The following is a 43,368-nucleotide window of genomic DNA, read 5'->3' on the forward strand; positions in this document are numbered from 1 at the left end:
ATTTGATAACCATATCCATGGAATTTCCCGATGACTTGTACGTGCAAATTCATGCTAACTCTCTTTACCCACAGAAAAAACGCCAAACGGTTGTTGCGGGCAACAAGCTGGTAGCCATTCTTGACGATACCCGGGATGATTTTAAATTAACGCTGCTACCCTATAACGGTGACATTACTTTGCCTAACCTGGAAAAAATCCCTCCGTTAACCGTCCAGTGCAAACACTTTATCCACTGTATTCAATCAGACTCCGTGCCCAGAACCGGGTTCGGCGATATTACCTGGGTTATGAAGGTAATGGATTTAATCGAGCAATCTCTTTTAAATAACGGATCAAGACGTTATTTTACTAAGCCCGGCGGTGATCATGATGAGAATTAAAGTTTATGATGAAGACTTGAAAGACCGGTGGGATGAGTTCGTTATCAAGTCCAGAAACGGCACATTTATGCAGCAGCGCCATTTTTTAAACTATCACCCCCGGAATCGGTTTATGGATCATTCCCTGATGGTTTATGACGAGCACGATCAATTAACGGCTGTCATTCCGGGCGCTATAAAACATAATGGAGAAAAACGTCTGCTTTCCTCTTATCCGGGAGCCTCTCACGGGGGAATTGTTATTGACCTGAAGTTTAATACTGCCAGAGCACTGGCCCTGGTCCCTATATTGATTGAACACTGTCAGGCTAACAACTTTCATTCTATAGAACTTAAAATGGTCCCCCGTATTTATCATTGTTGGCCCTGTGATGAAATCGACTTTGCCTTACGTTATTACGGTTTTTCCCTTAGCAGCACGGAATTGGCTACAGCCCTGCCGCTAAAAGAAACACCCTTCAAAACACACTACATGGCCGAAAGCGCACAAAGGAATAGGCACAAGGCTGAAAAACTGGGAGTTACCATAAAGGAAAGCAGTGACTACAAAACTTTTCGGAACATATTGACAAATAATCTCAAACAGCGGCATAAAACCCATCCCACCCATACATTACCGGAAATCGTGGATCTGACGCAAAGATACCCTCAATCCATCAAGCTGTTTGCAGCCTATTATGAGGAAGACATGATCAGCGGGGTGGTAGCCTTTCTGCTCAACAGCCGGGTTATCAACTGTTTCTACATCGCTAATAACAGTGAATACCAGCACCTGCGTTCATTGGACCTGTTATTTTACAGATTAATCAACTGGGGAATCGAAAGAGGTTACCATTACCTGGACTGGGGCATCTCCACTGAAAACAAAGGAAAGTTTGTCAACCAGGGACTCTTTAGATTTAAAGAAAAGTTTGGCGGTCGGGGTGTTTTGAGAGAAACCTATTCTCTAGATTTGTAACAGAAGGTGATTTTGTGAAAATTCTTTTTATCGAAACGGATCCTCAGTATTTACTGGGCCTGCCCCCCGGTTTTCAGAGGCAGGGATGTCAGGTCACCGTATTAAACGACATCGTGGAGGAAGAACTGGACCGGGTGCTGAGGAAAAACCGGCCGGATCTGGTAGTAACGGCCGGCTGGACCAAAATTCATACCAAAAGAAAACTGAAAATTTTAGGACAGCTCATAAAAAAACACCGGGTAAAACATGCCTACTGGGCAACGGAAGATCCTCGCTGGACCGATGAATGGTCATTACCCTATATTGAAGCCACCCACCCAAACTTTATCTTCACCATCGACCGGGAATCGATACCCTTCTACCGGGAACTTGGCTATGCCGCCCACTACCTGCCCTGGGCATGCAATCCGGAATTCCACCGCCCTGCCATGCCAAAAGAGGAATACAAGTGCGATATCGCCCTGGTGGCCACCGCCGGCATAACCTGGAGTTCCTATCGTAGGGACAGTGCACAGATATTATTAAAACCCCTGGTGGAAAATGGCTATGACGTGGTGATCTGGGGCGGCCGCTGGGATACTCTGGACCCCGATATTGTCGGGTTTGACGTAGATGCCTACCACCTGCGGGGTAAACTGCCGTACCTGAAAACCAATCATGTTTACAGTTCCGCTAAAATCGTTCTCGGTTTTCAAAACGTAACCAACGAGTTAACCTCGCGAACCTATGAAATCCTGGGCGCCGGGGGTTTCTTCTGACAGTGGATACCGAAGCCGTCCGGGAAAAATTTAGACCGGGAAAACACCTGGTGGTCTCCCGGTCAGCGGATGAGACCTTGCGATTGCTGGATTACTACTTGAGGCACGAAAGAAAGAGAAAGAAAATCGCTTTGAAGGGTCAGAGTCAAGTCTATTCCTACTTCAATACCTACAACTATCGCGCTGCACAAATACTCCGGCTTACCGGCTTAAGGTAGGGACAAATATGCAAAAAACCATCAAGTATGCAACCCGGTGTGCCGGTATCGCCATTACCGGCCAGACCTATACCACTGTAACATTTCAACCGGCTCCGCCCGATACCGGTATTGTCTTTGTCCGGGAAGACTTGGCCTGGCGACCGGAGGTCCGGTGCCGGCCGGAATATGCCTGTACCGATTCCCGCTGGACTTCACTGGTTAAAAACGATATTCGGATCGAACATACCGAACACCTTTTAGCTGCCATAGCCGGGCTGGGGCTGGACAACATCAGGATTCACCTGGACAGTCCTTACATTCCGGTGGTCAGTAGCTTCAGCAGCCGGGATTTTGTTGAGGCGCTCTTAAAGGCAGAGCCGGTTTCCCAAAACGTACCCAAAAAATATTTTGCTGTCTGTGAGTCGCAATGTTTGTTTGACTCCTTTTATTACGACGGTGTCCGTTATGACCGTGTTCTACTGGCTTTGCCCGCCCCACGACTTACCCTGACTTATCTGCTTGACTACCCCGGCAAGCAGCTGCCCACGCAACTAGCTCATTTTGTTTTGGATGATAGTCATGAGTTTATTTCGGGCTTGCGCCGGCCCGGTCCTATATTATGGATTATGAGTATGACGAGGTTGTCAAATTAATTGGAAAAGGGTTGTATGATTGCCTGGTTATTTCTTCGGGGCCTTTACATTTGCAATGGAACAACGAGCCGGCCAGACATAAAATCTTGGACCTGCTGGGGGATATTTCTACCCTGGGTCAGCCGGTTAAAGGGCACTTCATTGGTATTCGAACAGGACATAAAGCCAATATCAGGATGTGTCATAAGTTAATGCAGCAAGCTTAAGGGGGGCTATTAAAGGTGATCTCTCACGCAAAAACTTTATTGGGGAAAGAAGAGGAAGACAGGGTTATTGAGGTTTTGCGCAGCGGCATGCTTGCTGCAGGCGGTTATGTGCATGAATTTGAAGAGGAATTTATGCGCTATAATCATTCCTCCTATGCCGTTGCCACTTCTTCCGGTACAACGGCACTGCACGTAATGCTGGATGCACTGGGTATCGGTGCAGGAGATAAGGTGATCACCACTCCCTTTTCTTTTATTGCCACTGCCAATGCAATTCTCTATACCGGGGCCACGCCGGTTTTTGTTGACATTGACCCGGTAACCTGTAACCTTTCCCCCGCCCAACTGGAAATTGCGGCGAAAAATCACCCGGATGCCAGGGCGGTGTTGGTGGTGCACCTTTTCGGACTGCCGGCAGATATGTCTGAAATCATGGCAGTGGCAAATAAACATAACCTCATCGTCCTGGAAGACTGCGCCCAGGCCCACGGCGCTGCTTACCGTGGACAGAAGGTCGGTAACTTTGGCAAAGCTGCCGCCTTTAGTTTTTATCCGACCAAAAATATGACCGCCGGAGAAGGCGGCATGGTTATCACCAATGACCCGGCCGTTGAAGAAAAAGCCAGAATGCTGGTCAACCAGGGACAGCGAAGGCGGTACTGCCATGAAGTAGTGGGATATAACTACCGCATGACCAATATCCATGCCGCCATCGGACTGGAGCAGCTAAAAAAATTAGAAACGCTTAATGAAAAAAGAAGAAAGCACGCAAAATTCTATGACGAATTCATCGTCAACCCACTGGTACAAAAACCGCCGGCGCCACCTGACAGGACGCACGTTTACCACCAATATACACTCAGGGTAGCTGACCGGCACCATTTCACCGGTTACCTGACTGCAAAGGAAATCGGCTACGGCATTCATTACCCGCTGATTATTCCGGCCCAGCCGTCTTACCGGAATAAACCGTACAGCGCCGGCACCTGGCCGGCAGCGGGGATCTTAGCAAACAGCTGTGTTTCTATCCCGGTGCACCCGGCCCTTAACGAAATCGACTTATCAACCATTGTAGAAACAATTAATAATTACCGTTAAATTCGTTGATTAAAGGGGGTTGCAACGGTGATTATCAGCGGCCATCAACCGAATTACCTGCCCTGGCTCGGATATTTTCATAAAATGATATCCTGCGATTTATTTGTAATCCTGGACGATGTAGTTCACTCGAGAAGCGAAATTACCAACAAAAACAAAATAAAGGGACCGGAGGGGGCCAGATTGTTAAGCGTGCCGCGAAACAGAAGCGACAAGCACTGTTTAATTAAAGATGTAACCATCGCTAAAGACAGTATGTGGCATAAAAACCATTGGGGTTCTTTGCATACCTGCTATGTCCGGTCTCCCTACTGGAAGAAGTATGAAGAGCTTTTTTTATCCATTTATTCCAATCCCGGCGAAAAGCTGGCCCAACTGAACCTACGGTTAATCCATGTCATGCGGGAAGTACTGGAAATTAAAACTCCCCTGGTACTGTCCTCTGAGATTTCGGGGATCACAGGCAGCAAAGGGACCAGAATCATCAATATCTGCAAGTATTTTAACGCCGACATTTACCTGTCGGGAACCGGAGCGCGGGCCTATAATGACGAAATGGACTTTGAGAGAAATAACATTCGTCTGGTATATCAGGAATTTGAACACCCGGTATACCCCCAGTTATGGGGCAATTTTATACCCGGTTTGTCGGCAGTGGATTTGATTTTTAACTGCGGGCCTCAAAGTAAGGATTATCTAACGAAGCAGGTGGTTGTATGAAAAAGATTCATGTATTAATCTCCGGGTCCGGTTCCCTTTACGGCGTTGCATTATTCAATCGTTATTAAAATCGGACTTGGCTCTAAAACTGGTGGCCTGCGATATAAATCCCAGGACTTTGGGGCTGCACCTGGCCCACCGCGGCTATATCGTACCACCGGTGCACCAGGAGGAACAATATTTAAAGCAATTATCAAATATTATTGAGAAGGAAAATATTAACGCGATTTTTGTTGCTTCCTCCAAGGAAATATCCTTTTTTAGCAATCATAAGGCCCAAATTGAAGAGAACACCGGGGCCAGGGTATTTGTTAATCCACCGGGTGTCTTAGAAATATGCTGTGATAAATGGCATACCGTTAATTTCCTTAAGGAACAGGGGTTTTATTTTCCCCGCACCCTCCGTTACCCGGAAGACTGGGAGCAAATAGATGCTTTTATTGAAGCCGTGCATTTTCCAATCATCGTGAAACCCCGGCGCGGCGCCGGGTCACAGGATTTATATACAGTAAACAGTTTAAATGAACTTAACTCCCTAATCACCGGCAAAAAAGACATCGTTCTGCAGCAGTATTTACCGGGAGACCTTGGAGAATTTACCACGGGCATCTGCACCGGGGCAAAGGGTAACGTTCTGTCCGGCATCACTTTAAAAAGATATTTACAGGATGGTATGACCATCGCTGCTGACTTTGACGATTTCACCGAAATTACCAATTACTGCAAAGAGGTGGCCCGGGTTTTAAAACCATACGGACCCTGCAACTTTCAATCACGCCTGCTGGAAGGAAAGCCCTACATCTTCGAAATTAACCCCCGTTTCAGCAGCAGCACCGGCATGCGTTCACTGTTGGGGGTTAACGAAGCTGAAATTTTACTCAGGTCGGAAATATTGGGCCAGAAAATCCTTGAACCGCCAATTCTTAAATGCAGCGTAATCCGACAATATACGGATTACCTGGTAAGCACTGAACAAATTATGAAATTGAAAAAGGAAAACTTCTGTATCAACCACTCTGAGGAAAATTAGCAATATTTTCCGGCAAATTGTGAACCAACAATGTATAGCCGTGACTGGAAGCAGGCATGAAAAAMCCCCGGGGAACAAAGGTACCTGGTACTTAAGTTATTAAGTTATTTTGTATGGGTAGAAAAACAAAATTCGCTCCAAAAGTTATCCACAGTTTACAAAAAGCATAATTTCCTGGCTAAAAGAAAAAGTGGTTGGAAGTCTTCTCCTCCCAACCATTTTTTCCGCCAACTCCACTCTATAACATAAGAAAACGTTTCTTGATTTCCTCTTTATTCTGCAGCTGTGCTGCGGTTCCTTTATAGACTGTTTTCCCTTTGCTCATAATATAAACCCGGTCCGAGTTGCAGAGCCGCCTGGATATTTTGCTCCACCAGCAAAATCGAAAGGCCGGCACTTTTTAGTTCTTGTATTTTTTAGCGTAATTCTTTGATAATGGCCCGGAGCAGGGCCCGGGCCACCCCAGCATTAATTCAAGTGGGGACGGTTCTTGACTTGAATTTAGTTTAACTTTACAATCTGGAAGAATGGATGTAAGCCTTTTCTTTTATTTCCTGTTCCGAATAAATATAGCGGGGTTTTCCCACCACACCCAGGGAAAGCAGTTCTGCCCGGTTGTACAGCGTCCCCCTGGACACAATTTCGATCTTGATCTTGACTTTATACACATCCTCCAATACCTGCAGTTGATTGTCACTCACAGAATCGCCGGGCTTTTCCTCCTCGATCACCAGGTGCAGCCCCTGTGGGCCGGGGCCAGCCACCCAGAAGCGGCGGCAGGAAAGAGCAGAGACAATTTCCTGCAGGTCCCAGATATCCAGTACCCGGTTCCCCACTGTCAGGGTGTCCTCCTGGCGCCCGCGAACTTCCAGACAGCGCTGCCGCATGGGTGGCGTGAGCAATGGCTGGAATAGGGAAAACGCACCAGTACCGTATCCTCCCGGTTAAAGTGAACACCCAACCCGACCAGTTCATTGGTGAAGGTCGCAAAGTCTTCCCTGGTCAGCCAAACCGATACCGGGAGGCCGGTGGTGCCGAAGGACTCGTGGTACTGGTAAAGTTCACCACGGGGGACACAAAGCAGCCCAAAGGGTGATTGGTTCCGCAAATCCTCCTTGGTTTTTTTCAATTCCTCCAGGGAACCCAGGGGCTGCTCCTGTATACGGTCCCGGTAAAAGGCCGAGGCTTTACAATACTCCAGTAACTGGTTCAACCTGTTCAGCTTTTCCTGGTCGTTCATTGTGCTGCCTCCTTCCTTTAAGCAAGGTTTAAGAGATGCCGGATATTTTGGCCCAGGATTTTGGCCCTTTCCCTGTCTGAAATATCAAGCAGCAGAATTTTTTGCAGTTCCACGCCGGGATGAGAAAGGGGCGATTGCCGGTATTGGTAGAATTCCTTGCTTCCAGCGCCAGGCAGCTGCCGTAATAAGCTTCAGCGGTGGGGTCCTCGGGGTTCTTTTCGTAAATTTTTTTCCATAGCTCCGGGGCTAGTTGGGTCGCCTTCCTGTTACCGGCCACCCCCAGGTCATGCAGCCTGAAGCCCTCTGTGTATTCATCTTGACGGGTTCTTAATCTCTTGCTTAAGACAGCTTCATCCCCGGATCACATCCGGATCAGTTCTCTGTATTTTGCATCCGGGTTCAGGGACAGGAGTGTTTCCCAGGCTGCAGCGCATTCTTTTTCCATGCCCAAACGCTCGTAAGCCCTGCCCAGATCGTAGAGAACCTGCCAGTAGGTTTCTATGGAAAAAATTCCGCGATCCTTTTGGTACCGTTCAACCAGGTATTCCAGGTCAGTTATTGCAGTCGCTGTTCGGCAGAAGAATGCTTCCGGCAGCCTTAGACTGTGGTTGGCCCGCAGCAGGCGGATCTCAATATCATCGGGGCTATAGTTGACAGCTTCATCAAAGTTTTTCATAGCTTTGATGGCATGGGAAAACAATTCCCGGTGGTCGGTACTGTCCCGCCCGATCATTGAAACGCAGTCGGCATAATAGGCCTGGGACAGCCGGTCACTGGGGTCGTTATCAATGTTTTTTTAAAGAAACTGGAGGCCATCCTGCTGCATGTTTATCGCCGGCCAGGGCTGCACTATGAAGCTCCTTTCCTCGAACCAGATGCTCCTCCCGCTCTGCCTTGTCGACAGGAGGTTCTGTTAAATCATACCTGCCGCCCCTGTATGGGTAAAAATTCTATTGGTGCCTGTACATGGAAATCAGGTTGGCCCAGCGTAAGACACAAATAAACCCGCTCAACTTCCCATTGATGAGAAATTCAGCAGGTTTATTGTTTTGACCTGATTCAACTGCCGGCGATCCTTTATAGAGAAACAATCACCCAAGTTTAACAGGGATCGCAGGGGTCACAGCCGTCAACGGGATTACACGGATCGCATGGATCACAATCGTCAACCGGGTCACAGGGGTCACAGTGACCCCAAAGTGATTGAAAGCGGCTCCAACTGCAGAGTGAAAAACTTAATCAATGATGTGCCGCACCGGAACGACCAGGTCGATACCATGGCCCGGGAGGTTGAATCCACCCTGGTACCGGATATCGAAAAGTACAAATTAGAGGCCCTGGATGATTTTGCAAAGAAGCTGCAGAAGGAGTCAGATCTATAACGAATCACATTTAGGTTGCATTACTAACCCTGTCAAGCGAACGCACTTGTTGTGTTCGCTTACTTATTTTAATCGTTCTTGCCCGGCAAATATTAGCTATTACCTAAATATTTGGCATTTTTTCCTTAAAAAACATATTATGTAGGAAATGGAATTTCCCGTGATTTTGAAACCAAAATGATGGTTGTTTTTACTATGTTTAAAGAGGATGTGTTTTTTAATGCCAGTCATAAATTTAAACCCCTTGTCCAAGATAAATGTCCAGCGGAGCCGGAGCCAAAGGAAGAAAGCATAGACCTCTGTGCACAGGTGGTGTTTGCCAGGGAAAGCGAAAATTTCTTCGATATTCACCATATTTCCCTGTCGGTGTACCGTTTTGCCGGAAAACATCAGGCTTGTTTCCTGCCCAAGAATATTTCCAACGGGTATTTTGTTTATTTTCCGGAGAAAAACTTCACCAACCTTTTTAGCAAGCCAATTTGTTCTCCCTTACCGGTAACAGTCTTGACAAAATCAGGATACAGATTAATACCTACGAGCTTGCCTTTCTTCGCCTCCGACAAAGCGGTTTGATAATCTATGAAATGATGGTCCTTTAATTGGAAACCGATTATTTCTCCATCTTCTTTCCTGACGGCAGAGTTTATTTCCCTCTGGCCCTTTGCGTTATTGTTTGGCATGATTGCATCTCCTTTAAGCCAGGGTAAGCAGTCTTCCTAAAACCACATAGCCAATGCTGATGATCATGCTGATAAGAACCAGGTACATAATCCACCGGTAACGTCCCATGTCAGCTCACCTTCTTTTGTAATGTAACGAAAAATGTGAATAAGGGGCCGAAACCTTTTTTCTCTTGCGGAATATTTTCTTTTTCCCTCAGGTATTCCAGAATCCCCTGGGAGATGGCCCGGGCCAATACCTGTTGGTATTTCTTATCCAACAGCTTTTTTCTTTCCGCCGGGTTATTGATAAACCCCGTTTCCACAATGACGCAGGGCATGCTGGTATGAGTCAATAAATAATACCTGCCGGTCTTAATGGTGCGTTTCCTTATTTCAGGAATCCGGTGCAGTTCCTTCTGGATGCACTCCGCCAGCACTTTCCCTTGGACTGACTTACCATAGTAAAAGGCCTCCGGACCGATACACCTGCCCGGCCCAACATTCACATGAATACTGACCATGGCATCTGCCCAAATTGTTTGGCCATCTCCGCCCTCCGCTGAAAGTCGTACCTTTTGGCCTCTTTTTTATGCAGGCCGAGAATGGCATGATTATAGTCCCCCTGCCGGGTTAACAGGACCTCTACGTTGTTTTCCTTTAGAATCATGGCAATCTCCTCGGCAATTTCTAAATTTAGATGTTTCTCCATGATCCCATCCCGCATGGCCCCGGGATCATAACCGCCATGTCCCGGATCGACGGCGATGCGGCCCATTGGTTCTGCAGCCTGGCATACATTACAGAACAGTAAAAAGACCAGCGCCATAATCATTGGCATCAATACTCTCACCTGCCTGTCCTTATTTATTTTTGCCTTAAGAGAGCAAAAAATGCCGAAAAATTACCGTGTGTTTAGAAACCACAAGCTTAATCCAATGTTACAGTTAAAAAATCAGGCCAGAATTTTTCCGGCCTAAAATAAACATATTCCTATTATGTTTAACATCTATTGCATCCTAACCTTACAAAAAAAGTCGTTCCCCCGGATCCTGTTTGGATTTTGATGCCGGCATGGTGCCTGGTAGCGATGCTGTAACAGGTGGAAAGCCCCAATCCTGTGCCGTTTTCCTTGGTGGTAAAAAAGGGGGTTCCCAGTTTCTTCAGCACAGCCGGTTCAATACCTTCTCCCTCTCCCGGGTCCCTGACGGCCAGGATCACCTCTTCTCCGTCCGACAAGGTTTTTACGGTTACCTCCCCGCATTTGCAGTGCTCCCTTTCCTCCAAAAAACTGGCAAAAGAAAAAACGCCGAGGACAATATTCGGGGACAAAAATCAGGAGGATCATCCACAGGTAAAATTTCTTCGTAATGTGTAAGGGAAAAATTTTACGACGAAACTTCCCAAGCAAATTAACACCACTTTTTTAGGGGTCAATGTTTAGAGGCAATTCAACAATAAAAGATAAAAAACCTTTAATAAAAATGTAGGTTTTTGTCAAAGTCAAAATTTTTTAAAAATATTCACAATTATTGGTGTTGTATTTTCTGCCTGGTTTTATCTTTACTAAGAGGTCGTTTTGTAGTTTAATGTAAGTATTTATATGATTCAGTGATAATCTAGGGAGGCTGTTTTATGAAGTATGAAAGTACCCGCGGCAATTCTCCTGCAGTTTCTGCCGCTGAAGCGATTAAGAGAGGCATTGCCCCCGATGGCGGTCTGTTTGTGCCCATAGAACAAGTAACCTTGACGGATAGGGAACTGCAAAACCTTATCCCCCTCTCCTATACCGAAAGGGCCGTATTGATTCTGAAGTCATTCCTGACCCACTATACCGAAGAAGACTTGACCCGTTGCGTGGAAGCTGCCTACGGCGGGGACAAGTTTGATACACCCGAGGTGGCTCCTGTGAAGCCCCTTACGCCGGATACCGCCGTGCTGGAACTGTGGCACGGTCCCACCTGCGCCTTCAAGGATATGGCCCTGCAGATTTTGCCCCAGTTCCTGGTCAGGGCGATGGAGAAAACCGGGGAGACTTCTGAGATTGTCATCCTGGTGGCCACTTCCGGGGACACCGGCAAGGCAGCCCTGGACGGTTTTGCGGACGTGCCCGGCACCAGTATTATTGTTTTCTATCCTGAACAAGGGGTCAGTGCAGTGCAAAGGCTGCAAATGGTCACCCAGGAAGGGAAAAATGTGCATGTCCTGGGGGTCCGCGGCAACTTTGACGATGCCCAAAGCAGCGTTAAGCAGGTCTTCGGGGACAAAGATTTCTCGGAGATTTTAGAGGAAAAGGGTTACCGTCTCTCTTCTGCCAACTCCATCAACTGGGGTCGACTGGTGCCCCAGATCGTCTACTACTTCTCTGCCTATGCCGATTTGGTTCGGACGGGGACCGTCCAGCCGGGCGAAAAGATTAATTTTGTCGTCCCCACCGGCAATTTCGGTAATATTCTGGCCGGTTTCTATGCCAAGGCCATGGGACTACCCGTCCACCGCCTGCTCTGTGCCGCCAACGCCAATAATGTGCTGACGGAGTTTATCCAAACCGGGACCTACGACCGCAACCGGAAGTTTTTAAAGACCCTCTCCCCTTCCATGGATATCTTAATCTCCAGCAACCTGGAGCGGTTGCTTTACGAATTAACCGGACGGCAGGCGGATAAAATCAACCGCTGGATGACCGAACTGAAGACCGGCGGTGTCTACACCGTCGACCAGGACATCAGGGAGAAAGTAAGCAGCCATTTCTGGTCAGACTTTGCCAGCGACCGGGAGACCCTGGACACCATCCGGGAAACCTGGGCGCAGCACCGGTACCTGCTGGATACCCATACCGCCGTGGCCATCCATGTGCTGGAAAAATACCGTCAGGCCACCGGGGACACCACCTATAGTGTGGTTGCATCCACCGCCAGCCCCTTTAAATTTAACGGCAGTGTCGCCAAAGCCTTTTAGGGGACCGGGCAATTGCCGGCAAGAGTGAATTTGAGCTGCTCAATGACTTGTCCGCCTTTACCGGTTGGTCAATCCCAACAGGGCTGCGGGACCTGGACAAGCGACCGGTGCTGCATGAAGGGGTAACTGATAAGGATAAAATCGATGAAGCGGTAAGAAATCTATTGCTAAACCGCTAAACTACAAAAAGTTTTCGAGATAAATCGAAAATTTTTTAACCCCCGTTTGTCACAAGACGGTGGTTTACTATTGTTGGAAAAAACATATTTTTGGCAGTTATCTTCCGAACTTGGAAAACAGTTGTCATTCACGGTCTTGTTTCCCGGGCGGAACATATCCGTTACGCATACGTATCCATATAGCAAAAGAACTATGGGGGTGTATGTATGCAATCTATGTATGCTCCTCTCAGGCAGTATGAAGCGCCTGGTGTTTTATCTATTCTTAACGAAGAAATCCTTTACAACCTGGCAAATGATTTTTAGCATCTTGTGGGATACGACATCAGAGTAAGCATTGGTAAAAAAGAGAGTGAATGACCGCCGGTCACTATTTGAGCAAGCGTCCCGACACCTTTGAAGTGGTGGGCGAGCAGTTGACCAAAGAATCCATGGCCATCGGTATCCGTAATGATGATGTGGAGTTGAAAGACGCCATTGACAAGGCCATTGCCGAAATGCAAAAGGACGGCACTTTAACCAAGATTTCCATGAAGTGGTTCCAGAAGGATATCACGACCAAAGCTGAATAATCTTTATCATGATTTGATAAAACGCTTTGATTAGTACTGATTTCATTTTTGGGTAAAAAGCTAACTAAGCATTAGCTAACAACTAATGGACAGACCCAAAAGTACTGTAGAATTCGCTAAGGTTGGTGACAACATGCAATTGGGCCCATTGGACATAAATTTTATTTTTCTGATACTGCCCAACTTACTGTTGGGAGCGGAAAGCGAGCTGTTTGGTTATGAGGAGGGAGCCTTTACGGGAGACCGCAAATGGGGGCGCCCGGGTAAGTTTGAACTGGCTGACGGAGGCACCATCTTTTTGGATGAAACCGGTGATCTCCCCCTACACCTTCAGGTGAAACTGCTCCATGTATTGCGCAGGGACCATACCCGGCAGATTCATTTGGAGGATCAGATCAAACACTACGAGAAACAATTGCTACTGGGGTATTTAAAGCAGGTTAAAGAAGGAAAGTTAAAATTTACCGACCTGCCTGCCGCCCTGGGGTCAGCCGCGCCACTCTTTATCGAAAGCTGAAACAGCACCAGCTGATTGAGATGTGAGAGGTGGGAGGTTAGAGGTGGGAATTAAGGATTATTTAAGAAGGTATATGCTGGATTCATGTAGAATAGCTTATGAATATGTTTGAAAGGAAGTGAGTCATGGAAGAGATTTTAAAAGAAATCCTTGGCGAACTTAAAACCCTGAACCAGCGGGTAGGGAAATTGGAGGAAGGTCAAGGGAAATTAGGGGAAGGTCAAACCAGGTTAGAAGAAAGCCAGAGAAGGTTAGAGGAAGGTCATAGGCGGTTAGAGGAAGGCCATAGGCGGTTAGAGGAAGGCCATAGGCGGTTAGAGGAAGGCCATAGGAGGTTAGAAGAAAACCAGGCCCGTCTGGAATCGAAAGTTGATAGGCTGGAACTTCGCATGGAAAACGAAGTCATTGATAAAATTCGGGCCCTCTTTGACGGCTGGCAGGAGCACGAAGAAAAATTTATCGATGTGGCCGAAAAGATTGATTTGTTAAATCTAAAATTCGACCGCCTGGAAACTAAACTCAATCAAGTTGCCATCGTTCAGAAAGACCATTCGGAAATCCTGGACCTGCTGGCCGCTCGTTCCATCCGTCAAGAAGCGGACATACAAACGCTTAAAAGAGCAAAATAGAAAGGATACCCCCTTCTAAACTGGCGTATTGGAATAATCGCCTTTCTTAGAAGGTTTTTGTTTTGCATAACGAATTCGGTTGATTATCCAGTTAAATAAGGAGAATTTTCATGCCTCCTGATCGAAGACGATCGCAATATTTGCGAATTACGTCGGAAATGTTTTGTACTCCAAGTTTATAAATTTCCCTTATTCTATAAAACCAAACCCCTGGTAGGCAATGTCTCCGCGTTTTTGTTAAGCCATTGTTCATGGTTTCGTAAGCTATGTATATGGCCTTCACCATGCAACCCCAAAAAGGTTAAGCGGCCAGACTGCGGTTAACCTTTATTCCCGTATCGTTTAACCATATAATTAAGCATCATTCCTTGATCCTCATGTTCCAGCACGTGGCAATGGGTCAAAAGTTTTTGTTCCCCTGCAAAGTTGTGAGAAAAATCAATGGCAATCCTAACGGTCTCCCCGGGCCACACTAAAACGGTGTCCTTCCAGCCTAAATCGGTGACCAGTCTGCCTAGTTGATCGACGGCCAGTTTTTTAACTTGCTCAGGCTACCGTCTCTCTCTATCACCTGGAACATAAAGCCGTGCAGGTGCATGGGATGGGGCATACTGTTGGGCTGGTTTCTGAACTCCCAAATTTCGGTGGTGTTTTTCTTTACGGTAATGGGGTATTGGTCCATTTGATAGCTCATTCCGTTTATCAGCCACTGCATACCGGATGCAGCCAGGGTGATGGGCCTTATGCTTACTCCCGACGTATTGATGGCCTCAATCCTGGATAAGCTTTGGGGGACCGTCCGGTCATAGGGGATGCGGTCTTTCAGTACCAGCTTAAGAATATGAAATTCCTTGCCGCTGCCAATTTTTGGAGCCTGCACAGGGCTGCTGCCATGACCTTCATGTCCCCCGTGCCCACCCTCTTCCCGGTGCATGGGGTCAAAGGACAGACTCTTCAGAGTAATAACCTCTCCGGTGTCAAAGGTCCTGAGATCCAAAAGAAGATCCACCCGCTCGCCGGGTGACACAAATATCTCCGAAGTACGATAAGGCTTATCCAGCAAGCCCCCGTCGGTTCCAATCACATAATAGGCAGATTGTCACCGCCCTTTACAAAGGCCAGCCTGTAGATTCTGGCGTTGGAGCCGTTTAATAGCCGGAAACGGTAAACCCTTGACCGAACTTCCAAAACGGGATTGGCGGTCAGGTTGACAAAGATGACATCTCCTTCGTAGCCCATAAACTTTTCCATTTCAGTGGGTTGGTATACCGGTTGTCCCTTTTCATCCAGCCTTTTATCTTGAATGACCAGGGGAATATCCGTTTCTCCCAGTTTTAGATCGAGGGAATTTCTCAGGTTCAAATCATCACGGTCCTCCACAATAAAGAAACCCGACAAACCCATATAGGACTGCCTGGCAGTCATTCCATGAGGATGGGGGTGATACCAGTACGTGCCGCCCCTGCTCTGTACGGTAAAATGGTACTTGTAGCTGGCACCCTGTGGGACGGCATAGGAAGGATGACCGTCCATATACCAGTCCACATGTAACCCGTGCCAGTGAACAATTGTATCTTCACTTAACTGATTAATCAAGGTGGCCTGGAATATATCGCCTTGCTTTAATTTGATAACCGGGTTAATAAAGCTTGCCCCCCCGCCGGTGGTCTCATAAACATATATACGGGCTTCTTGATCGCCAACCAATGGTTGGACCGCTTGTTTGGCTGTCAAAGACGGGGTACCCCTCAATGTTCACATCATCAACAGCGTTTTGTCGCTCATGTTGGGCTTATCATACCAGCCATATCTTACAAAAATATCACATAAGTTTAACATTTTTGTGATATTTATAAGCAAAATCTTTATCAACGGATGATAAAAAATACACCGTCGGCTGCTCCTCTAACAGAACATCCCCCGCAGTGGCCCACGGGGTATGTTTCAATGGTTATTTCTTTATTCTATTTTTCCTGCGTGCATAATACCACCCGGCAAAGGCAAAACCCGCTGCCAGTGCGATGGCTAAGAGCGAATCTTCCAGGAATTCCATGTCAGTTCCCCCTCGTTGGATACGTAAATGGTATTTACTCCCGGCGTCGCGCCGGTTCAGGCACCAGTCGGAAGGTAGCTTTTTCTTCTTTACGGAAGTCCCTATAGGGATCAAACCGTTTCAATCGCAAGGCATTGGTCACCACCGACACGGAACTGAAAGCCATTGCAGCCCCCGCCAGTACAGGGGACAGGTAACCCAGGGCAGCCACGGGAATCCCCAGTGTGTTATAAATCAAGGCCCAGAACAGGTTTTGTTTGATGTTGCGCATAGTCGCCCGGCTCAGTTTAATGCTGGCGGCAACTCCCCGCAAATCCCCTCGCATCAGGGTAATATCCGCGGCCTCCATTGCCACGTCCGTACCGGTTCCGATGGCAAAGCCTACGTCTGCGGTGGCCAGGGCCGGGGCGTCGTTGATGCCGTCACCCACCATCCCCACCACCTGGCCCTTCTCCTTCAGACGGTTCACTTCCCTGGCTTTGTCCTGGGGCAGCACTTCCGCCAGTACGTCTTCCGGCGGAATGCCCACTTGTTTGGCGATGGCCTCGGCAGTACGCCGGTTGTCCCCGGTAATCATGATGACCTGAATGCCCATACTGCGCAGGGCTTGGATGGCCTCGGCGGAGGTTTCCTTAACGGTATCGGCCACGGCCACAACGCCGACGGCCTTGTTGTCAACAGCCACCAGCATAGCTGTCTTGCCTTCACCTTCCAGTTCATCAACTTTCTTTTCTAGGGTGGAGATGTCAATGTTTTCAGAAGACATTAAACGGCGGTTGCCGATGAACAGCGCTTTACCCTCAATGGCAGCCACAATGCCATGACCCGGGATGGCTTCAAAGTTTTGTGGTTCCACCAGATCCATGTTTCTTTCCTTGGCCCCTTTGACAATGGCCTCACCCAGGGGATGCTCCGAAGACCTTTCCGCAGAAGCCACCAGCCGGATCAGTTCCTCCTCGCTGATTTCACCAGTGGCAGTGATCACATCCGTCAGGGACGGCTCCCCTTTGGTAATGGTGCCGGTCTTATCCAAAACAATGGCATTGAGGGCATGGGCCTTTTCCAGGTGTTCGCCCCCCTTGATTAAAATGCCGTTTTCCGCGCCTTTGCCGGTACCCACCATAATGGAGGTGGGTGTAGCCAGACCCAGTGCACAGGGGCAGGCAATCACCAGAACAGCCGTAAAATTGATCAAGCTCGAGCCACATTACCGGCATCGGCAAAGAAGTACCACGCCGCAAAGGTGGCGATGGCAAATGCCACCACCGCAGGTACAAAATAGGCCGAAATGACATCCGCCAACCGTTGAATGGGCGCCTTGGATCCCTGGGCCTCTTCAACGATTTTGATAATCTGGGCCAGGGCGGTATCTGAACCAACCTTGGTGGCTTTAAATTTGAAACTGCCATGCTTATTAATGGTGCCGCCGATCACCTCATCGCCGGCCTTTTTATCCACCGGTATACTTTCACCGGTCAACATGGATTCGTCCACCGTGGAAAAACCCTCTTTCATCACGCCGTCCACGGGGACCTTTTCCCCCGGACGTACCAGCACCAGATCTCCCACCTGCACTTCTTCCACCGGGATGTCTACCTCTTGCCCGTTCCGCACCACCCGGGCGGTCTTGGCCTGGAGGCCCATCAGCTTCTTGATGGCTTCGGAGGTGCGACCCTTGGCGATGGACTCCAGTAATTTACCAAGGATAATTAATGTAATAATGATGGTTCCGGTTTCGTAATACACATGGCCGGGGTAAAAGAATGTGGCCCCTGCGCTGTAGAGGTACGCAGCGGTTGTACCAAGGGCAATGAGCACATCCATGTTGGCGCTGCCGTGTTTCAGTGACCGGTAAGATCCCCGGTAAAATTGGAACCCGGCGATAAACTGCACCGGCGTGGCCAGAGCGAATTGGAATACCTTGTTATGTAGCAGCATGGGCAGTGGAAAATTAAATAATTCCGCAAACATCACCGCCAGGAGGGGCAGGGACAAGATGGCCGACATAATCAACAGGCGAATCTGCTTACGGGTTTCACGTTCCCGCTCCAGTTTCTCCTGATCCCCTTCAAAGCGCTTGGCTCCTTCTTCAGCCTGATAGCCCGCGTCCGTTACTACTTTCTTCAAATCGGTAACACTGACGATCGACGGGTCATACTCTACTGTCGCCTTCTCCATTGCAAAGTTTACATTGGCCCTGAGAACGCCTTCCCTGTTCCCCAGCGCCCTTTCCACCCGAGCCGCACAGGCGGCGCAGGTCATGCCTGAGATTTTGAGAACCACTTTTTCGGTGGGCACCCGGTAACCCAGGTCGACAATCGTTTTTATAATCTGGTCAATGCCAACACGGTCAGGCTCAAAGTGAACGGTTGCCTTTTCTACCGCCAAGTTTATGGATACGTCCGTAACCCCGTCCAACTTCTTAATCGTCCGTTCTACCTTGGCTGCACAGGCGGCACACTCCATTCCCATAATTTTTAGAGACACTTTATGGCTGCTCACAGTTCATACCACCTTTTTCTGTCCTTTGTATTATTCTGCCGGCTACATATGTATGGTGTTATTCTGGCCAAGTTTCAGGAAAAATAGTAAGCTTTGATTCCCAAGTGAAGGGGTAAAGGAATGGGATTGTTTTATTTTAAAAGATAGATGTTACAAAACCTTGACATTTTTTACACAAAAACGTGACAATTCGTTATACCAGTGGCCACTTGATCAATTTGCCGCAAACAAAATAAGACAGGCTACTCCAGTAAGTGCCTGTCTCCCAATATCCATAAGCATTTATGAAAAGTTTGGTTATCATACCGGTTGTATCTCCTTATACAGCACAGCCCGATTCTTTCCGCTCTTCTTTGCTGCATAAAGCGCCTCATCTGCCTTCTCGATAAGTTTAGTCACCTCTGTACATTGACCTGACACAGATGCTACCCCGGCTGATATAGTAATAGGACCGTTGGTAAAGTGATGACTGCCGACTCCTGAGACAATTCGATCTGCCATCTCTTTTGCATCATCCCGATCCATTCCAAAGAGAAGGATAATAAACTCCTCTCCCCCGTACCTGGCGATAAAAACCTCACGGCCCAAAATCGATATCAAATAGTCTGCCAGTTTTTTAAGAAGGATGTTCCCCTGCTCGTGGCCATAGGTATCGCTATACAACTTAAAATTGTCAATATCGATAATGACCAAGGATAATGGCTGGTTTTTGCCCGCCGGATGGCTATATTATACCAGCGATATTGATACAAGTTGTCCTGTGCCAACAACTTCTTTACCTCCGTATGACGAGTTTTCTTAATTTTATTTTACCATAGTGGGGTCTATTAGCCCCATTTGGTCGGCAGTGTAAATGCTTTAACAACCCGCGTGTCCAACTGGGTACCATAAGCCTGAGAATAATATTAAATGGTTAAAGAGAATTTTTCAGATAAGCGCTCTTTTATAGTAGTACCTAACTGCAATGTTTTCCAAAGAAAATGCTTAATTGTCACAAAAAAGATAAACTTTTCCATAAAAATTATCACAAAAGTATCATTAAGGAAACAGTTCAGTGAAAGCTCTTTGCTATGCTTTAAAAAGCATAGCCCTTCGTGGTGATGTGTATCTCACAACCCGAGAAAGGCTCTCGGGTTTGTTGGCATTTGGAGGTTCAGGATCACCCTACACTGCACGGGTTTACCGGCAGTACGACAGTAAAGGAAGTGCCTTCGTTTACCTTGCTTTCCACATTGACCTGGCCACCGTGTCCCTCTATGATCCTTTTTACAATGGCCAGCCCCAGGCCGGTCCCTCCCTGGCTTCTGTTTCTTGATTTATCGGCCTTATAGAATCTTTCCCAAATCATCGGTAAATCCTCCGGGGATATGCCGGTTCCGGTATCATGAATGCGGATGTGGACCTGGTCGGCCTTGCTGGCCACATGAATGGAAATTCTACCTCCGGCGGGTGTATGCCGGACGGCATTGTCGATTAAGTTGATAAACACCCTTTCGATCCGGTCACTGTTGCAGGTTACGTGGGGTAGCTTTTTTTCAATGTCAAGGTCCAGGTGGACCCCTTTTTGTTCAATCAGTTGAGTGAGCTTGCCCAATACCCTGGCCAGAAGACTTCGTAAATCACAGGGTTCCTTATCAAAATCAAAGTGACCCTCTTCCATGCGTTTCAGATCCAGCACTTCGTTTACCAGCCTCTTGAGGCGGTTAATTTCGTCCAAGATATTGTTGAGATACACTTCCCTTTCCTTCTCGTCCTTCACCAAACCGTCCACCATTGTTTCCGTAAACCCCTGCATAATGGTAAGCGGAGTTTTGATTTCGTGGGCTACATTGGTGACAAACTCCCGGCGGATTTGTTCCTGCAGCTCCAGTTGCCGGATTTTCTCCTGCAGGCGGGAGGCCAAGGTATTGAGGGAGTTAGCCAGCAGACCAATCTCATCGTTGGACTGAATATCCACCTTGTGCCGGTAGTTGCCGCCGGCCATCTCCAGGGCCACCTGATTCATCTTTATCAAGGGCTTGGAAATAATTTGTGAAAAGATCAAACTTAACAGGGCCGCCAGAATAATTCCCCCTACCGCCGTATTAATGGTCAACCTCTGCAGGCCGCTCAGTTGATCTGCCAACGGTTCCAGCGGTGCGTGGATAATGACCGCCCGGTTACTATTGTCATGGTCCTTAAAAGGAATTCCTACAGATAGCACATCGGTATTAAAGAAGGGGTTATTTCCTTTATGCACCACTGCCCTGCCGCTGAATAATTGTTCCAAATCCTGCATGTTCAATGGGCCGTGGTGGGGATTGTTCATGTCCATCGGCATGTCTTTTGTACTGATGCCCATCCCCTGGCAACTGATGACGCGTCCCTTCTCATTTAATATCATGACATTTGCGTTGTACAGGCTGGCAATCATGGCTACCTTACTGTCCAGGGCGGCAGGATCCTTTTCGGCACGGGCAATATCGGCAATTTTATGGCCCAGGGTGTTCAGCTGCCTGGCCTGCTGCTGATAATACATGCCTTCCATAAAACTGGTCTGGGCAGCACTGGCAATGCCGATGACCACCAGCACCAGGATGGTCATAATCACCCAGAGTTTGGTGACAATATTATTTAACCTCATGCTTCCACCTCAAATTTATACCCCACACCCCAGACCGTTTTAATGTGAGAAGGCACCCCGGCAGCCCGGAATTTGTCCCGCAGACGGTTTACATGTGTGTCAACCGTTCGGGCATCCCCGTAGTAATCGTAGCCCCAAACCTCTTCCAATAGCTGCTCCCGGCTAAAAGACCTTCCCGCTGACTTGGCCAGCAGAGCCAGCAGTTCAAATTCCTTTGGCGTGAGGGTTAAAGGCTTGTCCTTTGCCAGCACTTCCCGGCTAATCAAATCCATACGCAGACCGGGAAATTTTAAAACGTGCTCTTCCTTTTTACCTTCCGTTCCCACCCGGCGCATCACCGCCTTAATCCTGGCCACCAGTTCCCTGGGGCTGAAGGGTTTGCCCATGTAGTCATCGGCCCCGAACTCCAGCCCTAAAATCCGGTCCACCTCTTCATTTTTGGCCGTCAGCATAATGATGGGCACCCGGGAAACCTTTCTGATTTCCTGGCACACAGTAATGCCGTCCACTTTGGGCATCATGACATCCAGGATAATTAAATCCCAGGGCTCCGCCCGGAATTTCTTTAAAGCCCCCTCACCGTCTACGGCCTCCTCCGCATAATACCCTTCATTGGTCAAATAAATGCCGATAACCTGGCGAATTTTTTCTTCATCGTCTACTATTAAAACCCTTAACTGGTTCATGTTCGTACCCCCTTCATTATATGGATAAAACCCTGAGGAAAGTCATGACTTTGCTGTCTATATAGTAAAACCTAAAAGAACCGCTGTCAAAGTAATCAAATGATTATTACAAAAATGTTAAATTTACGAGAAAGAAACGTAATATTTACATGCTATGATTACACATGTAGTAATGAACAAAGCAAGAGAGGAAGATGCTTGATGATACAAAAGATTACAAAACGTACTAAACTTGTTGTTCTGGCTCTTATCTTGACTACGTTATCAATGGTATATCTGGTACCATTGCTAAACAGTATTATTACCAGTATCAATATCAAAAGTATATGCAGAACTATTCCGTTAACCACGAGGCACATCACCAATAATAGGTTTATATAGAAAGGATGAACTTAATGGAAAAGTTTCTCTATATTGCTCTGCTCCTTCTCTGCCCCATTATACACCTGTTCATGATGAGAGGTCATAAACATCATGCCCATCAACAAAACAGCCCAGCAGTTCAAGGGGAGCAGCCGGTTACTAAACCAGAACAAAAAATATAACAAAGAGGTTGGATCATCCAACCTCTTTTATAGTCTTGCCAACTGATCGTGATGATTATTTTTATTAAACTTTCCACCATTCAGGCCAGTTTCTCTTTCAATTTCTCTAAATATCACTAAAACGTGACATTGATGAAACAGTTTTGTAAAAAGTCTTTGTTATAGTAAGAACTGTAAAGAATAAAACCCCTATGGGAGGTGAAACCTGATGTTTATGAAACACTGGATGCTCCCTGCAGTTGCCCACTGCAAGGGTGGCTGCCATCAATAGTCCTGGATAAGACGCTAAACTGTCCAACCTAAATAAAACATAAGAAAAACGAATTGGAGGAATGAATGATGAAACGTAAGATTATGTTGGGTATTGTTACCTTAGCCCTTGGTGCATTGCTTGTTCCCGCCGCCTTTGCGGCAGTTGACAAACCGGCTGACAGCACTGCCAACGTCAATAACGCAAAAAACCAGCAATCCTTTAACCAAATGTTTGACCAGCACAAAACTTGGCTGGATAAAGCCGTAAAAGACGGCAAGATCACCGAGGAGCAGGCTAAAAACTGGAACCAGCACTTTGATCAAATGAAAGAGTTCCACAGCAAAAATGGCATGGGCCCGATGGCCGATATGATGAACGGCATGATGGGTCCTAACGGCGGCATGATGAACGGCATGATGGGAAACGGTTCCGGCATGGGCCCCGCCATGATGGGCAACTTCGGTGCCCAAGCAAACAAGTAATTAAACCGGCATAACCGCATGATAAAGCCTTAGATACAACCCCCTCTTACTATAACTGAAGCACGAACTCCCGGATGTAGCGGGTGTTCGTGCTTTTTTTAAGTAACCTTTAAATCAGGTTTTCAGCACCGCCAGGGGTGTTTTCTGTGGTTTCAATGTTTTGGAATATTAAACCATATATTTAAACATTTACACAATTCAACACATATCTTATTATAAATCAATTATAAAAAGTGGGACCCTTATGTTTGAAAATATGGCAAAACACGTAAAATAGGGGAAGATTTACTATGACTTACCGTCGCGCTGTCCTTATGCTAATAGGTGCTGTTTCCTTGCTTTCCGTTTGGGTTTTGCCAAATGTCTCATTAGATACCGGTAAACTTTACATGGTATTTCTTCACGCATTGAATATCACAAAAATGTGATAAAAATGTAACCGGGTTGTGACAAGTGTGGTATATACTAACGGTAACAACCCCCAGCTTATATTTTAAAAGCCCGGAAAAGGGCTCTTTTAAAAACAACCCTTTTGGGTAAGCAAATATAATAAATTTTTAAAGGAGGTTTGAAGCAGTTACTAAATAGCTATTTAAATCTGCTAAAAAAGCAATAAAACAGGAGGTGAAAAAACCTGTTTCTTGCGGTTTCACAGTTGTAATTAATCATAAAGACTGCTAGAATAATGATGTAAATATTTCCATGTCGCAAAGACACGCTGTGAAAGTCGGGCATGGAATACTATCAATCCAGGTGGAGGTAACACCTTCTCCGGGCAGTACGTTTGCTTTAGGCAGCGGCGGGGAACCCTGCGGGGTGATCCACCCGGAACATAAGCGAGAGCTTATGGCCTAGCAGTTGAATCCTGTGATACTGCCTCTCGTTAGTCGGCGGGAGAGAAACCTAAATAAATCTGGATTATCCTGTGTATATCAGATATGTTTAGTTTTCAGAAACCAGGAATAAAGATGAAACACGAATTACCCGCATTGCCCTATGACTATAATGCACTGGAGCCTCACTATGATGAGCAGACCGTCAGATTGCACCACGATGCCCACCACAAGGCCTATGTGGACGGCCTGAACAATGCCGAGGCCAAACTGGCGGAAGCCAGGGAAAAAGGGGATTTTGCCCTGGTTAAACACTGGGAGCGGGAACTGGCCTTCCATGGTTCCGGTCATATCCTGCATACCCTGTTTTGGGAGAACATGAGCCCCAACGGCGGCGGCCCCGCCACCGGCTTGGTAGCCGAAGAAATCAACAAGTTCTTTGGCAGCTTCGAAACCTTTAAAAAGCAGCTGTCCGCTGTAGCTGTGGCGGTGGAAGGTTCCGGCTGGGCCCTGCTGTGCTACAACCCAATGTTTAAAAAGCTGGAAATCCTGACGGCAGAAAAGCACCAGAACCTGACCCAGTGGGGTGTGGTTCCCCTGCTGGTCCTGGATGTCTGGGAGCACGCTTACTACCTAAAGTATCAAAACAAGCGGGCAGCCTTTGTGGAGGCCTGGTGGAACCTGGTCAACTGGGAAGATGTCAACAGGCGTTTAGCTGACTGTTTGAAGTAATATTGGAAAAGTGAAATGCGGCAGGGATCTGCCGCATTTATTATTTGCTCGTATTTAAAGGGAGACTTTTCACCTGGATGTTATCTCTGATCCAGAGAGTACGGAACACTTTTTCCACTTCATCTTGATTGCCGCTGGTGAAAAATTGCTCCGTTCCCGGCGGGCCTTCTTTAACAGCCAGGTCATTCTCATCCAACACCCTGCTGACCTGTTTGGCCGCGGCGGCGCCGGTATCGATGACCGAAATGCCGGGGCCGGCCAATTGTTCTATCATGGGACGCAAAAAAGGGTAGTGGGTACAGCCCAGGACGATGGTGTCCGCTCCCTGCTCCAGCATGGGTCGGAGAAAACCCTTTAACACCTCTTCGGTCTCCGGTTCCTCCAGCTTACCATATTCAATTAACTCCACCAGGCCCGGGCAGGCTGGGTAATGACCTTGGTATTTTCCGCGTACCGTTTCACCAGAGAGGCAAAGCGGTCGCCGGCGATGGTCACACCGGTGGCCAGGACGCCGATCTTGCCGCTGCGTGTGGCGGCGACGGCAGGTTTGACGCCCGGTTCCATCCCCACGATGGGGACGGTAAAAAGTTTTCGCAGTTCCTCCAGGCCGGCGGATGAGGCGGTATTGCAGGCCACCACAATTAGCTTGGCTCCCTTGGAGAGTAGAAACTCTACAATGGTCCGTTCACGCTGCCGGATCAATTCCGGGTCCTTTTCTCCGTAGGGGCAGTAAGCAGAGTCCGCATAATAGATCAGGTCTTCTAAAGGAAGCAGCCGGCGAATTTCCTTGGCTACCGATAATCCACCTACACCTGAGTCAAATACGCCTATGGGTTGCCGTTGGGTCAAGAAAATCACCTCGAAGTCTTTGGTAAATGCTGTAATTCATTATACTCTCCTGTTTACCGGGAAGCAAGCCAAGGATTTTTACCAGGCGAACCATTATTAACTATAATGAAACGAAATAGTTGGCCGCGAGGGTTTATTATATAACAAAAAGTTATGCAATAACAAAAGGAAAGTACATAAATCTTGGCGAAGGGCTAATAATGTCATTTGTAAAGGGGGTGGCGTAATGGCAGAGACAAGATTGACACAAATGACAAAAGCTGCCGGGTGAGCGGCCAAAGTGGGACCGGAGGTCCTGTCGCAGGTACTGCGGCATCTTCCTAAGAATACAAACCCCAACCTGCTGGTGGGGCTGGACACATCCGACGATGCAGCGGTTTATCGTCTGAATGATGAACTGGCCACCATTCAAACAGTGGACTTTTTTACACCCATGGTGGATGATCCTTACCTTTTTGGCCAAATTGCAGCGGCCAACGCCTTGAGCGATGTTTATGCCATGGGCGGCACACCGCTGTTGGCCCTTAATATCGTTTGCTTCCCTTCCTGCTTGTCTTCGGACATCCTGGGAGAGATTTTAAGGGGTGGGGCGGATAAAGTCACCGAAGCCGGCGCCATCATTGCCGGCGGGCACAGTGTGCAGGACGACGAACCCAAATACGGCCTGGCTGTCACCGGCGTGGTACACCCGGACAGGGTCTACAGCAACGCCACCGCCGGGGCGGGGGATCTTTTGATTTTGACCAAACCCCTGGGCACGGGCATTATCAATACCGGTATTAAAGCGGCCATGGTAAAACCGGAAGTGATGCACAGGGCGGTTGCCACCATGGCTTCCCTCAATAAAGAGGCGGCCATGGCGATGCTGGATGTTGGAGCCTCTGCCTGTACCGATATTACGGGCTTCGGTTTTTTGGGACATGCTGCCGAGATGGCCCGGGCCAGCGGTTTAAGCATAAAGATTTATGCCGGGGAGGTCCCTGTTTTACCGGGGGCGAGGGAACTGGCCCGCATGGGGATTATACCCGCCGGGGCTTATAACAACCGGAACCACCTGGGCGATCAGGTGAAAATTCAGGAGGTGGTCACCCGGGAAGAGACGGATATCTTTTTTGATCCCCAAACTTCGGGAGGGTTGTTGATTGCCAGCCATCCTGCCAGGGCGGAAAAGTTAATTAGGGAATTGCACCAGCGGGGCGTGGCGGACGCCAGGATTGTGGGCGAATTGACACCCCCGGACCAAGCTTTGATCACCATCCAGAGGGGGAAATAGCGTGGTAAGGGAAATTAATAACCGCGGGCTGGCCTGCCCGCAGCCGGTTATCAATACCAAAAGGGCACTGGAGGAAATGGAACAGGGCACTGTAGTCTCTGTTGTGGATAACCAGGTGGCCCGGGAAAATGTCACCCGGTTTGCGGAAAATGCCGGGTGCAAAATCAACGTGGAGGAAAAGAACGGGGAATTCTATATCACCATTACCAAGGGTGAGGGGACAGGACCGGTGACCGTGGTACCGGCCAAATGTGAAACCGCACCCACGGTTTACCTGATTGGCAGCAACACCTTTGGCAGTGGGGCCGAGGACCTGGGTGAGACACTGATGGTCAGTTTCTTTAACAGTCTCCTGGAAAAACCGGCCCCCAGGGTCATCATGCTGGTTAACTCGGGGGTTCGTTTGTCTGTTCAACAGTCCCGGGTACTGGAACAGATCACAAAACTGGCCGAGCGGGGGACCGAAGTGATCTCCTGCGGCACCTGCCTGGACTATTACAAACTAAAGGACCAGTTGGCGGTGGGCCGGGTGACCAATATGCTGGAGATTCTGGACAACCTGACCGCAGGGGGAACGGTAATTACTTTGTAACACCTGGCCCAAACCTTGCTGGATCCCCCTCAAATTACGTTACTGGCGAACCGGTTGAACGGTTTGACTACCGTTTGCCCAGTTTGCCAAACTGCCGGTTCTGGACCCGGCGGATCCCCGGGAGGCAAAGGAAATGGCCAGGGAAGCCTTCAAGCTGTCCGAGGAACTGGGGCTGCCGGTGATTTTACGGCCAACCACCCGCACCTGTCATGTCTGCCAGGACGTAGAAGTAACGGGTGAACTTTCTGCAGATTCATGTAAAACAGGTTTGGGGTTAGACCTGCCGGTGCAGTATCAAATCCCGCATCGGCATCCAGTGCGAAGTGGAAGCAATGGCCTACGGCAGCCTGCCGAGGCCGGAGAAGAAAAGTAAACGTGTCTTTGATCTGAGGGAAGAAAATTCGTAAACCGCGTCTGCCTTACTATATTGTATGAACCCGTTCATAAACGGGTATTTTTCTTTTTATGGCGGTATTTTATGCTACTTGTTATAATATAGAAAGGAAATCAGCGTTACATGACGAACTACTACATTCCGTGTTGCCACAGGCAGAGGTATTGATTGCATTGTCTTTACTCAAGATTTTAAATAAAGTATTGGGGTGTCGTCATTGATCGAGTTATTAAAGGGACTGCCGCGGGAATTGCTGGTAGTTGTGATCGCTACTTTACCGGTGGTGGAGTTAAGGGGTTCCATTCCCTATGCCATGGGAGTCCTCAATATGGGTTCCTGGCAGGCCCTGGGCTGGTCTGTGCTGGGCAATGCCATTCCTGCGCTCATCCTTCTTCATTTTCTGGGCCCCATGCAGCGATTTTTGGAAAAGCGGCTGCCGGTAGCCCAAAGCTGGTTTACATGGTTGTACGGTCGTTCCAATGAAAGGGGCCAACTGATTTCTAAATACGGCCCCCTGGGGTTGTTTCTTTTTGTAGCGATGCCTGCCCCGGGAACCGGCGCCTGGACAGGCTGTATCGTGGCCTTTCTGCTGGGCCTGTGTCCCAAAAAGGCCCTGGCGGCTGTACTGGCCGGCGTCCTGCTGGCGGGCGTTATCGTGACACTGGCTGTATCCGGAACCCTGGCGGCATTCAGACACTTTGTCTAACAGGCTCGGCAGAAAGATCCGCATCCCGGTAAAACTCGCATACCAGGCTGAGACCGGCCTTTAAGGGCATCTTCAGACGGAATCTTTCCATGGAACGTTTGTCCAAAACCGTACTGGGCACATAAACCGCCCCGGCTAAATTTTGAATGGCCGGGGGGACATTTTCCTGTTCTACCCGGTAGGAAAACCTCGATACCTGGTCCGCTGCCCGGGTGATCTCATGAACCTTTAAATGAACCACATCCAGGGGTTTGTAAGTGGTGGCCGGGACTACGGATTTAATGGTCCTTATTTTTCTTTCATAAATGGACAATGCGGCATCCAGCAGGGCTTTGTAGCCCATATTGTATTCAATCACCACCGGGTAGCCGTTAATGGTGGCAAGGGTCGTGCGCTGTAAACTGCGGGCCAGGGGAGCCATCTCCTCGGTTCGCAGCAGTTCGTTAAAGACGGTAAAAAGATCGTGGCTGTGTTCAGGAATTAACTCTCCCTGCAGGGGCTGCCGCAGCAAGAGGAGAATTTCCCGGAAATCCGGGATTTTTTTGTTTTTTTGGCCAGCCCCGGCAGGGTCAGTTGGCCATCCTCGGTCAGGATTTGGGACATCTGGCAGCGGATTCGCCGGTACCAGTGAAGGACAGGTTGGCCGGCCATAAACTCCGGCAGGTGCACTACATAGATGCCGTGGGCGTTGGCGTATTCCCAGGCCGGGGGAGAAAACTCCCCTGCCACAAAGACGCCCCCCACGTAATTCACGGTAAGGGTTTCCTTTACTTTTTTGCCCCCGTAAATGCGGTGAAACAAGTCTCCCCGGTTGTTATCCAGCAGGTCTCGGATCAATTCCCGGCGGGAGGGCAGCGTTTGTTCCAGGTCCAGCAGGGTGGCCTTCAGGTTGCGTACCAGCTGCATGTCAGCGGTATGGTCCAACGGCTCGGGCCCCCTGGCGGCCACCAGCAGAACGGTATTTAAACAAAAGGGGCTGTTATTTAAATCAATACCGATCACCCCGACCTGATGCTGTGTCCCCCGGCCGCCTAATTTGCGCCGGGGGACGCCGGCTATATATCCGTTGTTGCGCAGAATATACGCAACCATATACTCAAATAATTTGTCTCCGGGAATGTAAAAAGACAATGGGCACCTCCAGCGTTAAATGTTGTCCCATAGTTAATATGGCCAGATTGAAAATGTTTATGACAGGTTCCAGCTATTATTAAGTCCGTGCATAAATATTCTTATTGAAAGTTGATCATATTATAATCACCGGACTAGTTGTGCAACCCTAAGGTGTTCGCCTCAGTCCGTTAAAGGAAACCCTCCTGGATTGGAGGGTTTCTGGATTTTTATCCTGCCGGTAAACCAAAATAAAACAACCCACCTGAAGTGGGTTCTCTGAGGAAAGCATCTTATTCATTTGATCAAATAAAGACTGAGCGGTACTTTCACACAAGAACCGGAGTAATCATCGCGTTAAAAACCGCCCCACGGTTTTGCCCGGGAATAAGCATATTCCCGGGCCCATTTCTCTGCTTCGGAACAAACTTTGAAAACCCTGCGGTCTCCCACACCCCGAACACAGGATTCCGCCAGCCACATGTGGCCGTCGTTATCGACCCGCCAGTAGGTGTTTAAATGATTGTTGCTGGTTTCACCGTAACCCTGCTCTTCAACGAAGGGGGTTGGTTTATAATACTGGCGGCTACGAGGGTTAATACGAAACAATTTGTTCATCAAAATAAACCACTCCTTCCTGCTGAGATATTTATATGATTATAAAGGATATGTATTAATAATAGAACATAGTTCTGTTAATTTATAGTAAATATTTTAATATTTTTCGGACGGCAATGTGCAATTTTCTGTCATTCCTAAAGCTATCCTATGCAGTTTCTACGGGATTTGTTAATGGACTCTTTTTTCGTTGTCCGGAATTTTACTTAACCAAAACTGAATAATAGGATCGACGGTTTTCATGACATCCAGGTCGGTATGGTAAAGCGGGTGTTTTAGAACGGGCCTGCCCATCAATCTAACGGCTCTTTCCAAATTCCGGTTGTTAAAGCCATCCCATAAGAGACGGAAACGGGCCTGCCTTTCCATGATTTTATGGAGATGCCGCATTTTTTTTCATAATTGGTGCCTCGGGCGATGGACCGGGCCGCTTCCACCCCGCTGGCGATACTGGAAAAAACACCGATTCCCAGCCAACCGGTAACAAAGCCGCCACTGTTTCCAATAAAGTACGTATTCCCTACCCGGTGCGGGAAAACAAGGCCGGTTTCATAGTCGATGTCCCAGTTCATGACAGTTTCCGGATTGATTTTTTCAATGTTTATAAATGCCTGCCAGTACTGGGAGAGTTCATCCTGAGCGATGTAAGAAACATTCAAAATTAAGGTGGCCCTTTCGGTTCCTAATGGAACCAGATAGGCAAAACCACTTTTGGCATACCCGGTATTAAACCAATAGCGAACTTCCTGCGGGTTAAATCTGCCTAAAACGGTGGCCCCCCGCACCCAGGACTGGTAAGTGCTCTTCCAGATACCCAGTTCTTTGGCATAATCTTTGGTGCCGTCCGCCACCACCAAATAGTCAAAGTCTTTTAATAAGTCTTTGGGCTTAACCGGGGATTCAAACCGGACAGGCGTTTTTAACCTGCCTGCCAGTTGAATTTCAAGGGAATACTGGTCCTGACCCCGTAAAACGCTATAGCCCAAATGTCCCCCCACCGTATATTCGGTGGTAGGTCCCTGCACCCGCAGCAGCCGGATATCAGTGATTGGTTTAATATCTATGTCAAAACTCTTTTTTAATTCCTTTATTTGATCTTTTACGGGACGGAATACAAAATTCAACAGCACGGGCGCAAAGGGAAAAGGACTCCCCAGCCTATGTCTCTTCTCAAAGATCACCGGTCGGATACCCTGCTTCTCCAGTTCCAGAGCGCAGGAAAGTCCGGCAATGCCTGCACCGATAATGGCTACTTTCATAGGTTTCTTTCCATCCCCTGTCATTTAGAAAACCAATTTACTTAATATTTTCCGCTGAAAAGATAATAATATGCCTTAGAATTATGAAAGGGATACGGGGGTGAAACGGGTTGGCCAAACTTACTCAGAAGGATGTTCAACATAATGTATTTAAACAGGCCTATGACGCTGAAGAACTCCGCCAGGCAAAATATGCTTACTTTTCCAAGACAGTGAACGATAAACGTCTAAAGAAAATTTTTAAAGTTTTTGAGATGACTGCCCAGAGCCACCTGGCTGAATTAAAACAGGAAATGCAAAAGTTGGACATTAAATAGGAGGGTGCTATGGATAGCCTGGAATTTCTAAACGATGCTCTGGAAGACAAAATCAAGAACCAAGCCTTTTATAACGATGCTGCGGTCAGGGTGCGAAATCCGTCCGCCAGGCAGTTATTTCTCAAACTAAGAGATGAGGAAATGAGGCATATCGAGATATTGCAAAAAGAAGTTGTCGCCATTGAAAACAAACCCTTTGCGGTTACAAAGATTCTTGCCAAGATTAAGAGCTAGCACCGTGCTAGCTTTTTGCATGAACAACAGCAGTTATCGGAGCGCCCGAAAGGGCCATTGACCGGCTGTGCTGCAGGGCAGCGGGCCAGTACTCTTTTAACCCTTTCCGACCAAAGCAGAACCAGAGTGGTACGTACCCAGATTATGCCGTCAAATAAAACCCAGACCGTCATTTTACTCCCTCTTGTCCAAACGGGAGATTAGCATAAACCACAGGGCTGTAGCCAGGCCGATCATGGCTGCGAACAGCGTAAAAAGCCAGAGATCCATCCTTATGTCCCCTTTCTGAGTGACTCTAAAAGTAATTTGCCCTCCGGTGCAAGTGGTATGCACGGGATCATCTTTGATTTCATTAATTTGTAACACTTAAAGGTTTTTCTCGTAATATATACCAGGGTCAATTTTTTTAGTTTTCAAAGAAAGGGGTTATTGCAGGTGGCAGGTGATCGTGGGTCTAGTTACAATGCATTTACATTATTTTTAATCTTTATTCTCCTTTACTTATCTCAAAAGGGTACCAATGCCAGTGCCTACTCTGAGACCGGTCAAACAAAGGCAGATCAATATCAACAACCGGCTAAGCCGGCGGCTGTTGGTCTGTCTGACGGAGACGTTGCAGAGTATCCGCAAAGCACGGTCATTGAGACGGATGAGGAGATAACGGATGGCCAGCAAGAAACTTTTGTGCAGCAACCGGAAGTGGTTGAAAAAACCGAAAAACCGGAGGAAACTCCGGTAGAAGAGCAGCAGGCGGTGCCGGAGGTCCTCCTCGAAGAGCCTGTCGAAGAAACTCCGGAACCCGTTGAAGAGAGTACCGGTGATAGTATCAGCCAGGTGGACGAAATTATGCAAACCATGCCTCAGGAAATTGTCGAAGGAAGCGTAACGGAGCCTGAAGCAGGGGAACCCACGGCAAATATTTCCGACAGCGAAGTGAACGATGAACCCGTATTAGGGGGCCAGAACAACCTGTTCTTGAAGCCCACCGTTATGACGGGTATTCATGCGAAGAAACAATCACCCGGTCCTAAAGTTTCCATTAAGTTCGGCAGTTAAGAAAAATAATAAACAGGTGTTGGAATGCCTCCAACACCTGTTCCTTTCTCAGGGTAACAGCTCAACTCCCAGGGCAGCCAAACGGCTGCGCTCTGTCCGGCTCAGGGTGATATGAGCGAATAAATTCTGGTTTTTAAAGGATTCAATCAACGTAACAAAACCATTGCTGGTTGCCGTAAGCCGGTAATTGTCAATTTGCTGAATATCCCCTGTCAGGACAATTTTGCTGCCGATGCCGGCCCGGGTGATAATGGTCTTAATGTTTTCTTTGGTTAAGTTTTGTGCTTCATCGATAAGAATCCATTGTTTGGGGATCGAACGGCCCCTTATGTAAGTGAGGGCCTCCAGTTCGATGAAGCCTTCTTCCATAAACTTTTCCACCCGTTCGGAGGGAGAACATCTTTCATCATGCTTGGAGGCCGCAAAGTTACGGGTTAGGAATTCCAGGTTATCATAAATGGCTGCCATCCAGGGAGTCAATTTTTCTTTTTTTGTACCCGGCAGGGCGCCGATGTCACGGCTGTGGGGAATTAAAGCCCTGGTGACAATCAGCTTGGAATAAAGTCTTTGATTTACCACCTGCTGCAGCCCTGCCGCCAGTGCCAGCAAGGTTTTCCCGGTGCCGGCCGGTCCCAGGATGCTGACCAGTTCGATGCAGGGGTCCAGCAAAGCATCCATTAGGAAAGACTGTTCCAAATTTCCTTCCGCCGGTCCCAGGCCAAAGGCATGCAGGTCCTGCGCAGGGGATGAATCAGTCCTTTGCTGTAACGCCCCAAATGACGGCCGCCCAGGCTATCTTCCATGCAGACATATTGATTTTCCAACAGGTCTTTGGCCACTTCGATGTGTCTGAGTTGGTAGAAATCCTGCACCTCGTCATAAGAGATGCTGATGGTATCCCAGCCCTTGTACAAATAGTCCAGGTTTACCTGCTCAGCGGCATAATTTTCAGCAGAGATCCCCAGGGTATCCGCGATCACCCGCTGGCAGATGTCCTGGGTGACTAGGATAACCGGGGACTTTTGTTCTTCTCTGAATCCCTTGGCAATGGCCAAAATTCTTGTATCTACCTTATCCTTTGGCAGGTATTCGGGTAACAGCACGTTGCAATGGTTTACTTCGACCTGAATTTGATGGCCGGTGGGAAGTAAAACGCCCTGGTGCAGCTGTGGTCGCAGGCTGTCCAAAAAACGGATGGCCTGCCGGGCACAGTGCCCCCGGGCATCTTCTAATCCTTTAAAACGATCCAGTTCATTGACAACTGCTAAGGGGATAATGATTTTGCAGGGTTCTAAGGACGAAATGATCTCCTTAATGGGTCGGTCCAGCAAAACATTGGTATCCAAGATCCTTATATGCACGGCTTCCCCTCCTGGCTAAATTTTTTAGCCTAACTAATGTTATTTTACGTTAGGATCATTAAAAGTCGATAAAAGGCAGGTTAAGGATAGGCAAAATAATTCCTTTTATCTTTGTAACAACTTATCCGGGAGAGGAACTTTTTAGAACAAATTACTAAGGTTTATCTTTGTGCAATGAAGGTTCAAACAAAAACGATCACCGGGAAGGTGGTCGTTTTATGTATTGTGTGTGTCCCATTAGTCAAAATCCGGGTCGGCGGAACCGGGTCCGTTTGTTTCCTGAATCATCAATTGGTTAATTTTCTCCAACCCCGTCAGTAAACCGGCTATTTCCTCCTGGGTCATGGAGGACAGAAGACTGGCCAGATAGTTTGTACGCATTAAAGAGATGTTTTGGCCCAATTCTTTCACCTGAGGGGACAGGTCAATATGAACCACCCTGCGGTCCTGGTCGTTGCGTTTACGGATGACTTTGCCTTGTTTCTCCAGCCGGTCAACAATACCTGAAACGGTGCTTTTAGCCAACCCCAGCCGGATACTTAGTTCACCCAGTGTAATGCCCGGGTTTTGGAATAATTCCTGCATTAAATGAAGCTGGGGAACGGTTAAACCGCAACCAACAGTTTGCGCCATCATATATTGACGAAATTTTCGGTTAAGAGTTCTTATTAAGTCCTTTAGTTGTTCGGCTTGTTGAATTAATTTTTGTTCCACAGGACCGCCTCCGTTACCAAAAAATAAAAAAAATTATTTTATTTAGAATATCACTAATTCAAATCATAGTAAATACTAATAGTCAAAACATAAACAATATTCAGAAGAATATGTATTGTTTAACAGTTTTGTCACTTATTTACAAAACTCTTCCTGTTGAGTTCATTCTAAAGAAGTGTTATGATCTTCCTGATTATTTATAATAAGGAGACTCATAATGCGGTACAATTCAATTTTTGATATCATTGGTCCAATCATGGTTGGCCCGTCCAGTTCCCATACGGCCGGCGCAGCCAGAATCGGCAAGACGGCCCGGGACATTTTTGGCAGGCAGCCAACCAACGCGGAGATTACTTTATACGGGTCCTTTGCCCAGACCTACCGCGGTCACGGAACGGATCTCGCATTGGTGGGCGGTATTTTAAACCTTCATGCAGACGATGAGGATATGGTCAACTCTTTCCAACTGGCCCGGGACCGGGGTGTGGAAATCATTTTTAAAATTGTTCCGGAGGAATCGGATTATCATCCCAATACCGCCAGGGTAAGACTCAGTGACAGCGAAGGATCCCTGGAAGCGGTGGGTATTTCTTTGGGCGGCGGGAAGATCACCATGACAGAAATTGAAGGGTTTAAGATCTCATTAAGCGGCGACAGCCCCACCCTGCTGGTGTTTCATCATGACCGGTACGGAGCTGTAGCCCGGGTAGCACAGGCTCTGGCTTGTAAAGAGATTAATATTGGTCATATGGAGGTCGCCAGAAAGTCCAGGGGAGACCAGGCCCTGATGGTCATTGAAACCGACCAGGATTTAACCAATGAAATCATTGAAGATGTTAAACAAATTGACCATGTATACAGTGTAGCACTACTGACACCTTAGATGAAAGGGGAAGACTGTTGAAATACCGTACTGTAGCTGAACTGGTTGCACTTGCCCGGGAACATGGGAAAACCATCGGGGAAGTGGTGTTGGAACAAGAGGTACAAACCACCGGTCGTGCCAGAGAAGAGATTTTTCCCATATGGAAAAAGCCTGCTGGTGATGGAACAGGCTGTGGAAAAGGGAATCAATGAGGCTGTATTATCTCGCAGCGGGCTGACCGGCGGGGATGCCTTGCGTCTCAAAGAATATGCGAAAAGCGGCAAAAGTTTGTGCCAGGGGGTCGTTCTGGATGCCGTAAATTATGCCCTGGCAACCTCGGAAGTCAATGCGTCCATGGGATTGATCGTGGCAACGCCTACGGCCGGTTCCAGTGGTGTACTGCCCGGGTGCCTGTTGGCCGCCGGCCGGCATTTAGAAAACAGCCGGCAGCAGATGGTAAGTGCCTTGTTTAATGCAGGGGGCATTGGTTACGTGATTGCCAACAACGCCACCATCTCCGGAGCCGCCGGAGGATGCCAGGCGGAGATAGGAGCGGCGGCGGCCATGGCAGCGTCCGCTGTGGTTGAATTGGCCGGAGGGTCGCCGGAGCAATCTGCCCATGCTGCAGCCATCGCCCTGAAGAACTTGCTGGGCCTGGTCTGTGATCCTGTGGCAGGCCTTGTGGAAGTGCCCTGCGTCAAAAGAAATTCCATGGGTGCCGCCGCATCCATCGTTGCTGCAGATATGGCCCTGGCTGGGATAACCAGTGTCATACCCTGTGACGAAGTTATTGAGGCCATGTATAAGATAGGCACCATGCTGCCCTCCTGCCTGCGTGAAACTTCTCTGGCCGGATTGGCCACAACCCCCACCGGACAGGAATTAAACCGGAAAATCAATAACAAAGATAAAAAATAAAGGTGATGGAGATCATTCCATCACCTTTTTCCTTTCTTTATTATTCTCACTTCCAACCTCTCACATCTCACTTCTCAATCAGCCTGCGACCATCTTTACATCATCCAGGGCTGCCCGAATCATTGCTTCCACCACTCTTGAAACCGGCAGGCCTGTTTCCCTGGCTAACCGTTTTATATGATTGATGGTTTCTTTATTACTCACAATATTAACTTCTTGAAAATCGGCCAGAAGGACCACTTGTTCCCGGGATATTTGTTCCATGTGTCTGTGAATGTTATTCAGCATTAACGACGCCTCCACTTCTTAATATTACCCAAATCATTCCCCATCAAGGGTCCTATCCCTTCGGAGAATTCTCTGTAGGTTTGTCGATATGAAAGAGAGATTCGACACCAATTCACATTTCCGTTTTATCTGTCGAGAATAAAGTTGGTAAAATTTAGATAAACTAACCCATTATGGACGAGATTATTTACCTGAATATGGTTGAAATGGAACGAAATCACTGGTGGTATAAGGGTAGAAGGGAAATTATTGGAAAATTAGTTAAACCTTATCTCCGGCCCGACATGAAAATTTTAGACGCTGGCTGTGGGGCTGGTGGAACCATGGAATATATGTCAAAATATGGTTCTGTAGTTGGTGTGGACATATCCGGAGAAATGGTGGAACACTGTCGTAATATCGGGCTAAATGCCCTCCACGAAAGCGTTCTGTGTTTGCCCTTTGAAGACCGGTCCTTTGATCTGGTGCTGTGTTTGGATGTATAGGAGCACCTGTCCGAAGAAAAACCGGTATTGGAGGAATTAAAAAGGGTGGTTCGGCCGGGGGGAATCCTGGTTCTCAGCGTGCCGGCCTTCAATTGGCTCTGGGGCCGGCATGACGACTTGAACAATCATTACCGGCGATATGATTTCGGGGAATTGATTCATAGTAAAAACTGTTTCAGCGAGGCCAACCGGTATATTCTTGTGCAAGACCAGGGAGTGGAACAGCCGGATATCGAGAGTTCCTTGGGAATGCCCGCATTAAACAGTGTCTTATATCTTGTTGGATCAACCCGGGCAGGAAAAGTTAATGCGATGTGCTGCAGCAGTGTGACTCAGGTGACCTATTGCTCGGCCAAGGTTGCTGTAGCCGTCAATAAAAATAACCTTACCCATGATTACATTAAAGAGAGTGGCGTTTTTTCTTTGTCTGCCCTGGGACAAAACCAAGGACACATGGCCCATTATTTTGGAAGAAACTCCGGCAGGCAAATGAACAAATTTGCATCCTTTAAATATAAACGGGGGAAGACAGGCAGCCCCATCATCGAGGGCTGTCCGGACTATTATGATTGTCAAGTGGACCACCGGGCAACCATTGATCTGGACACGCACACTTTATTTGTGGACAGGGTCATGGATGCTTCGTCAGATTCTGAAGAACCCCTGTTAACATACCGGGATTACGCCCGGGATGTCCGAAATTTAATCAACGACCCCAATATGTCACAAAGAACAGTATGAAAATCTTCTTCTTGCGGCAATAATTGGTTTCTATTACAATGGGTGTTAACACGGAGGTTTTTATAAAGGAGGTTGACCCAAGTGTTTGTAAAAGATTGCATGACCACCTCACCCATTACCATCTCCAGAAGCACCCCGATCTTAGAGGCCCTGGAAAAAATGAAGAAACTGAAGGTTCGCCAGCTGCCCGTAACGGATAAGGGCCGTTTAGTGGGGTTGGTTACTGAACGCGAATTATTAACGGTTACTCCATCACCGGCAACCACCCTGAGTATTTTCGAAATGAATTACCTGCTTTCCAAAATGGTGGTTAGCGAGGTTATGCTGAAAGACCCCATTACAGTGAGCCCGGACACAACCATCGAAGAAGCGGCCCTCATCATGCGAGAAAATAAAATCGGTAGCCTGCTGGTCCTAGAAGCCGATGAACTGGTGGGCATTATTACTCAAACCGATATTTTCGATGCCTTTATTGAATTTTTCGGACTGAAGAAAGCGGGGACAAGACTGGTTCTGCAGGTGCATGACCGGGTTGGAGCCATTGCGGATTTAACGGAGATCATTAAAAAGATGAATATTAACATCAGAGGGCTGGTCATACATAGAAAAGATAATGACGTCATACACATGGTGGTCAGGGTTAACACAATTGATCCCGAGCCTCTGGTCAAAGAACTGGAAGCCAGAGGCATCCCCGTACTTTCCGTTAATTAAATAAACTAAAAATCCCCACAGTATGGATGGTTCTGTGGGGATTTTTCCGTATTTGATTATGCTTTGTAAATAACCCTTTGGTCAATCTCCTGAATGGTGTTGCAGCCGGTTAATATCATGGCTTGCTTTAACTCAGCGGTCATTTTATCCAGAAGCATTTTCACGCCTTCTTCCCTGCCGCCAAAGGCTCCTACCACCAGAGGCCTGCCCACCAAAACGCCGTCGGCGCCAAGGGCCAATAACTTCAGAACATCCACACCGGTACGCACACCGCCGTCAGCCAGGATGGTTACCTTTCCTTTAACTGCAGCGGCAATGGCGGGTAGAACATCCGCTGCCCCGGGAGTGCAATCCAAAATTCGACCCCCGTGGTTTGACACAACGATGGCACTAACGCCTGCCTCCACGGCCTTTTCGGCCTCGTCAACCGTCATGATACCTTTCAGGATAAAGGGAAGTTTGGTGGAACTGACAAGTTCCTTTATTTCTTCCAATGTTTTAGGACCTACCGGCTGACCCTTAAGGGCCATGGTCACCAAACCCGCCCCGTCGATGTCTACCCCGACGGCCCTGGCGCCGGCAGCCTCTGCACGGCGAATGCATTCAATAATAACCTTTTGTTCCCGGGGTTTAATAATGGGGATACCAAAACCTTCTTCAGCGGCAATGGCCTCCAGACCGGAAGTATACATGGCCGGGTCTGCGCCGTCACCGGTCCAGCCAAGGGTGCCGGCCTGCCTGCTGCCGGAGACAATCATGCCGATAAACTCCCCCTCTGTTAGAACTCCGCCCATATTATAGGAAGTTCCGGTCATTGGTGCGCCCATAATGGGACTGGACAGCTTGCTGCCAAACAACTCAGTTTCAGTGACGGGATCCTTTGCCCCGTGTAAAGTACGCATGTTCAGACTGTACGATGCGAGAGCCGTTAAATTATTACGGAAACTGATGCCGGTACCTGTGCCCCCCATGCCGGGAACCTCTCCGGAACAGGCACGACCGTCACAAACGGGACAAACCCGGCAATAGCCTTTCAGTTGTTCTTTAGCCAGGTTTCTCATGGTTTTTAAATCCATGCCGAAATCACTCCTATCATTGTTAGTTATATGATTGGTTACTATAAGCTTTCGATTCTGGCATTCATAATCCTGCAAAATTTACTGTATACCTGTTTGTATTTGATCCTGTTTTTGACTGGATAAGAAATCCTGGCTTTTTGTTTCTGCCGGTTTAGGTTCGGCGTTTACAGGGGGTGTCCTAAATGAGAGATAAAGTTCTCTGCCGGCTGGTTGCCACGTAACATGAACCGGGAAAATTTCCTCAATGGTTGATTTGGTGACATAGGTGGTTCCATTGAGTACCAGGGGTGGGTCTGTCAAATAAATCTCTTGACCATTAAGTGCGGCCCTTTTACCATTGGGCGTTAAACCTGCATTAAAGCCGTTTTGGTTTATACTAATGGTATTTGTTTGGTTGTTCCAGCCAAGATTATATCCAAGCAGTTGGCACAATAATTTTAAAGGAATGTAGGGTTTGCCCTGCTTGCTGAAGGTTTTAAGCTCGCTTTCCAAAGTTACTGCTTCATTATTAAGGTATACATTTACAGGTTTGTTGTCAACAAAACCGGAATTCAAGTCAGTTTCATTCCAGACGATCATGACCGGAGTGCCGATGGGAACCTGTTCGTAGAGCCATAAAATGTCTTTATTGTACAAACGGATGCAGCCATCGGAAGCATAGGTACCGATGGAATGGACGTTGCTGTTGCCGTGAATGCCGTAGGGGCCGCCCGGAGCACTCAGGCCAAGCCAGCGTGGCCCCAGTGGATTGTAAGGCTGCCCCCGGGAATATTTTTTTGTAGTAATAAGGGTTCACTATTTTGTTGATGATTCTAAATTTGCCTTCCGGGGTAAAGCTCCGCTGGCGACCGGTTGCTACGGGAAAGACCCTTTGCAGTACACCGTCCTGATAAAAGCCCAATTGATTTGTTTTTTTGTTAATAATAATCATTTTACTTTCCTGGGCGCCGGCAACCGGCGCAAAAATGAAGAACGACATAGCCAGGCTAAGGACTATTGTCGCCCATCGATAAAAGCTTTTTTTGTTGAACGTAAATGACCCCTCCTTCAGGCTTTTGTACATAACTATTAGAAACAGGGACGCACTATGACTAATTTGGTTCTGGTTTCATAAAAAAGATACCGTTGTTTAACGGGGAGTAAAGGACTATAATTTGAGCAAACCGTAAGAAGGGGAGTTTCTGCTTGTACGAAATATTAGAGACAACAGGAGAAAGGGCTGTTTTGGTGGGAGTAAGACTGCCGGATATGCAAGAATGGCAGTTTACTGAGTCCATGGAGGAGTTATCCAGCCTGGCAGATACCGCCGGGGCTGTAGTGGTCGGGAAGTTCATGCAAAATCGCCAGCGCCCGGAACCGGCAACCTTTATCGGAAAGGGAAAGGCGGAGGAACTGGCCGACTACTGTCGGGAAGCGGCAGCAAATATTGTAATCAGCGACCGGGAACTTTCACCGGCTCAAGCCCGCAACCTGGAAGAGAAAATCGGCATCAAAGTGATTGATCGAACCCAGCTTATTTTAGATATCTTTGCCCGGCGTGCCCAAACCAAAGAGGGCAAGTTACAGGTGGAGTTAGCCCAATTGAAATATTTATTGCCTCGTTTGACGGGCCTGGGAACTCAATTATCCCGCCTGGGGGGCGGTATCGGAACCCGGGGACCCGGCGAAACCAAGCTGGAAACAGACCGCAGGAGGATCAGGAAGCGCATTTCCGACTTGGAGAGGGAACTGAAAGAAGTTCAGCAGCACAGGGCCTTGTTGCGGAAAGACAGAAGGGATGAACCTTTACCGCTGGTCAGTCTGGTGGGTTATACAAACGCCGGCAAAAGCACTTTGCTCCGTACCCTCACAGGGGCAGATGTTCTGGTGGAAGACAAACTTTTTGCCACCCTCGATCCCACCACAAGGCGTGTTCGGCTGCCCAACAACGATATTGTTTTGCTTACCGATACAGTTGGTTTCATTCAGAGTCTTCCTCACCACCTGGTGGCTGCTTTTCGGGCGACATTGGAAGAGGTGCAGGAAGCTGACTTGCTGCTGCATGTAGTGGACGTTTCACATCCCAACTGCGAGGGGCAAATACGTGCGGTCGAATCTGTTTTGGAATCTTTAAAGTCTTTAAACAAACCCGTTATCATGGTCTTTAATAAAATGGATTTACTTCAGGACCCCCAGGACCTGCCCCTTACCGAGTATCCAAAGGTCAATATTTCTGCCCTTACGGGGCAAGGGATTGAACAACTGCTGTCCTTAATTGCCGATGCATTAAAAGAACGCTATTCAGTGGTAAAACTATGGATCCCCTACGATAAAACAAATTTAGTTTCCCTTTTGCATCAGAAGGGTAATGTACGTAAAGAGGAGTATGGTGTGGAGGGAATTCAACTTGAAGTGGAAATCAGCAGGATCTGGGCAAACAGGGTAAAGGAACAATTATAAAGTTATGCATTTTGTATATTTTTAAAACTTTATCACAACCCCAACTTGACCGGTGCCGAATGTTATGAAATGTTATGATATGATTAAAAACGTTCGCGGTACTTGTCCAAGATTAGGAAAGATGACAAGAAATTAACCGTTGCATAACATTCAATGGCGTGTTATGATAACAAATGTCGCCGCAAGGTGGTACTTAAAATTACCAGTTGATAATTCGTGTTATCGTGGTAAGATGAAGTTCCGTCGCCGATGAGGCGGTGTAAAAATTACCAAAAAMTTTCACTTGAAATGCAAGTGAGGGTTATGGTAAACTAAGATTCCGGTCGTGAGGCCGGGCTAAAAAATGGTCTTTGAAAACTAAACAGTGGATGATGGATGCAAAACGGTCAAGTCAAAAGTCAGCGTAAGCTGAAACTGTGACGACCACATTTGAATCCTCGTCAAGCGTTAAATAACGCTAGCGAGTAATTCCTGAATAAGTAATAAAGAGCTAAATCAACTCTTC

At 47.8% G+C, this 43,368-nt stretch carries 51 protein-coding genes and 7 pseudogenes (1 of these 58 cut by a window edge); 30 read left to right on the forward strand and 28 right to left on the reverse strand.

Annotation, left to right across the window (positions count from 1 at the left end; genetic code table 11):
- From P378_RS09645 to P378_RS09685, 8 genes and pseudogenes are all read left to right on the forward strand, one after another.
- Window positions 1–383, forward strand: partial view of a Gfo/Idh/MocA family protein gene (locus tag P378_RS09645; RefSeq protein WP_099083100.1) — the 3' end only. The gene continues 592 nt to the left of window position 1, outside the view; 383 of the gene's 975 nt are visible here — the last part of the coding sequence; its start codon lies off the left edge, out of view; it ends in the stop codon at window positions 381–383.
- Window positions 370–1,341: a GNAT family N-acetyltransferase gene (locus P378_RS09650; RefSeq protein WP_099083101.1), complete on the forward strand. Its 972-nt coding sequence runs from the start codon at window positions 370–372 to the stop codon at window positions 1,339–1,341. The genes P378_RS09645 and P378_RS09650 overlap by 14 nt, the downstream gene beginning before the upstream one ends.
- 14 nt (window positions 1,342–1,355) lie before the next feature.
- Window positions 1,356–2,317, forward strand: a pseudogene (locus tag P378_RS09655) (CgeB family protein).
- Between the two features lie 8 nt (window positions 2,318–2,325).
- On the forward strand, window positions 2,326–2,952 hold the full coding sequence (locus P378_RS09665; protein WP_099083104.1) for a UDP-3-O-acyl-N-acetylglucosamine deacetylase: 627 nt from the start codon (window positions 2,326–2,328) through the stop codon (window positions 2,950–2,952).
- Entirely contained in the window at window positions 2,919–3,158 is a 240-nt protein-coding gene (locus P378_RS22930; protein ID WP_099083105.1) for a UDP-3-O-acyl-N-acetylglucosamine deacetylase, read from the forward strand. The genes P378_RS09665 and P378_RS22930 overlap by 34 nt, the downstream gene beginning before the upstream one ends.
- A 15-nt stretch (window positions 3,159–3,173) precedes the next feature.
- Window positions 3,174–4,256, forward strand: coding sequence for a DegT/DnrJ/EryC1/StrS family aminotransferase (locus tag P378_RS09675; RefSeq protein ID WP_099083106.1), 1,083 nt, complete (start codon window positions 3,174–3,176; stop codon window positions 4,254–4,256).
- Window positions 4,257–4,283: 27 nt separating this feature from the next.
- Window positions 4,284–4,976, forward strand: a complete 693-nt coding sequence (locus tag P378_RS09680) for a WbqC family protein (RefSeq protein ID WP_099083107.1) — start codon at window positions 4,284–4,286, stop codon at window positions 4,974–4,976.
- A complete protein-coding gene (locus P378_RS09685) occupies window positions 4,969–6,006 on the forward strand; it encodes an ATP-grasp domain-containing protein (protein ID WP_099083108.1) in 1,038 nt (345 codons plus the stop codon). Before P378_RS09680 ends, P378_RS09685 begins: the two co-directional genes overlap by 8 nt.
- 512 nt (window positions 6,007–6,518) lie before the next feature.
- Here the strand turns inward: P378_RS09685 and P378_RS09690 are convergent.
- From P378_RS09690 to P378_RS09705, 4 genes are all read right to left on the reverse strand, one after another.
- Entirely contained in the window at window positions 6,519–6,842 is a 324-nt protein-coding gene (locus P378_RS09690; RefSeq protein ID WP_099083109.1) for a hypothetical protein, read from the reverse strand.
- Between the two features lie 2 nt (window positions 6,843–6,844).
- Window positions 6,845–7,246 (reverse strand): phenylacetate--CoA ligase family protein, encoded by a 402-nt coding sequence (locus P378_RS09695; RefSeq protein ID WP_099083110.1) that lies wholly within the window; start codon window positions 7,244–7,246, stop codon window positions 6,845–6,847.
- Between the two features lie 28 nt (window positions 7,247–7,274).
- Window positions 7,275–7,523 carry a hypothetical protein gene (locus P378_RS09700; RefSeq protein WP_099083111.1) on the reverse strand — a complete coding sequence of 83 codons (249 nt, stop codon included), beginning with the start codon at window positions 7,521–7,523 and terminating at the stop codon, window positions 7,275–7,277.
- Between the two features lie 84 nt (window positions 7,524–7,607).
- Window positions 7,608–7,979 carry a tetratricopeptide repeat protein gene (locus P378_RS09705; RefSeq protein WP_099083112.1) on the reverse strand — a complete coding sequence of 124 codons (372 nt, stop codon included), beginning with the start codon at window positions 7,977–7,979 and terminating at the stop codon, window positions 7,608–7,610.
- Between the two features lie 418 nt (window positions 7,980–8,397).
- Between P378_RS09705 and P378_RS09710 the strand changes: the two genes are divergently transcribed.
- On the forward strand, window positions 8,398–8,628 hold the full coding sequence (locus P378_RS09710) for a hypothetical protein (protein ID WP_099083113.1): 231 nt from the start codon (window positions 8,398–8,400) through the stop codon (window positions 8,626–8,628).
- A 434-nt stretch (window positions 8,629–9,062) separates the two neighbouring features.
- Here the strand turns inward: P378_RS09710 and P378_RS09720 are convergent, their stop codons facing one another.
- From P378_RS09720 to P378_RS09730, 4 genes are all read right to left on the reverse strand, one after another.
- Window positions 9,063–9,308 carry a hypothetical protein gene (locus P378_RS09720; protein ID WP_099083115.1) on the reverse strand — a complete coding sequence of 82 codons (246 nt, stop codon included), beginning with the start codon at window positions 9,306–9,308 and terminating at the stop codon, window positions 9,063–9,065.
- Window positions 9,309–9,418: 110 nt separating this feature from the next.
- A complete protein-coding gene (locus P378_RS09725; protein ID WP_274378683.1) occupies window positions 9,419–9,811 on the reverse strand; it encodes an N-acetylmuramoyl-L-alanine amidase family protein in 393 nt (130 codons plus the stop codon).
- On the reverse strand, window positions 9,793–10,128 hold the full coding sequence (locus P378_RS22935) for an N-acetylmuramoyl-L-alanine amidase family protein (protein ID WP_274378684.1): 336 nt from the start codon (window positions 10,126–10,128) through the stop codon (window positions 9,793–9,795). The genes P378_RS09725 and P378_RS22935 overlap by 19 nt, the downstream gene beginning before the upstream one ends.
- Before the next feature lie 161 nt (window positions 10,129–10,289).
- Window positions 10,290–10,619 (reverse strand): ATP-binding protein, encoded by a 330-nt coding sequence (locus P378_RS09730; protein WP_099083116.1) that lies wholly within the window; start codon window positions 10,617–10,619, stop codon window positions 10,290–10,292.
- 303 nt (window positions 10,620–10,922) lie between these two features.
- On the opposite strand from P378_RS09730, the pseudogene thrC reads away from it, so the two are divergent.
- The 4 genes and pseudogenes from thrC to P378_RS19540 all read left to right on the forward strand — a co-directional run bounded on the left by thrC (window position 10,923) and on the right by P378_RS19540 (window position 14,142).
- A pseudogene (gene thrC, locus P378_RS09735) lies at window positions 10,923–12,424 on the forward strand (threonine synthase).
- Window positions 12,425–12,780: 356 nt separating this feature from the next.
- Window positions 12,781–12,996 (forward strand): transporter substrate-binding domain-containing protein, encoded by a 216-nt coding sequence (locus P378_RS09740; protein ID WP_238473086.1) that lies wholly within the window; start codon window positions 12,781–12,783, stop codon window positions 12,994–12,996.
- Window positions 12,997–13,195: 199 nt separating this feature from the next.
- Window positions 13,196–13,351, forward strand: a pseudogene (locus tag P378_RS09745) (sigma 54-interacting transcriptional regulator); the annotation flags it as partial.
- Window positions 13,352–13,638: 287 nt separating this feature from the next.
- Complete coding sequence (locus P378_RS19540; protein ID WP_099083117.1) at window positions 13,639–14,142, forward strand: hypothetical protein; 504 nt, start codon at window positions 13,639–13,641, stop codon at window positions 14,140–14,142.
- A 320-nt stretch (window positions 14,143–14,462) separates the two neighbouring features.
- Here the strand turns inward: P378_RS19540 and P378_RS24105 are convergent, their stop codons facing one another.
- The 7 genes and pseudogenes from P378_RS24105 to P378_RS09785 all read right to left on the reverse strand — a co-directional run bounded on the left by P378_RS24105 (window position 14,463) and on the right by P378_RS09785 (window position 22,006).
- A complete protein-coding gene (locus tag P378_RS24105; protein WP_099083118.1) occupies window positions 14,463–14,675 on the reverse strand; it encodes a multicopper oxidase domain-containing protein in 213 nt (70 codons plus the stop codon).
- Window positions 14,657–15,205, reverse strand: a complete 549-nt coding sequence (locus tag P378_RS22940) for a multicopper oxidase domain-containing protein (RefSeq protein ID WP_143338455.1) — start codon at window positions 15,203–15,205, stop codon at window positions 14,657–14,659. Before P378_RS22940 ends, P378_RS24105 begins: the two co-directional genes overlap by 19 nt.
- A 17-nt stretch (window positions 15,206–15,222) precedes the next feature.
- A complete protein-coding gene (locus tag P378_RS09765; RefSeq protein WP_180261053.1) occupies window positions 15,223–15,876 on the reverse strand; it encodes a multicopper oxidase family protein in 654 nt (217 codons plus the stop codon).
- Window positions 15,877–16,229: 353 nt separating this feature from the next.
- Window positions 16,230–18,697: pseudogene (locus tag P378_RS09770) on the reverse strand (heavy metal translocating P-type ATPase).
- Window positions 18,698–18,997: 300 nt separating this feature from the next.
- Window positions 18,998–19,399 (reverse strand): annotated as a pseudogene (locus P378_RS09775) (GGDEF domain-containing protein); the annotation flags it as partial.
- A gap of 457 nt (window positions 19,400–19,856) precedes the next feature.
- Window positions 19,857–21,320, reverse strand: coding sequence for an ATP-binding protein (locus tag P378_RS09780; RefSeq protein ID WP_099083122.1), 1,464 nt, complete (start codon window positions 21,318–21,320; stop codon window positions 19,857–19,859).
- A complete protein-coding gene (locus tag P378_RS09785; protein ID WP_099083123.1) occupies window positions 21,317–22,006 on the reverse strand; it encodes a response regulator transcription factor in 690 nt (229 codons plus the stop codon). The genes P378_RS09780 and P378_RS09785 overlap by 4 nt, the downstream gene beginning before the upstream one ends.
- A gap of 395 nt (window positions 22,007–22,401) precedes the next feature.
- On the opposite strand from P378_RS09785, the gene P378_RS24110 reads away from it, so the two are divergent.
- The 4 genes from P378_RS24110 (at window position 22,402) to P378_RS09800 (ending at window position 24,851) form a co-directional block, all read left to right on the forward strand.
- On the forward strand, window positions 22,402–22,551 hold the full coding sequence (locus P378_RS24110) for a DUF2933 domain-containing protein (RefSeq protein ID WP_207654020.1): 150 nt from the start codon (window positions 22,402–22,404) through the stop codon (window positions 22,549–22,551).
- 336 nt (window positions 22,552–22,887) lie between these two features.
- A complete protein-coding gene (locus P378_RS09795) occupies window positions 22,888–23,286 on the forward strand; it encodes a DUF2680 domain-containing protein (protein ID WP_238473087.1) in 399 nt (132 codons plus the stop codon).
- 702 nt (window positions 23,287–23,988) lie between these two features.
- Window positions 23,989–24,141, forward strand: coding sequence for a hypothetical protein (locus P378_RS19550; protein ID WP_180260932.1), 153 nt, complete (start codon window positions 23,989–23,991; stop codon window positions 24,139–24,141).
- Between the two features lie 113 nt (window positions 24,142–24,254).
- Window positions 24,255–24,851 carry a superoxide dismutase gene (locus P378_RS09800; RefSeq protein ID WP_099083126.1) on the forward strand — a complete coding sequence of 199 codons (597 nt, stop codon included), beginning with the start codon at window positions 24,255–24,257 and terminating at the stop codon, window positions 24,849–24,851.
- A gap of 40 nt (window positions 24,852–24,891) precedes the next feature.
- On the opposite strand, the gene P378_RS23570 is transcribed toward P378_RS09800, so the two are convergent.
- Both P378_RS23570 and murI read right to left on the reverse strand, forming a co-directional pair.
- Window positions 24,892–25,260, reverse strand: coding sequence for a glutamate racemase (locus tag P378_RS23570; protein ID WP_338013890.1), 369 nt, complete (start codon window positions 25,258–25,260; stop codon window positions 24,892–24,894).
- On the reverse strand, window positions 25,251–25,700 hold the full coding sequence (murI, locus tag P378_RS23575) for a glutamate racemase (protein WP_338013891.1): 450 nt from the start codon (window positions 25,698–25,700) through the stop codon (window positions 25,251–25,253). Before murI ends, P378_RS23570 begins: the two co-directional genes overlap by 10 nt.
- Window positions 25,701–25,926: 226 nt before the next feature.
- Here murI and selD point away from each other — a divergent pair, with 226 nt between their 5' ends.
- From selD to P378_RS09825, 4 genes and pseudogenes are all read left to right on the forward strand, one after another.
- A complete protein-coding gene (gene selD, locus P378_RS09810; protein WP_099083127.1) occupies window positions 25,927–26,973 on the forward strand; it encodes a selenide, water dikinase SelD in 1,047 nt (348 codons plus the stop codon).
- A gap of 1 nt (window position 26,974) precedes the next feature.
- Window positions 26,975–27,565 (forward strand): sulfurtransferase-like selenium metabolism protein YedF, encoded by a 591-nt coding sequence (yedF, locus tag P378_RS09815; protein WP_099083128.1) that lies wholly within the window; start codon window positions 26,975–26,977, stop codon window positions 27,563–27,565.
- Window positions 27,566–27,846: 281 nt separating this feature from the next.
- Window positions 27,847–27,972 (forward strand): annotated as a pseudogene (locus P378_RS24115) (hypothetical protein); the annotation flags it as partial.
- A gap of 204 nt (window positions 27,973–28,176) precedes the next feature.
- Window positions 28,177–28,665, forward strand: coding sequence for a COG2426 family protein (locus P378_RS09825; RefSeq protein ID WP_099083129.1), 489 nt, complete (start codon window positions 28,177–28,179; stop codon window positions 28,663–28,665).
- Here the strand turns inward: P378_RS09825 and P378_RS21585 are convergent.
- The 4 genes from P378_RS21585 to P378_RS09840 form a co-directional block, all read right to left on the reverse strand.
- Window positions 28,649–29,176, reverse strand: a complete 528-nt coding sequence (locus P378_RS21585) for a hypothetical protein (protein WP_238473088.1) — start codon at window positions 29,174–29,176, stop codon at window positions 28,649–28,651. The two genes, P378_RS09825 and P378_RS21585, sit on opposite strands and share 17 nt — an antisense overlap.
- Window positions 29,146–29,796, reverse strand: a complete 651-nt coding sequence (locus tag P378_RS21590) for a hypothetical protein (protein ID WP_238473089.1) — start codon at window positions 29,794–29,796, stop codon at window positions 29,146–29,148. The genes P378_RS21585 and P378_RS21590 overlap by 31 nt, the downstream gene beginning before the upstream one ends.
- Window positions 29,797–30,132: 336 nt before the next feature.
- Window positions 30,133–30,393 carry a hypothetical protein gene (locus tag P378_RS09835; protein ID WP_099083142.1) on the reverse strand — a complete coding sequence of 87 codons (261 nt, stop codon included), beginning with the start codon at window positions 30,391–30,393 and terminating at the stop codon, window positions 30,133–30,135.
- A 293-nt stretch (window positions 30,394–30,686) separates the two neighbouring features.
- Window positions 30,687–31,652, reverse strand: coding sequence for an NAD(P)/FAD-dependent oxidoreductase (locus P378_RS09840; RefSeq protein ID WP_238473090.1), 966 nt, complete (start codon window positions 31,650–31,652; stop codon window positions 30,687–30,689).
- 110 nt (window positions 31,653–31,762) lie between these two features.
- Between P378_RS09840 and P378_RS09845 the strand changes: the two genes are divergently transcribed.
- The 3 genes from P378_RS09845 (at window position 31,763) to P378_RS09860 (ending at window position 33,259) form a co-directional block, all read left to right on the forward strand.
- Window positions 31,763–31,969, forward strand: a complete 207-nt coding sequence (locus tag P378_RS09845) for a hypothetical protein (protein ID WP_099083130.1) — start codon at window positions 31,763–31,765, stop codon at window positions 31,967–31,969.
- Between the two features lie 9 nt (window positions 31,970–31,978).
- Window positions 31,979–32,203 carry a ferritin family protein gene (locus P378_RS09850; protein WP_099083131.1) on the forward strand — a complete coding sequence of 75 codons (225 nt, stop codon included), beginning with the start codon at window positions 31,979–31,981 and terminating at the stop codon, window positions 32,201–32,203.
- A gap of 435 nt (window positions 32,204–32,638) precedes the next feature.
- Window positions 32,639–33,259 carry a hypothetical protein gene (locus tag P378_RS09860; RefSeq protein WP_099083133.1) on the forward strand — a complete coding sequence of 207 codons (621 nt, stop codon included), beginning with the start codon at window positions 32,639–32,641 and terminating at the stop codon, window positions 33,257–33,259.
- A 48-nt stretch (window positions 33,260–33,307) separates the two neighbouring features.
- On the opposite strand, the gene P378_RS21595 is transcribed toward P378_RS09860, so the two are convergent.
- From P378_RS21595 to P378_RS09870, 3 genes are all read right to left on the reverse strand, one after another.
- Window positions 33,308–33,955: a PhoH family protein gene (locus P378_RS21595; protein WP_238473091.1), complete on the reverse strand. Its 648-nt coding sequence runs from the start codon at window positions 33,953–33,955 to the stop codon at window positions 33,308–33,310.
- Entirely contained in the window at window positions 33,937–34,620 is a 684-nt protein-coding gene (locus tag P378_RS21600) for a PIN domain-containing protein (protein ID WP_238473092.1), read from the reverse strand. The genes P378_RS21595 and P378_RS21600 overlap by 19 nt, the downstream gene beginning before the upstream one ends.
- A 237-nt stretch (window positions 34,621–34,857) precedes the next feature.
- Entirely contained in the window at window positions 34,858–35,334 is a 477-nt protein-coding gene (locus P378_RS09870; RefSeq protein WP_099083134.1) for a MarR family winged helix-turn-helix transcriptional regulator, read from the reverse strand.
- A 217-nt stretch (window positions 35,335–35,551) separates the two neighbouring features.
- On the opposite strand from P378_RS09870, the gene sdaAB reads away from it, so the two are divergent.
- Both sdaAB and sdaAA read left to right on the forward strand, forming a co-directional pair.
- Window positions 35,552–36,217 (forward strand): L-serine ammonia-lyase, iron-sulfur-dependent subunit beta, encoded by a 666-nt coding sequence (sdaAB, locus tag P378_RS09875; RefSeq protein WP_099083135.1) that lies wholly within the window; start codon window positions 35,552–35,554, stop codon window positions 36,215–36,217.
- A gap of 17 nt (window positions 36,218–36,234) precedes the next feature.
- A pseudogene (sdaAA, locus tag P378_RS09880) lies at window positions 36,235–37,117 on the forward strand (L-serine ammonia-lyase, iron-sulfur-dependent, subunit alpha).
- A gap of 78 nt (window positions 37,118–37,195) precedes the next feature.
- On the opposite strand, the gene P378_RS09885 reads toward sdaAA, so the two are convergent.
- A complete protein-coding gene (locus tag P378_RS09885) occupies window positions 37,196–37,405 on the reverse strand; it encodes a hypothetical protein (RefSeq protein WP_099083136.1) in 210 nt (69 codons plus the stop codon).
- Between the two features lie 206 nt (window positions 37,406–37,611).
- Between P378_RS09885 and P378_RS21605 the strand changes: the two genes are divergently transcribed.
- The 3 genes from P378_RS21605 (at window position 37,612) to P378_RS09900 (ending at window position 39,345) form a co-directional block, all read left to right on the forward strand.
- On the forward strand, window positions 37,612–37,890 hold the full coding sequence (locus tag P378_RS21605) for a class I SAM-dependent methyltransferase (protein ID WP_274378688.1): 279 nt from the start codon (window positions 37,612–37,614) through the stop codon (window positions 37,888–37,890).
- Between the two features lie 45 nt (window positions 37,891–37,935).
- Window positions 37,936–38,631 (forward strand): flavin reductase family protein, encoded by a 696-nt coding sequence (locus P378_RS09895; RefSeq protein ID WP_238473093.1) that lies wholly within the window; start codon window positions 37,936–37,938, stop codon window positions 38,629–38,631.
- An 81-nt stretch (window positions 38,632–38,712) separates the two neighbouring features.
- Window positions 38,713–39,345: a CBS and ACT domain-containing protein gene (locus P378_RS09900; protein WP_099083137.1), complete on the forward strand. Its 633-nt coding sequence runs from the start codon at window positions 38,713–38,715 to the stop codon at window positions 39,343–39,345.
- A gap of 56 nt (window positions 39,346–39,401) precedes the next feature.
- On the opposite strand, the gene P378_RS09905 is transcribed toward P378_RS09900, so the two are convergent.
- From P378_RS09905 to P378_RS21615, 3 genes are all read right to left on the reverse strand, one after another.
- A complete protein-coding gene (locus P378_RS09905; RefSeq protein WP_099083138.1) occupies window positions 39,402–40,421 on the reverse strand; it encodes an alpha-hydroxy-acid oxidizing protein in 1,020 nt (339 codons plus the stop codon).
- An 81-nt stretch (window positions 40,422–40,502) separates the two neighbouring features.
- Window positions 40,503–41,168 carry a L,D-transpeptidase family protein gene (locus P378_RS21610; RefSeq protein WP_338013896.1) on the reverse strand — a complete coding sequence of 222 codons (666 nt, stop codon included), beginning with the start codon at window positions 41,166–41,168 and terminating at the stop codon, window positions 40,503–40,505.
- Window positions 41,050–41,487 carry a L,D-transpeptidase gene (locus P378_RS21615; RefSeq protein ID WP_338013892.1) on the reverse strand — a complete coding sequence of 146 codons (438 nt, stop codon included), beginning with the start codon at window positions 41,485–41,487 and terminating at the stop codon, window positions 41,050–41,052. The genes P378_RS21610 and P378_RS21615 overlap by 119 nt, the downstream gene beginning before the upstream one ends.
- A 122-nt stretch (window positions 41,488–41,609) precedes the next feature.
- Between P378_RS21615 and hflX the strand changes: the two genes are divergently transcribed.
- Window positions 41,610–42,863, forward strand: a complete 1,254-nt coding sequence (hflX, locus tag P378_RS09915; protein ID WP_099083139.1) for a GTPase HflX — start codon at window positions 41,610–41,612, stop codon at window positions 42,861–42,863.
- Window positions 42,864–43,368: the final 505 nt, after the last annotated feature.

It is taken from the genome of Desulforamulus profundi, from assembly GCF_002607855.1.

Bases quoted from the DNA above. Each gene is read 5' to 3' on its own strand.
- P378_RS09780 (WP_099083122.1), bottom strand. From the start codon at position 21,320: ATGAGGTTAAATAATATTGTCACCAAACTCTGGGTGATTATGACCATC.
- P378_RS09800 (WP_099083126.1), top strand. From the start codon at position 24,255: ATGAAACACGAATTACCCGCATTGCCCTATGACTATAATGCACTGGAG.
- P378_RS09795 (WP_238473087.1), top strand. From the start codon at position 22,888: ATGATGAAACGTAAGATTATGTTGGGTATTGTTACCTTAGCCCTTGGT.
- P378_RS09695 (WP_099083110.1), bottom strand. From the start codon at position 7,246: ATGAACGACCAGGAAAAGCTGAACAGGTTGAACCAGTTACTGGAGTAT.
- P378_RS21605 (WP_274378688.1), top strand. From the start codon at position 37,612: ATGGAACGAAATCACTGGTGGTATAAGGGTAGAAGGGAAATTATTGGA.
- P378_RS24110 (WP_207654020.1), top strand. From the start codon at position 22,402: ATGGAAAAGTTTCTCTATATTGCTCTGCTCCTTCTCTGCCCCATTATA.
- P378_RS09725 (WP_274378683.1), bottom strand. From the start codon at position 9,811: ATGGTCAGTATTCATGTGAATGTTGGGCCGGGCAGGTGTATCGGTCCG.
- P378_RS09840 (WP_238473090.1), bottom strand. From the start codon at position 31,652: ATGAAAGTAGCCATTATCGGTGCAGGCATTGCCGGACTTTCCTGCGCT.
- P378_RS21615 (WP_338013892.1), bottom strand. From the start codon at position 41,487: ATGTACAAAAGCCTGAAGGAGGGGTCATTTACGTTCAACAAAAAAAGC.
- P378_RS09850 (WP_099083131.1), top strand. From the start codon at position 31,979: ATGGATAGCCTGGAATTTCTAAACGATGCTCTGGAAGACAAAATCAAG.
- P378_RS19540 (WP_099083117.1), top strand. From the start codon at position 13,639: ATGGAAGAGATTTTAAAAGAAATCCTTGGCGAACTTAAAACCCTGAAC.
- P378_RS09785 (WP_099083123.1), bottom strand. From the start codon at position 22,006: ATGAACCAGTTAAGGGTTTTAATAGTAGACGATGAAGAAAAAATTCGC.
- P378_RS09650 (WP_099083101.1), top strand. From the start codon at position 370: ATGATGAGAATTAAAGTTTATGATGAAGACTTGAAAGACCGGTGGGAT.
- P378_RS09740 (WP_238473086.1), top strand. From the start codon at position 12,781: ATGACCGCCGGTCACTATTTGAGCAAGCGTCCCGACACCTTTGAAGTG.
- P378_RS22935 (WP_274378684.1), bottom strand. From the start codon at position 10,128: ATGCCAATGATTATGGCGCTGGTCTTTTTACTGTTCTGTAATGTATGC.
- P378_RS22930 (WP_099083105.1), top strand. From the start codon at position 2,919: ATGGATTATGAGTATGACGAGGTTGTCAAATTAATTGGAAAAGGGTTG.
- sdaAB (WP_099083135.1), top strand. From the start codon at position 35,552: ATGCGGTACAATTCAATTTTTGATATCATTGGTCCAATCATGGTTGGC.
- P378_RS09710 (WP_099083113.1), top strand. From the start codon at position 8,398: ATGGATCACAATCGTCAACCGGGTCACAGGGGTCACAGTGACCCCAAA.
- P378_RS09705 (WP_099083112.1), bottom strand. From the start codon at position 7,979: ATGATCGGGCGGGACAGTACCGACCACCGGGAATTGTTTTCCCATGCC.
- P378_RS09905 (WP_099083138.1), bottom strand. From the start codon at position 40,421: ATGGATTTAAAAACCATGAGAAACCTGGCTAAAGAACAACTGAAAGGC.
- P378_RS09885 (WP_099083136.1), bottom strand. From the start codon at position 37,405: ATGCTGAATAACATTCACAGACACATGGAACAAATATCCCGGGAACAA.
- P378_RS19550 (WP_180260932.1), top strand. From the start codon at position 23,989: ATGTCGCAAAGACACGCTGTGAAAGTCGGGCATGGAATACTATCAATC.
- P378_RS09835 (WP_099083142.1), bottom strand. From the start codon at position 30,393: ATGAACAAATTGTTTCGTATTAACCCTCGTAGCCGCCAGTATTATAAA.
- P378_RS09665 (WP_099083104.1), top strand. From the start codon at position 2,326: ATGCAAAAAACCATCAAGTATGCAACCCGGTGTGCCGGTATCGCCATT.
- P378_RS09720 (WP_099083115.1), bottom strand. From the start codon at position 9,308: ATGCCAAACAATAACGCAAAGGGCCAGAGGGAAATAAACTCTGCCGTC.